Origin of the sequence: Variovorax nitratireducens (assembly GCF_051216545.1) — a bacterium.
Taxonomy (GTDB): Bacteria; Pseudomonadota; Gammaproteobacteria; order Burkholderiales; family Burkholderiaceae_C; genus Variovorax.
Genome location: NZ_JBPJZO010000004.1, coordinates 335,648 through 390,202 on the forward strand (window position 1 = coordinate 335,648; position 54,555 = coordinate 390,202).

Annotated in this window: 56 protein-coding genes (1 of these 56 running past the window's edge); 26 read left to right on the plus strand and 30 right to left on the minus strand. The window is 67.2% G+C overall.

Going from position 1 to position 54,555, the window contains the following annotated elements:
• The 5 genes in view from ACSFA8_RS13705 to ACSFA8_RS13725 are tightly spaced (at most 57 nt apart) and all read right to left on the minus strand, a layout consistent with a single transcriptional unit that may run on beyond the window.
• Positions 1 to 146 carry the start of an acyl-CoA dehydrogenase family protein gene (locus ACSFA8_RS13705; RefSeq protein ID WP_435480059.1) on the minus strand. It extends 1,126 nt beyond the left edge of the window, so the window shows 146 of its 1,272 coding nt (coding positions 1-146); it begins with the start codon at positions 144 to 146; the stop codon falls past the left edge of the window.
• Positions 147 to 170: 24 nt separating this feature from the next.
• Positions 171 to 1,256, minus strand: coding sequence for a phosphotransferase (locus ACSFA8_RS13710; protein ID WP_435480060.1), 1,086 nt, complete (start codon positions 1,254 to 1,256; stop codon positions 171 to 173).
• Position 1,257: 1 nt separating this feature from the next.
• On the minus strand, positions 1,258 to 1,977 hold the full coding sequence (locus ACSFA8_RS13715; RefSeq protein ID WP_435480061.1) for a Crp/Fnr family transcriptional regulator: 720 nt from the start codon (positions 1,975 to 1,977) through the stop codon (positions 1,258 to 1,260).
• Positions 1,978 to 2,034: 57 nt separating this feature from the next.
• A complete protein-coding gene (locus tag ACSFA8_RS13720) occupies positions 2,035 to 2,814 on the minus strand; it encodes an oxepin-CoA hydrolase, alternative type (RefSeq protein ID WP_435480062.1) in 780 nt (259 codons plus the stop codon).
• On the minus strand, positions 2,811 to 4,334 hold the full coding sequence (locus ACSFA8_RS13725; RefSeq protein ID WP_435480063.1) for a 3-hydroxyacyl-CoA dehydrogenase: 1,524 nt from the start codon (positions 4,332 to 4,334) through the stop codon (positions 2,811 to 2,813). Before ACSFA8_RS13725 ends, ACSFA8_RS13720 begins: the two co-directional genes overlap by 4 nt.
• A 148-nt stretch (positions 4,335 to 4,482) precedes the next feature.
• On the opposite strand from ACSFA8_RS13725, the gene ACSFA8_RS13730 reads away from it, so the two are divergent.
• Positions 4,483 to 6,591, plus strand: a complete 2,109-nt coding sequence (locus tag ACSFA8_RS13730; protein WP_435480064.1) for a type IV pilus assembly protein FimV — start codon at positions 4,483 to 4,485, stop codon at positions 6,589 to 6,591.
• 5 nt (positions 6,592 to 6,596) lie between these two features.
• Here the strand turns inward: ACSFA8_RS13730 and ACSFA8_RS13735 are convergent, their stop codons facing one another.
• From ACSFA8_RS13735 to lexA, 4 genes are all read right to left on the minus strand, one after another.
• The gene (locus tag ACSFA8_RS13735) at positions 6,597 to 7,754 is read right to left on the minus strand and encodes an MFS transporter (RefSeq protein WP_435480065.1); all 1,158 of its coding nucleotides are present in this window, start codon (positions 7,752 to 7,754) and stop codon (positions 6,597 to 6,599) included.
• Complete coding sequence (locus tag ACSFA8_RS13740) at positions 7,751 to 8,758, minus strand: D-2-hydroxyacid dehydrogenase family protein (protein ID WP_435480066.1); 1,008 nt, start codon at positions 8,756 to 8,758, stop codon at positions 7,751 to 7,753. The genes ACSFA8_RS13735 and ACSFA8_RS13740 overlap by 4 nt, the downstream gene beginning before the upstream one ends.
• Before the next feature lie 49 nt (positions 8,759 to 8,807).
• Positions 8,808 to 9,149 (minus strand): hypothetical protein, encoded by a 342-nt coding sequence (locus tag ACSFA8_RS13745; protein ID WP_435480067.1) that lies wholly within the window; start codon positions 9,147 to 9,149, stop codon positions 8,808 to 8,810.
• A 111-nt stretch (positions 9,150 to 9,260) separates the two neighbouring features.
• A complete protein-coding gene (gene lexA, locus ACSFA8_RS13750) occupies positions 9,261 to 9,947 on the minus strand; it encodes a transcriptional repressor LexA (protein WP_435480068.1) in 687 nt (228 codons plus the stop codon).
• 74 nt (positions 9,948 to 10,021) lie between these two features.
• Between lexA and ACSFA8_RS13755 the strand changes: the two genes are divergently transcribed.
• Genes ACSFA8_RS13755 through ACSFA8_RS13765 form a run of 3 tightly spaced genes read left to right on the plus strand, consistent with a single transcriptional unit; the run spans position 10,022 to position 11,933 of the window.
• Entirely contained in the window at positions 10,022 to 11,017 is a 996-nt protein-coding gene (locus ACSFA8_RS13755) for an asparaginase (RefSeq protein ID WP_435480069.1), read from the plus strand.
• 8 nt (positions 11,018 to 11,025) lie between these two features.
• Positions 11,026 to 11,445, plus strand: a complete 420-nt coding sequence (locus tag ACSFA8_RS13760; RefSeq protein ID WP_435480070.1) for a hypothetical protein — start codon at positions 11,026 to 11,028, stop codon at positions 11,443 to 11,445.
• Positions 11,446 to 11,462: 17 nt separating this feature from the next.
• Positions 11,463 to 11,933, plus strand: a complete 471-nt coding sequence (locus ACSFA8_RS13765; protein WP_435480071.1) for a DUF6152 family protein — start codon at positions 11,463 to 11,465, stop codon at positions 11,931 to 11,933.
• Positions 11,934 to 11,946: 13 nt separating this feature from the next.
• On the opposite strand, the gene adk is transcribed toward ACSFA8_RS13765, so the two are convergent.
• From adk to ACSFA8_RS13795, 6 genes are all read right to left on the minus strand, one after another.
• Entirely contained in the window at positions 11,947 to 12,603 is a 657-nt protein-coding gene (adk, locus tag ACSFA8_RS13770; RefSeq protein WP_435480072.1) for an adenylate kinase, read from the minus strand.
• Positions 12,604 to 12,705: 102 nt separating this feature from the next.
• Positions 12,706 to 13,491 (minus strand): 3-deoxy-manno-octulosonate cytidylyltransferase, encoded by a 786-nt coding sequence (kdsB, locus tag ACSFA8_RS13775; protein ID WP_435480073.1) that lies wholly within the window; start codon positions 13,489 to 13,491, stop codon positions 12,706 to 12,708.
• Positions 13,488 to 13,670, minus strand: coding sequence for a Trm112 family protein (locus ACSFA8_RS13780; RefSeq protein ID WP_007836935.1), 183 nt, complete (start codon positions 13,668 to 13,670; stop codon positions 13,488 to 13,490). Before ACSFA8_RS13780 ends, kdsB begins: the two co-directional genes overlap by 4 nt.
• Positions 13,651 to 14,631, minus strand: a complete 981-nt coding sequence (lpxK, locus tag ACSFA8_RS13785; protein ID WP_435480074.1) for a tetraacyldisaccharide 4'-kinase — start codon at positions 14,629 to 14,631, stop codon at positions 13,651 to 13,653. Before lpxK ends, ACSFA8_RS13780 begins: the two co-directional genes overlap by 20 nt.
• A gap of 1 nt (position 14,632) precedes the next feature.
• Complete coding sequence (locus ACSFA8_RS13790; RefSeq protein WP_435480075.1) at positions 14,633 to 15,058, minus strand: ExbD/TolR family protein; 426 nt, start codon at positions 15,056 to 15,058, stop codon at positions 14,633 to 14,635.
• An 11-nt stretch (positions 15,059 to 15,069) separates the two neighbouring features.
• Complete coding sequence (locus ACSFA8_RS13795) at positions 15,070 to 15,702, minus strand: MotA/TolQ/ExbB proton channel family protein (RefSeq protein ID WP_435480076.1); 633 nt, start codon at positions 15,700 to 15,702, stop codon at positions 15,070 to 15,072.
• Positions 15,703 to 16,026: 324 nt separating this feature from the next.
• Here ACSFA8_RS13795 and xseA point away from each other — a divergent pair, with 324 nt between their 5' ends.
• Entirely contained in the window at positions 16,027 to 17,307 is a 1,281-nt protein-coding gene (gene xseA / locus ACSFA8_RS13800) for an exodeoxyribonuclease VII large subunit (RefSeq protein WP_435480077.1), read from the plus strand.
• A gap of 83 nt (positions 17,308 to 17,390) precedes the next feature.
• Positions 17,391 to 17,972 (plus strand): superoxide dismutase, encoded by a 582-nt coding sequence (locus tag ACSFA8_RS13805; RefSeq protein ID WP_286543751.1) that lies wholly within the window; start codon positions 17,391 to 17,393, stop codon positions 17,970 to 17,972.
• A 63-nt stretch (positions 17,973 to 18,035) separates the two neighbouring features.
• Here ACSFA8_RS13805 and ACSFA8_RS13810 read toward each other — a convergent pair whose 3' ends face one another.
• The 3 genes from ACSFA8_RS13810 to ACSFA8_RS13820 form a co-directional block, all read right to left on the minus strand.
• On the minus strand, positions 18,036 to 18,488 hold the full coding sequence (locus tag ACSFA8_RS13810; protein ID WP_435480078.1) for a DUF192 domain-containing protein: 453 nt from the start codon (positions 18,486 to 18,488) through the stop codon (positions 18,036 to 18,038).
• Between the two features lie 84 nt (positions 18,489 to 18,572).
• Entirely contained in the window at positions 18,573 to 18,836 is a 264-nt protein-coding gene (locus tag ACSFA8_RS13815; RefSeq protein ID WP_435480079.1) for a hypothetical protein, read from the minus strand.
• A gap of 99 nt (positions 18,837 to 18,935) precedes the next feature.
• Entirely contained in the window at positions 18,936 to 19,250 is a 315-nt protein-coding gene (locus ACSFA8_RS13820; protein ID WP_435480080.1) for a cell envelope biogenesis protein TolA, read from the minus strand.
• 197 nt (positions 19,251 to 19,447) lie between these two features.
• Between ACSFA8_RS13820 and icd the strand changes: the two genes are divergently transcribed.
• From icd to ACSFA8_RS13860, 8 genes are all read left to right on the plus strand, one after another.
• Entirely contained in the window at positions 19,448 to 20,707 is a 1,260-nt protein-coding gene (gene icd / locus ACSFA8_RS13825) for an NADP-dependent isocitrate dehydrogenase (RefSeq protein ID WP_435480081.1), read from the plus strand.
• A gap of 180 nt (positions 20,708 to 20,887) precedes the next feature.
• On the plus strand, positions 20,888 to 21,247 hold the full coding sequence (gene clpS, locus ACSFA8_RS13830; protein ID WP_286543761.1) for an ATP-dependent Clp protease adapter ClpS: 360 nt from the start codon (positions 20,888 to 20,890) through the stop codon (positions 21,245 to 21,247).
• 54 nt (positions 21,248 to 21,301) lie between these two features.
• A complete protein-coding gene (gene clpA, locus ACSFA8_RS13835) occupies positions 21,302 to 23,623 on the plus strand; it encodes an ATP-dependent Clp protease ATP-binding subunit ClpA (protein WP_435480082.1) in 2,322 nt (773 codons plus the stop codon).
• A 161-nt stretch (positions 23,624 to 23,784) separates the two neighbouring features.
• The gene (gene cls, locus ACSFA8_RS13840; protein ID WP_435480083.1) at positions 23,785 to 25,230 is read left to right on the plus strand and encodes a cardiolipin synthase; all 1,446 of its coding nucleotides are present in this window, start codon (positions 23,785 to 23,787) and stop codon (positions 25,228 to 25,230) included.
• Position 25,231: 1 nt separating this feature from the next.
• Positions 25,232 to 26,671 carry an exodeoxyribonuclease I gene (sbcB, locus tag ACSFA8_RS13845; protein WP_435480084.1) on the plus strand — a complete coding sequence of 480 codons (1,440 nt, stop codon included), beginning with the start codon at positions 25,232 to 25,234 and terminating at the stop codon, positions 26,669 to 26,671.
• A 101-nt stretch (positions 26,672 to 26,772) separates the two neighbouring features.
• Positions 26,773 to 27,627 carry an NAD-dependent protein deacetylase gene (locus ACSFA8_RS13850; protein WP_435480085.1) on the plus strand — a complete coding sequence of 285 codons (855 nt, stop codon included), beginning with the start codon at positions 26,773 to 26,775 and terminating at the stop codon, positions 27,625 to 27,627.
• A gap of 238 nt (positions 27,628 to 27,865) precedes the next feature.
• On the plus strand, positions 27,866 to 28,732 hold the full coding sequence (locus ACSFA8_RS13855; protein ID WP_435480086.1) for an amidohydrolase family protein: 867 nt from the start codon (positions 27,866 to 27,868) through the stop codon (positions 28,730 to 28,732).
• On the plus strand, positions 28,722 to 29,711 hold the full coding sequence (locus tag ACSFA8_RS13860) for a tripartite tricarboxylate transporter substrate binding protein (protein WP_435480087.1): 990 nt from the start codon (positions 28,722 to 28,724) through the stop codon (positions 29,709 to 29,711). The genes ACSFA8_RS13855 and ACSFA8_RS13860 overlap by 11 nt, the downstream gene beginning before the upstream one ends.
• 9 nt (positions 29,712 to 29,720) lie before the next feature.
• On the opposite strand, the gene ACSFA8_RS13865 is transcribed toward ACSFA8_RS13860, so the two are convergent.
• The 11 genes from ACSFA8_RS13865 to ACSFA8_RS13915 form a co-directional block, all read right to left on the minus strand.
• Positions 29,721 to 30,602: a LysR family transcriptional regulator gene (locus ACSFA8_RS13865; protein ID WP_435480088.1), complete on the minus strand. Its 882-nt coding sequence runs from the start codon at positions 30,600 to 30,602 to the stop codon at positions 29,721 to 29,723.
• A 51-nt stretch (positions 30,603 to 30,653) separates the two neighbouring features.
• A complete protein-coding gene (locus ACSFA8_RS13870; RefSeq protein ID WP_435480089.1) occupies positions 30,654 to 31,940 on the minus strand; it encodes an amidohydrolase family protein in 1,287 nt (428 codons plus the stop codon).
• A gap of 117 nt (positions 31,941 to 32,057) precedes the next feature.
• Entirely contained in the window at positions 32,058 to 32,981 is a 924-nt protein-coding gene (locus tag ACSFA8_RS13875) for an ABC transporter permease (RefSeq protein WP_435480090.1), read from the minus strand.
• Positions 32,978 to 34,039 (minus strand): ABC transporter permease, encoded by a 1,062-nt coding sequence (locus ACSFA8_RS13880; RefSeq protein WP_435480091.1) that lies wholly within the window; start codon positions 34,037 to 34,039, stop codon positions 32,978 to 32,980. The genes ACSFA8_RS13875 and ACSFA8_RS13880 overlap by 4 nt, the downstream gene beginning before the upstream one ends.
• On the minus strand, positions 34,036 to 35,580 hold the full coding sequence (locus ACSFA8_RS13885; protein ID WP_435480092.1) for an ABC transporter ATP-binding protein: 1,545 nt from the start codon (positions 35,578 to 35,580) through the stop codon (positions 34,036 to 34,038). Before ACSFA8_RS13885 ends, ACSFA8_RS13880 begins: the two co-directional genes overlap by 4 nt.
• A complete protein-coding gene (locus tag ACSFA8_RS13890; RefSeq protein WP_435480093.1) occupies positions 35,577 to 36,506 on the minus strand; it encodes a 5'-methylthioadenosine/S-adenosylhomocysteine nucleosidase in 930 nt (309 codons plus the stop codon). The genes ACSFA8_RS13885 and ACSFA8_RS13890 overlap by 4 nt, the downstream gene beginning before the upstream one ends.
• Positions 36,503 to 37,513, minus strand: coding sequence for a BMP family protein (locus tag ACSFA8_RS13895; RefSeq protein WP_286543807.1), 1,011 nt, complete (start codon positions 37,511 to 37,513; stop codon positions 36,503 to 36,505). The genes ACSFA8_RS13890 and ACSFA8_RS13895 overlap by 4 nt, the downstream gene beginning before the upstream one ends.
• A gap of 62 nt (positions 37,514 to 37,575) precedes the next feature.
• Positions 37,576 to 38,277 carry an O-fucosyltransferase family protein gene (locus ACSFA8_RS13900; RefSeq protein ID WP_435480094.1) on the minus strand — a complete coding sequence of 234 codons (702 nt, stop codon included), beginning with the start codon at positions 38,275 to 38,277 and terminating at the stop codon, positions 37,576 to 37,578.
• A 3-nt stretch (positions 38,278 to 38,280) separates the two neighbouring features.
• Entirely contained in the window at positions 38,281 to 38,910 is a 630-nt protein-coding gene (gene upp, locus ACSFA8_RS13905) for a uracil phosphoribosyltransferase (protein WP_435480095.1), read from the minus strand.
• A 40-nt stretch (positions 38,911 to 38,950) separates the two neighbouring features.
• Positions 38,951 to 40,312, minus strand: coding sequence for a URC4/urg3 family protein (locus tag ACSFA8_RS13910; protein WP_435480096.1), 1,362 nt, complete (start codon positions 40,310 to 40,312; stop codon positions 38,951 to 38,953).
• Positions 40,309 to 41,688, minus strand: a complete 1,380-nt coding sequence (locus ACSFA8_RS13915; RefSeq protein WP_435480097.1) for a GTP cyclohydrolase II — start codon at positions 41,686 to 41,688, stop codon at positions 40,309 to 40,311. The genes ACSFA8_RS13910 and ACSFA8_RS13915 overlap by 4 nt, the downstream gene beginning before the upstream one ends.
• 154 nt (positions 41,689 to 41,842) lie before the next feature.
• On the opposite strand from ACSFA8_RS13915, the gene ACSFA8_RS13920 reads away from it, so the two are divergent.
• Positions 41,843 to 42,424: a sigma-70 family RNA polymerase sigma factor gene (locus ACSFA8_RS13920; RefSeq protein ID WP_435480098.1), complete on the plus strand. Its 582-nt coding sequence runs from the start codon at positions 41,843 to 41,845 to the stop codon at positions 42,422 to 42,424.
• The gene (locus ACSFA8_RS13925) at positions 42,421 to 43,062 is read left to right on the plus strand and encodes an NrsF family protein (RefSeq protein ID WP_435480099.1); all 642 of its coding nucleotides are present in this window, start codon (positions 42,421 to 42,423) and stop codon (positions 43,060 to 43,062) included. Before ACSFA8_RS13920 ends, ACSFA8_RS13925 begins: the two co-directional genes overlap by 4 nt.
• Before the next feature lie 7 nt (positions 43,063 to 43,069).
• Here ACSFA8_RS13925 and ACSFA8_RS13930 read toward each other — a convergent pair whose 3' ends face one another.
• Entirely contained in the window at positions 43,070 to 44,590 is a 1,521-nt protein-coding gene (locus ACSFA8_RS13930; protein WP_435480100.1) for a helicase HerA-like domain-containing protein, read from the minus strand.
• A 102-nt stretch (positions 44,591 to 44,692) separates the two neighbouring features.
• Between ACSFA8_RS13930 and ACSFA8_RS13935 the strand changes: the two genes are divergently transcribed.
• The 10 genes from ACSFA8_RS13935 (at position 44,693) to fabG (ending at position 54,199) form a co-directional block, all read left to right on the plus strand.
• The gene (locus ACSFA8_RS13935; RefSeq protein ID WP_286543829.1) at positions 44,693 to 45,004 is read left to right on the plus strand and encodes a phosphopantetheine-binding protein; all 312 of its coding nucleotides are present in this window, start codon (positions 44,693 to 44,695) and stop codon (positions 45,002 to 45,004) included.
• Positions 45,005 to 45,014: 10 nt separating this feature from the next.
• Positions 45,015 to 45,653, plus strand: coding sequence for a COG4648 family protein (locus tag ACSFA8_RS13940; protein WP_435480101.1), 639 nt, complete (start codon positions 45,015 to 45,017; stop codon positions 45,651 to 45,653).
• Positions 45,650 to 47,371 carry an ApeI family dehydratase gene (locus ACSFA8_RS13945; protein WP_435480102.1) on the plus strand — a complete coding sequence of 574 codons (1,722 nt, stop codon included), beginning with the start codon at positions 45,650 to 45,652 and terminating at the stop codon, positions 47,369 to 47,371. The genes ACSFA8_RS13940 and ACSFA8_RS13945 overlap by 4 nt, the downstream gene beginning before the upstream one ends.
• Entirely contained in the window at positions 47,368 to 48,360 is a 993-nt protein-coding gene (locus ACSFA8_RS13950) for an acyl-CoA synthetase (protein WP_435480103.1), read from the plus strand. The genes ACSFA8_RS13945 and ACSFA8_RS13950 overlap by 4 nt, the downstream gene beginning before the upstream one ends.
• On the plus strand, positions 48,350 to 48,919 hold the full coding sequence (locus tag ACSFA8_RS13955; RefSeq protein WP_435480219.1) for a LolA-related protein: 570 nt from the start codon (positions 48,350 to 48,352) through the stop codon (positions 48,917 to 48,919). The genes ACSFA8_RS13950 and ACSFA8_RS13955 overlap by 11 nt, the downstream gene beginning before the upstream one ends.
• A 112-nt stretch (positions 48,920 to 49,031) precedes the next feature.
• Positions 49,032 to 51,410 (plus strand): MMPL family transporter, encoded by a 2,379-nt coding sequence (locus tag ACSFA8_RS13960; protein WP_435480104.1) that lies wholly within the window; start codon positions 49,032 to 49,034, stop codon positions 51,408 to 51,410.
• 6 nt (positions 51,411 to 51,416) lie between these two features.
• Positions 51,417 to 52,250, plus strand: coding sequence for a polysaccharide deacetylase family protein (locus ACSFA8_RS13965; protein WP_435480105.1), 834 nt, complete (start codon positions 51,417 to 51,419; stop codon positions 52,248 to 52,250).
• Positions 52,247 to 52,990: a class I SAM-dependent methyltransferase gene (locus ACSFA8_RS13970; RefSeq protein WP_435480106.1), complete on the plus strand. Its 744-nt coding sequence runs from the start codon at positions 52,247 to 52,249 to the stop codon at positions 52,988 to 52,990. Before ACSFA8_RS13965 ends, ACSFA8_RS13970 begins: the two co-directional genes overlap by 4 nt.
• Complete coding sequence (locus tag ACSFA8_RS13975) at positions 52,987 to 53,451, plus strand: ApeP family dehydratase (protein ID WP_435480107.1); 465 nt, start codon at positions 52,987 to 52,989, stop codon at positions 53,449 to 53,451. Before ACSFA8_RS13970 ends, ACSFA8_RS13975 begins: the two co-directional genes overlap by 4 nt.
• A gap of 1 nt (position 53,452) precedes the next feature.
• Positions 53,453 to 54,199: a 3-oxoacyl-ACP reductase FabG gene (fabG, locus tag ACSFA8_RS13980; protein ID WP_435480108.1), complete on the plus strand. Its 747-nt coding sequence runs from the start codon at positions 53,453 to 53,455 to the stop codon at positions 54,197 to 54,199.
• The last annotated feature ends 356 nt before the right edge of the window (positions 54,200 to 54,555 follow it).

Genomic DNA, 54,555 nt, shown 5'->3' on the forward strand with positions numbered 1-54,555 from the left:
TTGAGCGCGGTCCAGCGTTTGCCTGCTGCCGTGTTGGCGGTCAACTCGGCGGCGTACTCGGTCTCCGCCGGGTAGATGTGCTCTTGCATGAAAGCGCTCACGCGCTTTTGCAGATCCTTCGTCTTGGCGGAATATTCGAAATCCATCGTTGTCTCCTTGGGGTAAATGGGTCAGGCGCGCTGCGCGAAGGCCCAGGCCATTTCGGCCATGGGCCGCGCGCCGCGCCCGGAGGCCACGGCTTGCTCGCTCGATGCGGTACCGGCCTCGACCCGCTTGGCAATGCCTTGCAGGATCGCGGCCATGCGGAACAGGTTGTAGGCCTGGTAGAAGCTCCAGTCCGGCGCCAGCGCCTCGGGCGTAGTGAGTCCGGTGCGTTCGCAGTACTTGCGGATGTACTCGCTCTCGGTCGGGATGCCGAGGCTCTTGTGGTCGAGCCCGCCGATGCCACGGAACACGCCCGGGGAGATGTGCCACGACATGCAGTGGTAGCTGAAGTCGGCCAGCGGGTGGCCCAGCGTCGAGAGCTCCCAGTCGAGCACGGCGATCGCGTGCGGCTCGGTGGCGTGGAACATCAGGTTGTCGAGGCGGTAGTCGCCGTGCACGATCGACACCATGCGCTCGTCGCGCGCGCTGGCCGGCATGTTCGCGGGCAGCCACTCCATGAGCCTGTCCATCTCCGGGATCGGCTGCGTCACCGAGGCCACGTATTGCTTGCTCCAGCGGCCGATCTGGCGCTCGAAGTAATTGCCAGGCTTGCCATAGTCAGCCAGGCCGCGCTCGGCGAACTTCACCGTATGCAGCGCCGCGATGACGCGGTTCATCTCGTCGTAGACGGCACTGCGTTCGGCGTTGCTCATGCTGGGAAGCGACTGATCCCACAGCACGCGGCCGGCCATGAACTCCATCACATAGAAGGCGCGGCCGATAATGCTTTCGTCGGTGCACAGGCAATGCATTTGCGGCACCGGCACGTCGGTGCCGGCGAGGCCGCTCATCACCTTGAACTCGCGCTCGATCGCATGCGCCGAAGGCAGCAGCTTGGCAACCGGGCCGGGCTTGGCACGCATCACATAGCTGCGGGCCGGCGTGACGAGCTTGTAGGTCGGGTTCGATTGCCCGCCCTTGAACATCTCGACCGTCAACGGGCCGATGAAGCCATCAAGGTTTTGTTCGAGCCAGGCCGTCAGCGCCTCGATGTCGAACGCATGCTGCGGCGAAACGGCGCGCGTGCCGATGAAGTTCTGGAAATCCGTCATGTCAGATGTCTGCTTCGGAAATGCGCATGAGCGCAGTGCGGTCGAGCACCACCAGTCCAGCCGGCTCGATGCGGATCGCGTTCTCGCGCTCCATCGCCTTGAGCTCCTGGTTCACGCGCTGGCGCGAGGCGCCGAGGAGTTGCGCCAGTTCTTCCTGCGCCAGATGCAGGCCGATGCGCATCTGGCTGCCGTCGGCGAGGTTCGGTACGCCGTAGCTGCGCACCAGGTGAATCAGTTGCTTGGCCAGTCGTGCGCGCAAGGGCAGGGTGTTGAGGTCTTCCACCAATCCGAACAGCGTGCGGATACGCCGTGCCTGCAGGCGCATGAGGGCCTCGTAGAGTTCCACATGCGCAGCCAGGATCTTCTGGAAGTCGGCGCGCGCCACGTTGAGTGTGGTGGTGTCGCCATGCGCATAGGCATCGTGCGTGCGACGCTCGCCGTCGAACATCGCCACGTCGCCGAACCAGATCCCCGGCTCCACATAGGTCAGCGTGACCTGCTTGCCCGACACCGCTGTCGAGCTCACGCGCACGGCGCCCTTGGCACAGGCGATCCATTGATCGGGCGGGTCGCCGCGTGCGCACAGCAGGTCGCCGTCCTTGTAGCGTTTGACAAAAGCACATCGGAGGATGTCGTGGCGAAGTGATGGGGAAAGTGAAGAAAACCAGCGACCGGCATTGATCGCTTCTCGTTCTTCGATGGTAAGAATGGGGTCGTCCATTGTTCTGTCCTGTCGGAGACTGAAAGGGGTGAGGGATGTCGCTGGCGCGACCCGGCGCTACTCGTAGCGCGGTGGAGTCTTGGCGAGGAATGCCGCGATGCCGATACCGGCATTCGCATGGTGCAGGTTGCGCACGAAATGGTCGCGCTCCTGCGTGAGATGGGCTGCCAACGTGGCGCCACGCGCCTCGTTGAGCAGTTCCTTGATGCTTGCCAGCGAATTGGGCGCACGGCCTGCAAGTGTGGCGGCCAGCGTGAGCGCGCCCTGCAGCGCCTGACCTGGCTCGGTCAGTTGATTGACCAGTCCGAGCGCATGCAGGCGCGGCGCCGCGATGCGCTCGCCGCCCATCAGCCATTCGCTGGCGAGTTGGCGCGGCAACGCCTGCGCAAGTTGCCAGCTCAGGCCGCCGTCGGGCGACAGCGCGATGTTGCTGTACGACGCGGCGAACACCGCATCGCGTGCCGCGATCACGAAGTCGCAGGCCAGCGCGAGGGAAAAGCCCGCACCTGCCGCTGCGCCTTCGACCGCGGCGATCACCGGCTTCGGAAAGGCGCGGATCGAATCGATCCAGTTGTGCAGCCCGTCGATGCTCTCGGCCTGCGCCGCGGGCTCGCGCTCGCGGTTCGCGGCCAGGCGCTGCAGCGATCCGCCCGCGCTGAACCAGGCGCCATCGCCCACGATCACCACGTTGCGCACGTCGTTGCTGTTCTCGGCGCCGTTCAGCGCTTCAATGCCGGCTGCGTACATTTCAGGGCCGAGCGCGTTGCGCTGCGACGGGTTGGCCAGTGTCAGCACCATGGTCTGGCCTTCGGTGCGGCTCTTGAGTTCTGCGGTCATGCTTCTTCTTCGTGCATCAGGCTGAGGCCCAGCGCGCCGCGGCGGCGCAACCAGGGGCTGGGGCGATAGCGCGGATCCCCGTAGACAGTCTGCAGGTTGAACAGCACTTCGAGCATGTTGGTCGGGCCGTACAGGTTGCCCATCGCAAGCGGGCCCTGCGGGTAGCCGAGGCCGCGCGTCACCGCAGTTTCGAGATCCGCCGGCGAACACACGCCTTGCTGGCACATATCGGCCGCGATGTTGACGATGGTGGCCACCACGCGCTGGGTGACGAAGCCGCCGCTGTCGCGAATGACGCTGACGGCCTTGCCGTCGCGCGCGAACAGCGCATGCGCTGCGTCGCGCATGTCGATCCGTGTGGCCGGGTTGGTGGCCAGCACGCGGCGTTTGGTGGCGGCATCGTCGATCAGCATGTCGATGCCGACGGTGCGCGTGGCGTCCAGGCGCTCGACGGCGGCCACCGTGGTCACGTCGAAGCCCAGCGGCGCGACCAGGATCAACGCAGCCGTCGACGGCGTGGCGCCGGTTTCGATCTGGCCGCCTAGGTCGTGTACCAGCTTGATCAACTCGGCACGCCGGGCTGCGCGGGGCGAGATCCAGAAGATCGGCAGCTTTTCCACCAGCGGCGCGGGCGCTTCGGGCGGCTGCTGCATGACCCCGTCGGCATAGCGATAGAAGCCTTCGCCGGTCTTGCGGCCGAGCGCGCCGGCCGCCAGGCGCTGGGCCGTGATCACGCTGGGCCGGAAGCGCGGTTCTTCGTAGTACTGGTGATAGATCGACTCCATCACCGGATGCGAGACGTCGAGCCCGGTCAAGTCCAGCAGTTCGAATGGGCCGAGCCTGAAGCCGGCTTGATCCTTGAGGATCTGGTCGACCGTGGCGTAGTCGGCTACGCCTTCTCCGACGATGCGCAGCGCCTCGGTGCCGTAGCCGCGGCCCGCATGGTTCACGATGAAGCCGGGCGTGTCCCTCGCCTGCACCGCCTTGTGGCCCATTTGCTCGGCGTAGCCGGCCAGGCGGGCGCAGACGTCCGGTTCCGTCTTGAAGCCGGCCACGACTTCGACCACCTTCATCAGCGGTACCGGGTTGAAGAAGTGGAAGCCCGCGCAGCGCCCCGGATGCTGCAGCGCCCGGGCAATGGCCGTTACAGACAGCGACGAGGTGTTGGTGGCCAGCACGGCAGTGGGCGCCACGATCGTCTCGAGTTCGCGAAACAACTGGCGTTTCACCTCCAGGTCTTCGATGATCGCCTCAATGACCAGATCGCAAGCGGCCAGTTCCTGCATTGTGGTGACCGCACGAATCCGCGCAACCAGCCCGTCGCGCTCGGCTGCTTCGAGCCGGCCCTTGGCGTGCAGCTTGCCCCATTGTTCGGCGAGGGTTGCCAGGCCCCGTTCCGCGGCGCCCGGCATGCTGTCGACCAGCAATACCTCGCTGCCGGCTTGCGCTGCCATCTGGGCGATGCCGCGGCCCATGGCGCCGGCACCAACGACGGCGATTTTGGAAAAGTTCACGTTCATTTGATAAATGTCTCCAGATGAAAGAATGTGCTGTACCTGCATGTCAGAATCTGTTTACTTTAGATTTCAATTTTTTCATCCCATTTTGAAACTTCGACGCATTGCGGCGACCCTGGCCCTTTTGGGGTTCGCGCTACCATCGCTCGCCTTGACGATCGGCCGCCCTCAAGGGGCGACCTGGATCGGCAAGCCGCTCGATCTGGCGATCCCGCTGGCACTCGAAGGCGCAGAAAAAGGGGACAGCCTGTGCCTTGAAGCAGAGGTGGTTCAGGGCGACGCGCGCATCGACGATCGACGTGTGACTGTATCGCTGGAACCGGGTTCTTCGGCCGGCAGCTCGCGTCTGCGAGTGCGATCGACGGTGGCGATCGAGGAACCCGTGGTCAATGTGACGGTGCGCGCCGGTTGCGAGGCCCGCTCGATCCGCACTTATGTCCTGTTGGCCGATGTGCCGCCGGAGGCGGTCAGTCTGCCGCGCGCAGCGTCGTCGGCATCGCGGGCGGACAGCGGCGCGCCCGCCTTCGCACCGCAAGAGCGCAGCGCCCGTTCGTCGCGAGGCAACGCCGGTGCCAGCTCGGCCGCGATGGGTTCGGGCGGCACGGCGCGCCGTAGCGCGCCGCCGCGTCCGCGCACTGCCGAATCCGGCGAACGGGCCGCCGGCACGCCGCCTCCCGCGCCGCGCCGCGCCGCCGTCGCGCAGGCGCCGGCCCGCGTCGCACCCGCTGTGCGTGTGCCCGTGCCCGCCGCACCCGCCGCACGCGTGACAGCACCCGAACCCCAACGCGAAGCGGTTGCCACCGGCCCGCGGCTGCAGGTCGACGCGCTCGAACCGTTGTCGTTGCGGGAGGTCGGTCTACAAACTTCGCCTTCGCTGGCATTGCCCGGTGGTGAAGACCTGGCAAAGCGCGCGCAGGCCGCCGCGCAGTGGCGTGCACTCTCGGCGCCGCCGGAAGACGCGCAACGCGAGGCGCAGCGCATTCAGTCGCTCGAAGCCACGCTGGCCGCGCTGCGCGAGCAGACCGCCCAGAACCAGCGCACGCTGCTCGAAATGCGCAGCGAATTGGCTGAGGCGCGCGACAGTCGCTACAACAATCCGCTGGTGTATGCCCTCGGGCTTTTGCTGCTGCTCGCATTGGTCGCGATTGCACTGTTGTGGCGCCTGTCACGCCGCGCCGTGGCACCTGCCTGGTGGGGGGATGGGCATGATGCGCGCGAAGGCGGGCCACGCCCGGGGCCGACGCCCGACAGCCAGTTCGATGACCTGGTGGACCACCCGGTCACACGGCCCGACGCGCTGCCGCCAGGGGAGCTGGATCCGCGCCATGCGGCGCTGCTGGCTTCCACCAATGCCGACACGCGATACGACCAGGACGAGCCGGAGCCCGCTGCCACGCGCGCGCCAGAGCCTGCGGCCGTGCGACCGGTCAATACCGAGGAACTGTTCGACGTGCAGCAGCAATCGGACTTCTTCCTCTCGCTTGGGCAGCACGACCAGGCCATCGCTGTTCTGGTCGAACATATTGCCGCCAATCCCGACACCAGTGCACTGGCGTACCTCGACCTGTTCAAGATCTATCACGCGCTGGGGCGTCGTGATGAGTACGCGCGCCTGAGCGGCGGCTTCGAGCGTGCTTTCAACGCCGAGGTGCCTGCGTTCGACGATTTCTCGCTCGGCGGGCGTGGGCTGGAGCACTACCGCGGTGCGCTCGCCCGCATCGAATCGCAATGGCCGGCCGCCGGCACGCTGGCGCTGATCGAGGAACTGGTGTTCCGCAAACCGGGCGTGCATGAGGACGAAGCCTTCGACCTTGCCGCTTATCAGGAACTGTTGCTGTTGTATGCGGTGGCCAAGGAAGTGATCGACCCCGACAGCGCACCGCCGGCGCCGGTGACGCCGCTGTCGTTCGTCGACACTTTCTCTCACGACGCCACAGCGCCCGCGACCTTGCTCGAGGACATCGCGCCCACCCAGCCGCCGCCGCCTTCGATCTACGGCGGCATCGACGACGGCCTGCAGGCCGATACGGTGCTGATCCCCGATTCGCCGGTGGTGGCCGCCGATGCCCGGCCGATGCCCGTCAGGCCGCAGATCGATATGGATCTGGCCGAGTTCGACAAGACCGCCTTTGAAACGATCGCTGCGCCGATCGAACGCGGGGCGCCGCCGCCCGCCGGTGATTCGCACACCATCGATTTCGACCTGTTCGACCCGGACACCGAGGCCGAGATCGCACCACGCGTCATCAAGAAGCGCTGAGGCGGTCAGGCCGGACGCGGCAGGCGCTCGACCGCGACGCTCAACGCCATGGCCAGCAGCAGGGCGGCGAGGCCCGCCCAGCTCATCCAGCCCGCCGCGCCGTTGGCGAGCAGCCAGCCACCGGCCCCGGCGCCCATGGCCTGCCCGATATAGATCCCTGAACTGTTGAGCGCCACCGAGCCGGAGGCCATTGCGGGCGCCAGGCCCACCAGCCGTGCCTGCTGGGCCGAGTTGGCGGCAAAGCAGCCGAATCCCCAGGGCGCCAGCACCAGCGCCAGCACGGCGAAGCTGCGGCCCAGCGGCCACAGCAACAGGCTCAGCGCAATCAACGAGGTGGTCAGCAGCACCATCCGGCCTGCGCCGATGCGGTCGATGTACCGGCTGACCAGCATGTTGCCGATCAGGCCGCAAACGCCGAACCAGGCCCACAGCAGACTCAGCATCGTCGCGTCAGCACCGAGCTGTTGTTTGACCAGCGGTGCGAAATAGCTGAACAGCACAAACTGGCCCGCGCCCTGCAGTGCGGTGACCGACACGACGCCCATCAGCACCGGGCTCTTCAGCACGCTGGCCCACGCGGCACGCGTCAGCACTGCGGGCCGGATGCCCACCGGCAGTGTGGCCCAGACCCAGATCGCGCTGAGCACGGACGCCACGGCAATCGCCATGAACGCAGCACGCCAGCCGAAGTGCCCGCCCATCAGCGCACCCAGCGGCAGCCCCAGCACCGAGGCCATCGACCAGCCGAGAAAAACGAAGGTCACGGCTCGGCCGCGCTGCTCGGGCGGCACCAGCAAGCCGGCACACGCAGCGGCTTGCGGCGTGAAGATGGCGGGCGCGATCATCGTGAGCATCCGCACCACGAGCAGGCCCGTGTAGCTGGGCATCAGCGCCGCGAGCACGTGGCCGACCGCATACCAGGCCATCGACAGTGCAAGCAGCACACGTCGATCCCACCCAGCCACCAGTGCGGCGAGCAGCGGGGCGCCGAGGCAGACGACCACCGCGCCCGCCGTGATCAGTTGGCCCGCCGCTGCGGCGCTGACGCCCAAGGAATCGCTTATCTCGTTGAGCGTGCCGGCTACAACCATGACGCCGGTGCCGATTACGAAATTGCCCGCCAGCAGTGCCCACAATGCGGCGGGCAGCGGCGGCCGGTTCAACGCCGAACCTGCAGCGCGCCCGGATTGACGATGTTGGTGGGGTTGCCCTTGATGAAGCTCACCACGTTGTCGAACGCCTGCCCGAAATAGAGCTCGTAGCTCTCTTGTTCCACATAGCCGATGTGCGGCGTGCAGATGCAGTTTTCGAGACGCAGCAGTGCATGGCCCTGCAGCGGCGGTTCGCTTTCGAACACGTCGATGGCGGCCAGCCCGGGCCGGCCGCGATTGAGCGCCGCGAGCAGCGCATCGGGCTCGACCAGCTCGGCGCGCGAGGTGTTCACGAACAGGGCGGTAGGCTTCATGCGCGAGAGGTCTTCGAGGGCGACCAGGCCGCGTGTTTCGTCCGTGAGGCGCAGGTGAACGGACAGCACATCGGCGGTCTCGAACAGTGCCTCGCGGCTGGCAGCGATTTGGAACCCGTCGGAACGGGCCTTGCTGCAACTGGCCTCGCGGCCCCAGATCACGACCTGCATGCCAAAGGCCTGACCATAGCGTGCGACCAGTTGGCCGATGCGGCCGTAGCCCCAAATGCCCAGCGTCTTGCCCTTGAGCACCGAACCAAGACCGAAATTCGCCGGCATCGATGCCGACTTGAGGCCCGCCTGCTGCCAGGCACCGTGCTTGAGGTTGCTGATGTACTGCGGCAGTCGCCGCATCGCCGCCATGATCAAGGCCCAGGTCAGCTCGGCCGGTGCCAGCGGGGAACCGCTGCCCTCGGCCACTGCGATGCCGAGTTCGCTGCAGGCGTTGACGTCGACATGCCCGCCGACGCGGCCGGTCTGGGAAATGAGTCTGAGCTTGGGCAGCTTCTCGACCAGTTGCCGCGAGATCTGCGTGCGCTCGCGGATCAGCACGATCACGTCGGCGTCTTTGAGCCGAACCGACAACTGGCCGATGCCCTTGACGGTGTTGGTGTAGACCTTGGCCGCGTAGGCGTCGAGCTTGGCGGCACAGCGCAGCTTGCGCACGGCATCCTGGTAGTCGTCGAGGATCACGATGTTCATGGCACGTTATTGTGCCTTGCGCTCCTCGTCGCCGTGAGGTGGCCGCTGGTCAGTGCATCAGATGGCGCGAGTCGTCGGCGGCCTCGAGCGCGACGAGGCGGTCGAGTTCGGCGCAGACATCGGCCATGCGGCCCGAGATCACGACGCGGCCGGAAGCGCGATCAACGCGCTGGCCGTCGAGCACGCGCACCACGCGCAGCGGCCGTGCGGTGGGTGCCACGTTGGCGGCAGCGGGCCGCACGGTGCAGGCGGGGCGCACTGTGCAGGCGGGGCGCACGGCCACATAGCGCAGGCCCGCATTGCGGTGGGCACGGCGTGCCGGTATCCAGCGGCTTGCAAGCGATTGCAGCGGCGTGAACAGGTCGGCCAAGGTCAGAAGAGCGATTCCCATGTGAACTCCAGTAAGTCAGAGGTTGAACACAGGCAGGATTGCGTCTCGTCCGGCTGCAACAGGGTGATGGCCTTGCGCCATACGCCCGCCACCTGTTGCTGCCGGTGATGGCTACATCAGCATCGTGTTGCGGATCAGGCCGACGGCGAGGCCTTCGATTTCGAAGGGCTCGCCGGGCTGCACGATGATGGTCGGATAGTCGGGGTTTTCGGCATGCAGCTCGATCACCTGCTTGTTGCGCTTGAGGCGCTTGACGGTGACCTCGTCGCCCAGCCGGGCCACGACGATCTGGCCGTTGCGCGCTTCCTTGGTGGCCTGCACCGCGAGCAGGTCGCCGTCCATGATGCCGGCATCGCGCATCGACATGCCGCGTACCTTGAGCAGGTAGTCGGGCTGGCGCTGGAACAGCGTGTTCTCGACGTAGTAGGTTTGATCGACGTGCTCCTGCGCGAGGATCGGCGAACCGGCTGCAACGCGGCCGATCAGTGGCAGTGCGAGCTGGGCCATGCCGGGCAGACCGAGCGAATACTGGCTGGAGCGGGTTTCGTTGATGGCGCGCAGTGCATCGCCCTTCAGGCGAATGCCGCGCGAGGTGCCGCTGACCAGTTCGATCACGCCCTTGCGCGCCAGCGCCTGCAGGTGTTCTTCGGCCGCGTTGGCCGATTTGAAGCCCAGTTCGGCTGCGATCTCGGCGCGCGTGGGCGGCGCACCGGTTCGGGCGATGGCGCTCTGGATGAGATCCAGAATCTGTTGCTGCCGGGCGGTAAGCTTGACGGCGAAAGTCGACAGGTTGAGCATGCGTTGACTCCTTGCGATACTGGCTGTGTATCCAGTAACTGTATTTTTAACCAGTTTTTGAAAGTTGGCAAGTGATGGTCACGCAATCCGCAACAGCAACGCTGCGCCGCATCCTGGTGCTGGGCACCGGTGGCACCATCGCCGGGCGAGCCGCGCAGCCCGGGGACAACATCGGCTACACCGCGGGCGAAGTGGGCGTGGCCGCGCTGGTCGGCGGCATCGACGCGCCCGCCGGCGTGACGCTGGAGGCCGAGCAGGTTGCGCAGGTCGACAGCAAGGACATGGAGTTCGCCGTCTGGCAGCAGCTCGCGCAGCGCTGCGCGCACTGGCTGGCACAGCCCGACGTGGCAGGCATCGTGATCACCCACGGCACCGACACGCTCGAAGAGACGGGCTTTTTTCTTCAATCGGTGCTGGCGCCCCGCAAGCCCGTGGTGCTGACCTGCGCCATGCGGCCCGCGACCGCACTGTCGCCCGATGGCCCGCAGAACGTGCGCGATGCGATCGCGGTCGCGGCCACCGAAGGCGCGAGCGGGGTGGTGGTGGTCTGCGCCGGCGTGATTCACAGCGCGCTCGACGTGCAGAAGGTGCACACCTATCGGGTCGACGCCTTCGCGTCCGGCGATGCCGGCCCGCACGGCTATGTCGAGGAGGGCGTCGTTCGCTTGCTGCGAAACTGGCCTACAGCTTCCGAGGGGAGGGCGCAAACGGCCATTGATTGGCTCGCAAGCGTTGGCGCCGCGCCGCGCGTGGAGATCCTGACGAGCCATGCCGGTGCGCGCGGCACCATCGTCGACGCATTGGTGCGCGAACGGGAGGCGGGCTCTCCCGATGCCGTGCGGGGCCTGGTGCTTGCCGCCACCGGCAACGGCACGCTGCATCGTGAACTGGAGGCTTCGGCATTGCGCGCGCAGGCCACCGGCATCGCGGTGCTGCGCGCCACGCGTTGCACCAGCGGGCACATCCTCCCGAAGGCGGGTGATGCGCTGCCTGATGCAGGCGGGTTGAGCCCGGTCAAGGCGCGCATCGCGCTGATGCTCGAGCTGATCGGCGCCGACGCGTCCGGCTGAAGGAAGCGATGTTCGCCGCGCTGCAGACCCATCCCTGGGCTTATCCGGTGCTGGAGGCGGTGCACATCCTCGGGATCGGACTGTTGTTTGGCAACCTCGTGCTGTTCGAGTTGCGCGTGTTCGGTCGCGGCGCGGCGCTGCCGGTAGAGGCGCTTGCCCGGCTGTCGCTTGGCATCGCCCTGGCCGGTTTCGCGCTCGCCGCGGCGAGCGGCCTTCTGATGTTCTCGACGCAGCCGTCCGAGTTGCTCGCCAACCGCAGCTTCGTGCTCAAGATGCTGCTGCTCGTCGCGGCCGGCTGCAACGCAGCATGGTTCCACGGGCGTGGCTCGCTGGCCCGGCTGGACGGCCTTGCCCGCGCCCAGATGTTGCTGTCCACTGTGATCTGGGTCGCGGTCGTGTTCTGCGGCCGCTGGATTGCGTACTACTGAACGCGAAGGAGCTCGTCATGCAACGCCGCCATTTTCTTGCTGTAGCCGCCACAGCGCTCGTTGCGCCCGGCGTCCGGGCGCACCACGGCTGGAGCAGTTTCGACGCCGAGCGGCCGATCTACCTCGAGGGCAAGGTGCTGAGTTCACGCTGGCAGAACCCGCATGCCGAACTCGTGATCGAGTTGCCGGCCGACATCAAGGTGCCGGCCGATCTGGCCCAGCGTGCGCTGCCCGCGCAGAGCGCTGCGGTCGATGGCAAGGCGCTGCTGGCCAGAGCCGTGGTGCCGACGCGCAAGGATCGTCGATGGGAGCTGGAACTCGCGCCCCTCACGCGCATGTCGGCATGGAGCGTGGAAGAGATCAAGCCCGGCGCCACGCTGTCCGCCATCGGCTTCACCTTCAAGGACGAGAAGGGCGAGGCCGTGATGCGCGTCGAATACCTGTTTGTCGGCGGCAAGACCTACGCGCTGCGTTCCAGTCCGGCCTGACGGCTGACGACGGTCAGTCGTTCAGCGCCGCGAGTGCGCGCTGGGTGATTTCGTCGACGCTGCCGACACCTGCGATGGCACGGTACTTCGGCGCTGCAGCCGGGTCGGCTTTGGCCCAGCTCGCGTAGTACTCGACCAGCGGACGCGTTTGCTGGCCGTACACCTCGAGCCGCTTGCGCACGGTGTCTTCCTTGTCGTCGTCGCGCTGGATCAGCGGTTCACCCGTGACGTCGTCGATGCCTTCGACTTTCGGCGGGTTGAACTTGACGTGATAGGTGCGCCCGGATGCCGGGTGCGAGCGGCGGCCACCCATGCGCTCGATGATGTCGGAGAACGGCACGTCGATCTCGAGTACGTAGTCGATCTTGACGCCCGCCGCCTTCATCGCATCGGCCTGCGGAATGGTGCGGGGAAATCCGTCGAACAGAAAACCGTTGGTGCAGTCGGGCAGCGCAATGCGCTCTTTCACCAGATTGATGATCAGGTCGTCGCTCACGAGCGCACCCGATTCCATGATGGCCTTGGCCTCCAGGCCCAGCGGCGTGCCGGCCTTGACGGCGGCGCGCAGCATGTCACCCGTCGAGATCTGCGGGATGCCGTACTTCTTGCACAGGAAAGTGGCTTGCGTGCCTTTGCCTGCCCCGGGGGCGCCCAACAAAATCAGTCTCATGGTGTCCTCGGAAGGTTCTTGGATTTCTTGACGCGCCATTCATGCCGCGAGGGCCGGACAGCGCGAAGCTGCTTCGAGGATAGCATGGGCTTTTGCCCGCGCTCACTCGGAAAGCGGGCCTTCCGAAAGCATTCCGGCGATGCGCGCGCGCACCCGCAAAAGGTCGTCCGGCGTGTCGACGCCCGGGCCTGGTGCATGCGCACTCACATGCACCGCGATGCGATGGCCGTGCCACATGGCGCGCAATTGTTCGAGTGCCTCGATCGCTTCGACCGGCGCTGCCGGCAACCGGGGGAATTGCCGCACGAAGCCGGCCCGGTAGCCATAGATGCCGATGTGCCGCAACGGTGCGGGAGAGGGCAGCGCGCCCAAGCCCTGCGCTGCGAAGCCGTCGCGCCACCAGGGGATCGGCGCGCGGCTGAAGTAAAGCGCGTAGCCGCGTGCGTCGAGCACGGCTTTCACCACGTTCGGATTGAGAAAATCTTCGGTCGAATCGATGGCGTGCACCGCGGTGCTCATCGAGGCTTCGGGATCGTTTGCGAGCGTTGTCGCGACGGCGTCGATCAGCGACGGGTCGATCAGCGGCTCGTCCCCCTGCACATTGACCACGATCGCGTCGTCCGCCAGATCGAGCAGCGTGCAGGCTTCGGCCAGACGGTCGCTACCGCTCAGGTGGTCGGTACGGGTCAGCAGCGCCTCGATGCCATGGGTCTTGCACGCGTCGACGATGCGCGCGTGATCGCCCGCGACCACGACGCGCACCGCGCCCGACAACTGCGCGCGCTGCGCCACGCGCACCACCATCGGCAAACCGCACAGATCGGCAAGTGGCTTGTCCGGCAGGCGCGTCGACGCCAGCCTCGCCGGTATCAAGACGGTGAAGCTCAAAGCCCCAGCTCTTCGTCGGACAGCGTGCGCGCCTCGTTCTCGAGCAGCACCGGGATGCCGTCGCGCACCGGATAGGCGAGGCGCGCGGAGCGGGAGCAGAGCTCCTGCTTCTCCGGGTTCCAGGTCAGCGGCCCCTTGGTCACGGGGCAGACCAGCAATTCAAGCAGCTTGGTGTCCATCGACCGATGATAGCTTTGCGTCCAGCGCCGCGAAGAAGGCCGGCTCGGGTGTGAACACCAGCGGCACGGCCAGCGCATCGGGTGCAATGCGCCACAGCTTGACCGCATCCTTTTCGGTACAAACAAGGCTGTAGGGCCCGTCGGACGGACGTTGCCAGCTATCGAAATCATAGTGATCGGGCAGCGCGATGCAGCGCTCAGGCGTGACGCCCTGGGCGCGCAGCATGTCGAAAAAAGCTTCGGGTCGGGCAATCGCAGCGAGCGCGATCACCGGGCGGTCGGCCAGTTCCGCCAGCGGCACGCGGCTGCCATCGCTACGCAATGCGTGCTCGGCCAGCGTGCGTTGCGCGCGATAGCCGCCGAACGCGAGGTTGGCGCCGGTGTGCAGCACCAGGTCGCAGCGACGCGGCCAGTACTCGCGCAACGGCCCGGCCGGCAGGAGCCAGCCGTTGCCGATGCCGCGGTCGTCGAATACGCACAGTTCGATGTCGCGCACGAGCGCCAGGTGCTGGAGCCCGTCGTCGCTCACGATGATGTGGGTTTGCGGGTGACGTGCGAGGAGGGCGCGCGCGGCTTCAACGCGGCGCGCCGCCACGAACACGGGCGCACCGGTCGAGCGAGCGATCAGGGCCGGCTCGTCGCCGACATCGCGCGTATCGGCGGCAGGGAGCACTTCGCGGCAGTCGCGGGTACGGCGACCGTAGCCGCGCGAAATCACGCCCACCTGCAAGCCGCGTGCGCGCAGGTGCCGAACCAGCGCCATCACCACCGGTGTCTTGCCGGCGCCGCCCGCGATCACATTGCCGACCACGAGCACCGGCACGCCGACGCGCTCGGTCTTGAAGACGCCGGCCTGGTACAACCCGCACCGCAGCAGCGTCAGCGCGCCATAGAGCAGGGAGACGGGCCACAGCAGCCGCGCCAGCAGCCCGCGTCCCAGCCAGGCCCGCTGCAACGACAAGTCAGCGCCCGGCCTGCGCAGCCGACTGCGTGGCGAAGGTGATCTGCATCAAGCCCGCGCGGCGGGCGCCCTCCATCACGGTGATGACCGACTGGTGCGGCGCGTTCGCGTCCGCACTGATCACCACCACCGTGTCCTTGCCGCCGCTGGCCGCGGCTGCCAGTGCGGCGGCCACGGTCTCGACACTGCGGTCGGGCAGGACGGTCTTGTTGATCGAATAGCGACCATCGGCCGAAACGGCCGCGATCACTTCCTTCGGGTAGTCGCGCTGCGCATCCGCATCGGCCACCGGCAGCCGCAGCTGCATCTCGGTGAACTTGCTGTAGGTGGTCGACAGCATCAGGAAGATCAACACCACCAGAAGCACGTCGATGAACGGGATCAGGTTGATCTCCGGCTCGTCGCGCGCGCCGTGGCGGAAGTGCATGCGGCCTCTTGTCATTTGCGCAATGCGTTGAGGTGACGGGCGAAGCGTTCGCCGGCGAGTTCGAGATTCAGCAGGTACTCGTCGACGCGGGTGCGGAAGTAGCGCCAGAAGATCAGCGTCGGGATCGCGACGATCAATCCGAAGGCCGTGTTGTAGAGCGCGATCGAGATGCCGTGCGCCAGTTGAGCCGGGTTGCCGGAGCCGGCCGCGCCGCTGGCGGGCGATTGCGAGCCGAAGATCTCGATCATGCCAATCACCGTGCCCAGCAGTCCCAGCAGCGGGGCGGCCGATGCGATGGTCGCCAACGCAGGCAGCCAGCGCTCGAGCTGGTGTGCCACGGTGCGGCCGGCCGCTTCCATCGCGGCACGCAGATCATCCTCGGTGCAGCGCGGATTGGCGTTGAGCGCCCGAAAACCGGAGGCCAGCACCTGGCCCAGCGCGGAGTTCTGCTCGAGCTTGGTCACCACATCGGGCCCCGGGATCGCGGCATGGGAAACAGTGATGGCTTCGTCCAGCAGTTTCGGCGGCAGCACCCGCACGGTCTTGAGGTTGACGAAACGCTCGATCACCAGCGCAAGCGCCAGCACCGAACAGGCGAGCAGCGGCCAGATCGGCCAACCCGCAGCAACTATGATCGATAACAAATGATTCTCCGGCCGTGTGGACTGTGCAAATGCGGCGCGATTATCTCCGAGCAATACCCGTCATGCCGTTCCTCTTGCGCTGTCGGACATGGCCCACAGATTCTGTGGATAACTTTGTGATTAACCGCGTTGGCAAGTTGCCAGAACCCGCATGGGCAGGGGGTCCGGTCGGATCGATCGAATTTTGAGCAGTAGTTTTCTCCATCAAATCAACAACTTGCACGACAGCCTGCGCGCGCAGCGGCGCCTCCATGCTGAGCCCTGCCTTGGTGCATGCGCCTGTGGACGAATCGGCATCGGGGCACCTGCTCCCATGAGTGCGGTATGAGCGAAGTTCTGGCACCAACGGCTTCGGGGCCGCGCGTCTGGCCGGTTGGCGCGCTGTGCCGCGCAGTGGCCGATGCACTCGATGCACGCTTCAATCCAGTCACGGTGCGGGGCGAGATTTCGGGGTTCTCGCGCGCCGCCAGCGGGCATTGCTATTTCTCCTTGAAAGACGAGGCCGGCCAGCTTCGCTGCGCGATGTTCCGCCGCGCCGCGAGCCTGCTGGATTTCAGCCCGCGCGACGGCGACCAGGTCGAGGTGCGCGGCCGTCTTGCGGTGTACGAGCCGCGAGGCGACCTGCAACTGGTGGTCGAAAGCCTGCGCCGCGCGGGGCAGGGCGCATTGTTCGAGCAGTTCCTGCAGCGGAAGGCGCGGCTCGAGGCCGAGGGGTTGTTCGATCCGTCGCGCAAGCGTGCACTGCCGGCAATGCCGCGACGCATCGGCCTGGTGACATCGCTCGGTGCAGCCGCACTGCACGATGTCGTCACCGCGCTGCGCCGGCGCGCGCCCCATGTGGAGGTGGTGCTTGCGCCGGCAGCCGTGCAGGGTGTGCAGGCGCCGGCCGAGCTGGTTGCGGCGCTGCGCGCGCTGTATGCGCTGCATCCGGCGCCCGATGCGATCCTGCTGGTGCGTGGCGGCGGCTCGATCGAAGACCTCTGGGCCTTCAACGACGAAACCCTGGCGCGCACGATCGCGCAGAGTCCCGTGCCGGTGGTCAGCGGCGTCGGCCACGAAACCGACTTCACGATCGCGGACTTCTGCGCCGATTTGCGCGCGCCGACGCCGACAGCAGCGGCGGAACTGGTGGCGGCGCCTCAGGCGCTCTGGCTTGAAGCGCTCGGTCTGATCGGCGAGCGCCTGGGCGATGCGCTCGGCGCGCGACTCGATGTGCTCGGCCAACGGCTCGACCTCGCGGCCGGCAGGCTCGGGCGGCCTTCCGGAATGGTCGCGCGCCAACGGCTCGGGCTGGCGCATCAGGCGCAGCGCCTGCACTATGCGGTGCTATCCAAAACAGAACGCCTCTTGCAGACACAGCAGCTTCTGCAGGCCGATTTGCCATTGAAAGTGGGGCGTTCTGTGGCACAGCGGCGCGAGCGGCTCGAACGCGTTGCCGTACGCCTGCAACTGCTTGACCCCGCCCTGGTGCTGCAGCGCGGTTACGCGTGGCTGGCCGACCCGGCGGGGCGCGCCATCACCAGCGCGCACCAACTCGCACCGGGCGATGCGGTGCGCGCGCGGCTGGCCGATGGCACGGTCGACATGACGGTCGATCGGGCCTGAGTGGGACGCGCCCGCGTCCGACGTGAGGCATTCGAATCCTTTCTAGAATGCTCCGTCCCACAACCAACCCGCGAGTCAAAAACATGGAACACGTTCTTCCTCCCCTGCCGTATGCATTGGATGCGCTGGCGCCCGAGTATTCGAAGGAAACCCTCGAATACCACTATGGCAAGCACCACAACGCCTACGTCGTGAACCTGAACAACCTCCAGAAAGGCACCGAGTTCGAAGCCATGACGCTCGAGGAAATCGTCAAGAAATCCAGCGGTGGCATCTACAACAATTCGGCGCAGATCTGGAATCACACCTTTTTCTGGAACTGCATGAAGCCGCAAGGCGGCGGCGCTCCGACCGGTGCACTGGCCAAGGCGATCGATGCCAAGTGGGGCAGCTACGACGCCTTCAAGGAAGCCTTCACCAAGTCGGCCGTCGGCAATTTCGGTTCGGGCTGGACGTGGCTGGTGAAAAAGGCCGACGGTTCGGTCGACATCGTCAATACAGGTGCTGCGGGTACGCCCCTGACCACCGCCGATACCGCGCTGCTGACCGTCGATGTCTGGGAGCATGCCTACTACATCGACTACCGCAACCTGCGCCCGAAGTACGTCGAGACCTTCCTGGCCAAGCTGGTCAACTGGGACTTCGCTGCGAAGAACTTCGGCTGATACGCCGTACCCGCCACGAAAAAGCCGACCCGCGGGTCGGCTTTTTCGTGGCGCCTTCGCTCTTCAGCGACGCGCTGCGAAAGGCGTACCGGTGAGCTTGAGCCCCTTCTTGATGTTCTTCTTGGCGAACCAGCCCTGGTTCATTTCGAGCACATAGCGCACCGGTTCTTCGGAGCAATGCGAAGTGGTGGTCTGCGGCTGCATGTCGACCAGATTCACGATGCGGCCATCGTCGGCCACGAACGCGGCCGTGAGCGGCAGTATCGTGTTCTTCATCCAGAAGCACTGCGTGGCCGGTTCCTCGAACACGAACAGCATGCCTTCCTGCTGCGGCATTTCCTTGCGGTACATCAGGCCGATCTCGCGTTCGCGCGGTGCAAGCGCGACCTGCGCATCGATCTTGTACATGCCGGCGCCCAGCGGAACGCGCTGCAGATCCATCTGGGCATCTTGCGACCAGGCGGGCGACAGGCCCAGCAGACAGAAGGAAAGCAGGGCGACCAGACGCTTGAACATGGGCAACTCTTGGGGAAAGAAGGCGGGGCCGTGAGGCCAATGAAAAATGCCCGCAGAAGCGGGCATTCCTGCAAGCCGCGAAGCTTACATCTTGTGGCGCAACGGCGCCTTGTGATGAACCGGGCGATGAACCACGCGCTTGATGTGCTTGGGGTGATGTTTCACCACATGCTTGACCGAATGAACCGAATGCGTCGGCACGACGACCGCTGCAGGAGCCTGGGCGAACGCGCCGGCGGCGAAGAGACCGGTAATCAGGACTGCGAGAAGCTTTTTCATGAAGATTTCCTCTTTGGTTATAAATCTGAAAATATCTGAAACCCCCCAACGAACTGGAAAGGCCAGCATTCAACGGCAGCGCTCCCTGGTGGTTGACAGTGCTTTGTGAACTCGGAAAAAGAAAAGCGCCCCGTGGGGCGCCTCGACCAAGCGGCGTGAGCCGAAGGTTTACTGCGGCGTACCGCCTTGCGTGCTGCGGCGCTTCAGGCTGCCGTCCTTGTTGCGGCGACGGGTGTCGCGCGTTTCAGCACGCTTCTCGCCGGACGCAGCAGCCTTGTCGGTGCCGATGGCGCCGCCTTCGGGCGTCTTGGCGATGTCGCCAGCGGGCGCCTTGACCTGACCAGCAGGCTTGGCCGCAACCTTGGCTTCGGCCTTGGCAGCCGGCTTGCCCTGACCCGTGGGGTCCACCTCGCCCGGCTTCGTCTGTGCGTAGGCACCAGCTGCGAACAGGCCGGCGATCATGACTGCGAGAACTTTGCTCATTACGGATTCCTCTGTGGAGAATGGATTGAAAACGCCTCCCGGCCAGCAGAAGGTCTGCCAACAACGAAGGCCCGGCGTCTGCGGTTGACAGATCCTTCGCCTTCTCCGGTTGCGTCTAAAATTCTAAGGCTATTCAGCCGGCAGGAAACACATTGTCTCCTCGCCACCACTTCCCACTCCCGGAGCCCTCGCCCCTCATGCCCAGCTATCAGCACATCAAAGTCCCGTCCGAAGGCCAAAAGATCACGGTCAATGCCGACAACTCGCTGAATGTGCCCGATCAGCCGATCATCCCGTTCATTGAGGGTGACGGCACCGGCCTCGACATCACGCCAGTGATGATCAAGGTGGTCGACGCGGCCGTGGCCAAGGCCTACGGCGGCAAGAAGAAGATCCACTGGATGGAGGTCTACGCCGGCGAGAAGTCGACCAAGGTCTACGGCCCCGATGTCTGGCTGCCGGAGGAAACCCTGCACGCCGTGCGCGACTATGTGGTCTCCATCAAGGGCCCCCTGACCACGCCGGTCGGCGGCGGCATCCGCTCGCTCAACGTGGCGCTGCGCCAGGAGCTCGACCTGTACGTCTGCCTGCGCCCGATCCAGTACTTCAAGGGCGTTCCTTCCCCGGTCAAGGAACCCGAGAAGACCAACATGGTGATCTTCCGCGAGAACTCGGAAGACATCTATGCCGGCATCGAGTTCGAAGCCGAAAGCGAAAAGGCCAAGAAGCTCATCAAGATCCTGCAGGACGAGTTCGGCGTCAAGAAGATCCGCTTCCCCAACACCTCGGGCATCGGCATCAAGCCGGTCTCGCGCGAAGGCACCGAGCGTCTGGTGCGCAAGGCGATCCAGTACGCGATCGACAACGACAAGCCCAGCGTCACCATCGTGCACAAGGGCAACATCATGAAGTTCACCGAAGGTGGCTTCCGTGACTGGGCATATGGCCTGGCGGCCAAGGAATTCGGCGCCGAGCTGATCGACGGCGGCCCTTGGATGAAGTTCAAGAATCCCCGAACGGGCAAGGAAATCACCATCAAGGACAGCATCGCCGACGCGTTCCTGCAGCAGATCCTGTTGCGCCCCGCCGAGTACTCGGTGGTTGCAACGCTGAACCTGAACGGCGACTACATCTCGGACGCACTGGCCGCCCAGGTCGGTGGCATCGGCATCGCGCCGGGCGCGAACCTCAGCGACACCGTCGCGATGTTCGAAGCTACCCACGGTACGGCGCCCAAGTACGCTGGCAAGGATTACGTGAATCCCGGTTCCGAAATCCTCTCGGCCGAAATGATGCTGCGCCACATGGGCTGGAAAGAAGCCGCCGACCTGATCATCAGCTCGATCGAAAAGTCGATCGCCAGCAAGAAGGTCACGTATGACTTCGCGCGCCTGATGGACGGCGCCACGCAGGTGAGCTGCTCGGGCTTCGGCCAGGTGATGATCGAGCAGATGTGATCTGGCCGGCCGGCCGAGTGCCGGCGGCATCGTCCCAGCCCCGGTGACCGCAAGGCGCCGGGGCTTTTTGATGGGCGCGCCGTGCCGTCTTTCACGGGTGACCACTTGTTTTGTCTGGAACCCGCCACCAAATCCTTTGGCGCCGGGCATGGCGCTTGCTCGATCTATAGAATGATTTTCATGGCAACGAGAATCCCAACGACCCCGAAAACGCCGCCGGTTCGCAAGCCGGCGCGGGATGACGGCGACGCGGTCGTCCTGGAGCGGCGCCCCCAGAAAACAGCGCCCCCCCAGATGTACCAGGTGGTGATGCTGAACGACGACTACACGCCGATGGAGTTCGTGATCGTGGTCATCCAGGAGTTTTTCAACAAGGATCGCGAGACCGCGACCCAGATCATGCTCAAGATCCACCTCGACGGCCGGGGTGTCTGTGGCGTGTTCTCGCGCGATCTGGCGGCTACCAAGGTCAATCAGGTGATGGAAGCGGCGGCCCAGGCGGGCCACCCGTTGCAGTGCGTCAGTGAACCCGTTGAATAAAGCGCACTCCAACCCATCTGCAACATATTTACAGCAAGGCAAAAAGGAAATCACATGATTGCCCAGGAACTGGAAGTCAGCTTGCACATGGCCTTCGTCGAGGCCCGGCAGCAGCGCCACGAGTTCATCACCGTGGAGCATCTGCTGCTCGCTTTGCTGGACAACCCGAGCGCCGCAGAAGTTCTGCGCGCCTGCTCGGCCAACGTCGACGACCTGCGGGCGTCGCTTACCAACTTCATCAAGGACAACACGCCTCAGGTGGCGGGTACCGACGATGTAGACACCCAGCCGACGCTGGGTTTCCAGCGCGTCATCCAGCGCGCCATCATGCATGTGCAGTCCACCGGCAACGGCAAGAAGGAAGTCACCGGCGCCAACGTGCTGGTCGCGATCTTCGGCGAAAAGGATTCGCACGCGGTCTACTACCTGCACCAGCAGGGCGTGACCCGGCTCGACGTGGTCAACTTCATTGCCCACGGCATCAAGAAGAGCGATCCGCCGGAAGCCGCCAAGGGCAGCAGCGAGTCGTCGTCGAGCGAAGGCGACGAGGGCGGTGGCGAAAAGAACGAGAAGGCTTCGCCGCTCGAGCAGTTCACGCAAAACCTCAACCAGGCCGCCCGCGAGGGCAAGATCGATCCGCTGATCGGCCGCGAGTACGAGGTCGAGCGCGTGATCCAGATCCTGTGCCGCCGGCGCAAGAACAACCCGCTGCTGGTCGGCGAGGCCGGCGTCGGCAAGACCGCGATCGCCGAGGGCCTGGCCTGGCGCATCACGCAGGGTGATGTGCCGGAGATCCTGGCTGAGTCGAGTGTCTACTCGCTCGACATGGGTGCGCTGCTGGCAGGCACCAAGTACCGCGGCGATTTCGAGCAGCGCCTGAAGGGCGTGCTCAAGTCGCTCAAGGACAAGCCGAACGCCATTTTGTTCATTGACGAAATCCATACGCTGATCGGTGCCGGCGCGGCCTCGGGCGGCACGCTGGATGCCTCGAACCTGCTGAAGCCGGCGCTCTCGAGCGGCCAGCTCAAGTGCATCGGCGCCACCACGTTCACCGAGTACCGCGGCATCTTCGAGAAGGATGCAGCCCTGTCGCGTCGTTTCCAGAAGGTCGACGTGGTCGAGCCGACGGTGCAGGAAACGGTCGAGATCCTCAAGGGCCTGAAGTCGCGCTTCGAGGAACACCATGGCGTCAAGTACGCGGTGGCGGCCCTCCAGGCTGCGGCCGAGCTGAGCGCCAAGTACATCAACGACCGCCATCTGCCCGACAAGGCGATCGACGTGATCGACGAGGCCGGCGCTGCCCAGCGGATCCTGCCGCCGAGCAAGCGCAAGAAGACCATCAGCAAGACCGAGGTCGAGGACATCGTCGCGAAGATCGCGCGCATTCCCCCGGCCAACGTCAGCAACGATGACCGCGGCAAGCTGCAAACCATCGAACGCGACCTGAAGAGCGTGGTGTTCGGCCAGGACAAGGCACTTGAAGTGCTGGCCTCCGCGGTCAAGATGGCGCGCTCTGGCCTGGGCCGTGCCGACAAGCCGATCGGCTCGTTCCTGTTCAGCGGCCCCACCGGCGTCGGCAAGACCGAAGCGGCGAAGCAACTGGCCTACATCATGGGCATCGAGCTGATCCGCTTCGACATGTCGGAGTACATGGAGCGCCATGCGGTGAGCCGCCTGATTGGTGCGCCTCCGGGGTACGTCGGTTTCGACCAGGGTGGCCTGCTGACCGAAGCCGTCACGAAGAAGCCGCACGCGGTGCTGCTGCTCGACGAAATCGAGAAGGCGCACCCGGACATCTTCAACGTGCTGCTGCAGGTGATGGATCATGGCACCCTGACCGACAACAACGGACGCAAGGCCGACTTCCGCAACGTGATCATCGTCATGACCACCAACGCGGGCGCCGAAACCATGAACAAGGCGACCATCGGCTTTACCAACCCGCGCCAGGCGGGTGACGAGATGGCCGACATCAAGCGCCTGTTTACGCCGGAGTTCCGCAACCGTCTCGACGCGACCGTGAGCTTCAAGGCGCTTGACGAAGTGGTCATCCTGCGCGTGGTCGACAAGTTCCTGCTGCAACTCGAGCAGCAGCTGACGGAGAAGAAGGTCGACGTCACTTTCAGCGACACGCTGCGCAAGCACCTCGCCAAGACGGGCTTCGATCCGTTGATGGGCGCGCGGCCGATGCAGCGCCTGATCCAGGACACGATCCGTCGTGCGCTGGCCGACGAGCTGCTGTTCGGGCGCCTGATCGACGGCGGCCGCCTGTCGGTCGATGTCGACGACAAGGGCGAAGTGCTGCTCGATATCCAGCCGCTGCCGAAGAAGGAAGGGCGCTCCAAGCCCGAAGCCGAGGAAGCCGCCACGGGGTAATTGGCTCTCCCCCAGGCTTCGCGCACTTCGTGTCGCTGCGCCAACCCCCTTCCGGGGGCGATACCAGTGGCCCGGCAAAGCCGGTTCCGCGGTATCTCTGGAATGAAGTCAAAGGCCGGTAGCATCACGCTGCCGGCCTTTTTTTCTTTTTGACGTTCCCCTTGATCATCCCCGAACTGAGCCACGAATGGAAAACCGGGCTGTCGCTGGCCTGGAGCGGCTATATCGCAGTGCTGTCGGTCTGGATCGTGATGCAGAAGCGGGCGCCGGTGTCGACGATGAGCTGGATCCTGTCGCTCGCGCTGCTGCCGTTCGCCGGCTTCGTCATCTATTACTTTCTCGGGCCGCAACGCATGAAGAAGCAGCGGCTCAAGCGGCTGCGCAGCCGTGCCAGTGCGCATGCGCCGGCCGATCTGGCGCGGCTGCGGCAGGTGGCCGAAGACGCGCCGATGGCGTTGCGGCAGATGGCGGGGCTCGGCGCAGCCGCCTGCGGACTGCCGGTGTCGAGTGCGCTCAGCGTGGAACTGCTCTCCGGCGGGGCACGCACGTTCGACGCCATCTTCGAAGCCGTCCGCGGTGCGCGCGACCACGTCCACGTCGAGTACTACATCTTCGAACCCGACCGGATCGGCACTGCACTGCGCGATCTGCTGGTGCAGAAGGCGCAGCAGGGCGTGGCGGTGCGGCTGCTGCTCGATGCGCTAGGCTCCAAGCGCATCGGCCGCAAGTTCATGGCGCCGCTGCACGCCGCGGGCGTGAAGGTTGCGCTGTTCCACGATACGCGCATCGGCCGGCGACTGCGCCCGGTGACCAACTACCGCACTCACCGCAAGATCGTCGTCTGTGACGGGCGAATCGGCTTCACCGGCGGTGTCAACATCACTGACGAGGAAGACAAGCGCACCCGCGCCGACGCCTACCATGACGTGCATGTGCGCATCGAAGGCCGCGCGGTGCGCTGGCTGCAGACCACCTTCCTCGAAGACTGGACGTACGCAACTGGCGAGAACCCACGCGAGATGGATCCGACGCTGCCGAAGCTGCTCCCGCCCATGGAGGCGGGCGACATCCCGGTGCAGATCGTCACCAGCGGGCCCGACAGCCCGCTCGAGGCGATCCACCGCATGCACGTGTCGGCCATCAATTCGTCGACCGATCGCGCCTGGCTCACCACGCCGTACTTCGTGCCCGGCGAGCCGGCCCTGATGGCACTGACCAGCGCGGCGCTGCGCGGTGTCGACGTGCGGCTGCTGGTGCCGCGCCGCAGCGACTCGCTCATCGTGAGCGCGGCGGCCAGGTCCTACTTCGACGAACTCATCGCCGCCGGCGTCAAGGTCTGGGAATACAAGGCGCGGATGCTGCATTCCAAGACGCTGGTGGTCGACGACAACTGCGCGATGATCGGCACCGCCAACTTCGACAACCGCAGCTTTCGCCTCAACTACGAGGTGATGGCGGTGGTGTACGGCCCGGCACTCGCGAAGCCGCTGGCCTCCCAGTTCGAAACCGACCTGCACAGCTCCGCCGCGGTGCGCGCGCATCGGCCGCAGCGCTTTCTGCAGCGGCTGGCCGATGCCACCGCACGCCTCTTTTCCCCCCTGCTTTGACATGACCCACACCTTTCTCTGGCACGACTACGAAACCTTCGGCGCCAATGTGCGGCGCGATCGGCCGGCGCAGTTTGCTGGCATCCGGACCGATGCGGAACTCAACGAGATCGGCGAGCCGCTGATGCTTTACTGCAAGCCCGCACCCGACTTTCTGCCGAGCCCCGAGGCCTGCCTGATCACCGGCATCACGCCGCAGCTCTGCCTCGAACGCGGCATCCCCGAGCACGAATTTGCGGCGCAGATCGAACAGGTGTTCTCGCAGCCCGGCACCATCGGCGTGGGCTACAACACCATCCGCTTCGACGACGAGATCACGCGCTTCATGTTCTGGCGCAACCTGATTGATCCGTACGCGCGCGAATGGCAGAACGACTGTGGCCGCTGGGATCTGCTCGACGTGGTACGCCTCACCTACGCATTGCGGCCCGAAGGCATCGAATGGCCGAAGAAAGACGACGGCCGGCCCAGCTTCAAGCTCGAAGACCTGGCGCGTGCCAACGGCCTGCTGCACGAAGCCGCACACGATGCACTGTCGGATGTGCGCGCCACCATCGCGCTGGCACGCCTGATCCGCACCAGACAGCCGCGCCTGTTCGACTTTGCGCTGCGGCTGCACAAGAAAGACCAGGTCGCTGCAGAACTCGGCCTGCCGGCAACGCGGGTGACCGCCAAGCCCTTTCTGCACGTTTCGGGCATGTTCCCGGTGGAGCGCGGGTGCCTGGCCGTGATGTGGCCGCTGGCCACCCACCCGACCAACAAGAACGAGCTGATCGCCTGGGATCTGGCTGACGACCCGAGCGAACTGCCGCTGATCGATGTGGCGACGCTGCGCACCCGCCTTTTCACCAAGACCGCCGATCTGCCCGAAGGCATGACGCGCCTGCCCGTCAAGTCGATCCACCTCAACAAGTCGCCGATGGTGGTGGGCAACCTCAAGACGCTCGTGCCTGCCATGCAGGAACGCTGGCAGATCGACCTGGAAACTGCACTGCGCCATGCCGACATTGCGGCGGGCCTGCCCGACATGAGCGCCATCTGGCCCGAGGTGTTCAAACGTCCGACCGAAGGCAAGCCCGATGTCGACGAAGACCTGTACGGCGGCTTCATCGGCAATGCCGATCGGCGGCGGCTCAATCACCTGCGCGGCCTTTCGGGCGCCGATCTTGCCCATGCGCGCAGCGGTTTCGACGACGGCCGGCTCGAAGAGCTGCTGTTCCGCTATCGCGCGCGCAACTTCGTCGACACGTTGAGCTCCGAAGAGGCCGCGCGCTGGGAAGCGCACCGTGTCGCGCGGCTGCTCGAAGGCGAGGGCGGGGTGGTCAACGTCGACCAGTTCTTTGCCGAGATCGATACGCTGGCCGAAACGGCCGACGAGCGCGCGGAGACCATCCTCGGCGCGCTCTACGAATACGCCGAGGCGATTGCGCCCGAAGGCTGAGCAAGACCCCGCACCATTGCCCTGATCACAAACGCAGGAGAGACAACCATCGCCCGCGGCCCTCTGATGCCTTGAATTTGCGGCCGCCGTATGCTTGGCGCATGGATGCAACCTCCACTGCGCTCGCCAACTTCGTTCAGCGCCACCCCAGGCTCTTTGTGCTGACCGGTGCGGGCTGCAGCACCGATTCGGGCATCCCGGACTACCGCGACAGCAACGGCGACTGGAAGCGTCCGTCGCCGGTCACGTACCAGGCCTTCACCGGCGAAGAGAGCACGCGCCGCCGCTACTGGGCGCGCAGCCTGGTCGGCTGGCCGACGATGGCCAATGCACGGCCCGGCGCGGCGCACCGCGCGCTGGCGCAACTGGAGGCCGCCGGCCGCATCGGCCTGCTGCTGACCCAGAATGTCGACGGGCTCCATGACGCTGCCGGCAGTCGGTACACCGTCGATCTGCACGGCCGCATCGACACCGTGCGCTGCATGGCCTGCGACACGCGCACGCCGCGCGCTGCGCTGCAAGTCGAACTGCGCCGCCGCAATCCGCGCTGGGCCGAACTGGAAGCCCGCGCCGCACCGGATGGCGACGCCGACCTCGACGGCCGCGACTTCGCAAGTTTCGATGTGCCCGATTGCCCGCGCTGCGGCGGCATGCTCAAGCCCGATGTGGTGTTCTTCGGCGAGAGCGTGCCGAAGGAGCGTGTTGCTGCATCGTTTGCGGCGCTGGAGGCGGCGGACGCGGTGCTGGTCGTCGGCTCGTCGTTGATGGTGTATTCGGGCTATCGGTTCGTGCAGGCAGCCGCGCAGGCGGGCAAACCGGTCGCTGCCGTGAATCTCGGGCGGACGCGGGCCGACGAACTGCTGGCGCTCAAGGTCGAGCGGCCGGTGGGCGAGGCGCTGGCGGAGCTGGCGGGCCTCCGTTGGCCAGCGGCTTCGCGGCCGCGCCACTGCACGTGATCGCGCTGGAGGCGCGACGTGTCGCTGCAGCGATCAATGCGCGAATCCGCGAAGCCGAGCCTTCGGCATAAGCACCGCTTATGAAAACGTAACCCGTCCTGCCGTTCCGCTTTGCGCAGCTCCTGCAGATACTTGGCGCCTCTGCCGCACGACGGCGGCACCAAATGCCAGGAGACACCATGCAAGTGCAGCGGCCCGATCACGACCTTTGCGGAACGCCAGGCGCTGGTGCGCAAGGATGAGTTCGATGCACTCGAGCGCCGCTACGCCTCCGCCGGGGCTGGCTGTCAGCGCCATCGACACCCACGCGCATGTGTTCGTGCGTGGCCTTCCGCTGGCGGCGCAGCGGCGCCACGCGCCGGACTACGACGCCAGTCTCGACAACTATCTGGCGCTGCTCGACGCGCACGGCATCTCGCACGGCGTGCTGGTGCAGCCCAGCTTTCTCGGCACAGACAACAGCTTCATGCTCGCCGCCCTGCGCGCATGCCCGACCCGCCTGCGCGGCGTCGCCGTGACTGCGCTGGACGCTGGGGAAGGCGAGCTGCTCGCCCTGCGCCAGGCGGGCGTCTGCGGCGTTCGCCTCAACCTGCTCGGGCTCCCGATGCCCGATTTCCTGCAACCCGTCTGGCGCAACTGGTTTGCCCGCGTGCGGGCGCTCGGCTGGCATGTCGAACTGCATCTCGAATCCCGGCATTTGCCATTCGCCGGCCGGGCTGTGCTCGATGCGGGCTGCAGGCTTGTGGTCGACCATTTCGGACGGCCCGGCGCCGTCCCCGATGAGGGCCGGACATGGCTGCTTGACGCCGCTGGAGGCGGTCGAACCTGGGTCAAGCTGTCGGCGGCATACCGGAACTGGCCCGGTGCTTCGTCATCGCAGGCGGCTGACGCTGCCGGGCTGTTGCTGGAGCGCTTCGGCGCCCAGCGCCTGATGTGGGGCAGCGACTGGCCGCACACGGAGCATCGCGATGCCGCGAGCTACGGCAATACAAAAGCAGCGCTCACCGCATGGGTGCCCGATCCCTCGACGCGCCATCGCATCCTGGCCGAGACGCCGGCCGATTTTTATGACTTCCAAACTGGAGACAAACACCATGATCAATGATTCTTCACGCAGCCGCCGGTGGCTGACCCATGCAGCCGCCGTGTGCGCGCTGCTGTCGGCACCGGCGCTGGTTCATGCGCAGGCCTGGCCCGCCAAGCCGATCCGGTGGGTCGTGACCTACCCGCCGGGCGGAACGGTTGACGCAGTGGCCCGCGTGATCGCGCCGAAGCTGTCCGCACGGCTCGGCCAGCCGGTGGTGATCGACAACCGGGCCGGCGCGGGCGGTGCGATCGGTGGCGATCTGGTGGCCAAAAGCGCCCCGGATGGCTACACCGTCATGTTGGACGCCTCCAACCACGCACAGAACCCGGCACTTCGCACGAAGATGCCTTTCGACACGTTGCGCGACCTGGCGCCTGTCTCGCTGCTGGTCAAGGTGCCCAACGTGCTGGTGGTGAATCCGGGTGCGCCCATCGCCGGCGTCAAGGAGCTGATCGCCCTCGCGAAAGCCAAACCCGGCGAGATCAACTATGCCTCGTCGGGCAACGGTTCGGCACAGCACCTGGCGGCCGAACTGTTCTCGTCAATGGCCGGCGTGCGCATGACGCACGTGGCCTACAAGGGCGGCGGGCCGGCGCTCACCGATGTGATGGCCGGGCAGGTGCCGGTGTTTTTCGCCAGCGTGGCTTCGGGGCTTCCATACATCCAGGGCGGCAAGCTCCGCGCGCTGGCCGTTACCGGCAAATCGCGCGCCCCCGTGCTGCCCCAGTTGCCGACCGTCGCGGAATCGGGCTTGCCCGGCTACGAGGTTTATGAATGGAATGGCGTGTTCGTGCCGAGCGGCACGCCGGCGCCGATCGTCGACCGGCTGTCACGGGAGCTGGCTGCGGTGCTCAAGGATCCGGACGTGCACGCACGGCTCGAAGCCATCGGCGCCGAAGTGATCGGCTCCACGCCGGCCGAGCTGGACGCGTTCCGCAAGGCCGAAATGGCCAAGTGGAGCAAGGTCGCCAAGGAGAACCGGATCCAGCTCGACTGAATGCGTCGGCTACGGCTTCAACAGGGCGGCGAAGGCGTCGGCAAAGGTGGGGCGCGAGCGTGCCAGCCACATGGCGGCGAGCTCGAAGGGCGGCAGGCCGGTTCCGTCGGATACCTCGGCATAGCTGACCCCCTCGTGCTGCAGCGCACGCACCGAGCGTGGCAGCAGCGACCATCCGAGTCCTGCGGCCACGCAGGCAAGCACGGTGAGCGTGCGGTTCGCTTCCTGGATCACCCGCACCTCGTGCCCCGCGCTGCGTATGGCGCCCAGCATCCGGTTGCGAAGCGCCGGCATCTGCCGCTCGGGAAACCAGATCAAGCCATGCTGCGCGACCTCGGCCAGCGAAACCTGCCCGTCGGACGCGCGCGGGTGCGAACTCGGGAGGGCGGCGATCATCGGCTCTTCGCCGAGCCGCAACTCGTGCACGCGGGCGTTGACCGAAACCGGCGGATGCAACAGCGCGATATCGATGCGACCGCCTTCCAACGCCTCCACCTGTTCGGCGTTGCTCATTTCCCGCAGCACCACGTCGACCTGCGGATGTTCGGCACGGAGGCGGCGCAACGCGAGCGGCAGCACTGCATAAACCGCATGCGTGACGAAGCCGATCGTCAGGCGCCCCGCGCGCCCGGCACCCAGGGCGCGCGCCCGGTCGGCCGCCGCGTCGCCGTGCGCCAGGCTCGCGCGCAGATCATCGACGATCGCCAGGCCGGCGTCCGTCATTGCTGCGCCGCGTCTGCTGCGGACGAACAGCTTGACCCCGAGTTCTGCCTCAAGGCGATTGATGGTCTGCGTGAGTGCGGGCTGCGCCAGTCCGAGCTGCTCTGCAGCCCGCGTAAGACTGCCGGAATCCGCGATCGCGATGACGCAGCGCATCTGCCGAGTGTCCATCGCGGCATTCTAGGCAGCCGGCACGCAGGCCGACCGACATGGCCCGCCGCATCACTTTCCCGCGCGCACCGGCATGAAGGAAGTCTCTTGCGCCCGCCCTGCCAAATGCAGCGCGGCCGTCGCCGCCGGTGTTTCTGCCACCACCTTGCCCGCGCGAAAAACCTTCGACCGTGTGGCCCGCAGCCGGATCGCTTCGACCGGATCGCGCGCCTGCAGCAGCACGAAGCTCGCGTCGCAGCCCGGCTCGAGCCCGTAGCCCTCCAGATGCATCACTTTCGCCGCGTTGTACGTCACTGCGTCGAAGCAACTGCGGATGCCGGCCTGGCTTGTCATCTGCGCCACGTGCAGGCCCATGTGCGCCACTTCGAGCATGTCGCCCGAGCCCATGCCGTACCAGGGATCCATCACGCAGTCGTGGCCGAAGGCGACGTTCACGCCGGCGGCCATCAGCTCGGGCACGCGCGTCATGCCGCGCCGCTTGGGGTAGGTGTCGTGGCGGCCCTGCAGCGTGATGTTGATGAGTGGATTGGCGATCACGCTCACGCCGCTTTGCGCGATCAGCGGCAGCAGCTTGCTCACGTAGTAGTTGTCCATGCTGTGCATGGAAGTGCAGTGAGAGCCGGTCACGCGGCCGTGCAGGCCGAGGCGCTGCGCCTCGAAGGCCAGCGTTTCGATGTGGCGCGAGAGCGGGTCGTCGGACTCGTCGCAGTGCATGTCGACCAGCTTGCCGCGTTCGGCCGCGATCTCGCAGAGCAGCTTCACGCTCGCGGCGCCGTCGGCCATGGTGCGCTCGAAGTGCGGAATGCCGCCGACCACGTCCACGCCCTTGTCGAGCGCGCGCTTCAGGTTGTCGACGCCTCCCGGCGAACGCAGCACACCATCCTGCGGAAAGGCCACGAGCTGCAGATCAAGGTAGGGCGCGACCAGGCGCTTGACTTCGAGCAGCGCATCGACGGCCAGCAGGCTCGCATCGCTGGTGTCGACGTGCGTGCGGATCGCCAGCAAGCCCTTGGCTACGGCCCAGTCGCAATACGCAAGTGCGCGCTCGATCAGCGCTTCGGCTTTCAGCAGCGGCTTGAGCTCGCCCCAGAGTGCGATGCCTTCGAGCAGGGTGCCGCTTTGGTTGACGCGCGGCAGGCCGTAGCTCAGCGTCGCGTCCATGTGGAAGTGCGGATCGACGAAATGCGGCGACACCAGCAGGCCGCCAGCGTCCAGCGTTTCGTGGGCGGGGGCGGTCAAGCCCTCGGTGACTTCCGCGATGCGGCCGTCCTGTACCGCGATCGACATGTCGCCGCGGCCGTCGGGCAGCGTGGCGTGGGTGACAAGAAGGTCAAGCATGATTGCGTTCCATTTCCGGGAACACCGCGGAACCGGCTTTGCCGGGCCGCTGGTGTTGCCCCCGGTCGGGGGTTGGCGAAGCGACACGAAGTGCGCGAAGACTGGGGGCGAGCAACATCATCTTTCGCCCTTGCGGTAAGGCTTCATCAGCGCCTGCGGATAGGCCGCCTTGCGCGCCACCAGCACCAGCGCCAGGATCGACAGCAGGTAGGGCAGCATCAGGTAGATCTGGTAGGGCAGCAGGGCGTCGCCCGATTGTTGCAGGCGCAGTTGCAGCGCGTCGAAAAACGCGAACAGCAGCGCGCCCAGCAGCGCCTTGCCGGGCCGCCAGGACGCGAACACCACCAGCGCCACGCAGATCCAGCCGCGGCCGTTGACCATGTTGAAGAAGAAGGCGTTGAAGGCCGAGAGCGTGAGGAACGACCCCGCCACGCCCATCAGCGCCGAGCCGGCCACGATCGCGCCGGTGCGCGTGCCGACCACCGACACACCCTGGCCTTCGGCCGCCTGCGGGTTCTCGCCGACCATGCGCACCGCCAGGCCGAGCGGCGTGCGGTACAGCACCCATCCGATCAGCGGAACCAGCAGCAGCGCGAGCAGCGTGAGCGCGGTCTGCGCGTTGAGCACAGGGATCGGCAGCCAGTCCATCGGCGCGAACGGTGTGATGGTCGGCGGCGTGTTGACCTTCGGAAAGCTCACGCGGTAGCCGTAGTAGCTCAGCGAGGTCGCCAGCAGCGTGATGCCGAGCCCTGACACGTGCTGCGAAAGCGCGAGCCCGACCGTGAGCCAGGCATGGAGCAACCCGAACGCGGCACCGGTGAGCGCCGCCACGCCGACGCCCACCCAGAGCGGTGCACCGGCATATACCGCGAGCCAGCCGGTGAAGGCGCCCGCGACCATGATGCCTTCGATGCCGAGGTTCAGCACGCCCGCGCGTTCGCACAGCAACACGCCGAGCGTGCCGAAGATCAGCGGCGTCGCGATGCGCAGCACCGCGACCCAGAAGGCCGGGTTGGCGAGGATGTCGAGCAGGTCGCTCATTTCCAGCGTACGCGGTACTGGGCCAGCAGCATGGCCACCAGCACGGAGATCAGCGAGGTCGCGACGATCACGTCGGCGATGTAGGTCGGCACGCTGACGGCGCGGCTCATGCTGTCGGCCCCTACCAGCACGCCCGCCACGAACACGCTCGCGGCCACCACGCCGAGCGGATGCAGGCCGGCGAGCATCGCGATCACGATGCCGCTGTACCCATAGCCCGGTGACATGTCGAGCGTCACGTAGCTGGTGCGGCCGGCCACCTCGATCGCACCGGCCAGGCCGGCCAGCGCGCCCGACAGCAGGGCCACCGCGACCACTGTGCGCGTGGTGCTGACGCCGGCAAAGGCCGCGGCGCGTGGATTGGCGCCGACGGCCCGGATGTCGAAGCCCAGCACCGTGTGCTTGAGCAGTGCCCACACGCCGGCCGACAACACCATGGCCCACAGCAGACCCGTGTGCACGCGCGTCTGCGCGACGAGCTTGCCGAGCTCCAGGTCGCCCTGGAGCGCCACGCTTTGCGGCCAGCCCATGGCCGACGGGTCTTTCATCGGCCCGTCGAGCAGCGCGCCGACGCCCAGCAGCACGATGAAGTTGAACAGCAGCGTGGTCACGACCTCGTCGACGCCCAGCTTCGCCTTCATCAACGCCGGGCCGAGCAGGAGCAGCGCGCCGGCCAGTGCGGCGGCGGCCATCATCAGCGGGAAAAGCAGCCACGGCGACAGCGCGAAGCCAGTGCCGCCGTGCATGCCGCCGACCGCGATCGCCGCCAGCGCGCCAGCATAGAGCTGGCCTTCGGCACCGATGTTGAACAGCCGCGCCCTGAAAGCCACGGCCGCCGACAAGCCGGTGAGCGTGAGCGGAATGGCGCGCGTGAGCGTCTCGCTGAGCGCGAACACCGAGCCGAAGCCGCCCTTGAGCAGCAGGCCATAGGTCTGCGCCACCGGCTGCCCGGCCCAGAGCACCAGCAGCGCGGTGATCGCCAGCGTGAACAGCACCGCGCCGAAAGGTGCGAACACCAGGGCGGCGCGTGAGACGGCAGGGCGCTTCTCGAGCCTCATACCGTGGCCTCGTCCTTCACGCCGGCCATGGCCAGGCCGATCGTCTCGCGCGTCCACCCGGCGGCCGCGCGGGGGTCGCCCAGGTGCCCGCCATGCATCACGGCGATGCGGTCGCCCAGCACCATTACTTCGTCGAGATCGTCCGAAATGAGCAGCACCGCAGCGCCGGCGTCGCGCGCCGCGATCAGTTGTTGCTGCACGTAGGCCACGGCACCGATGTCGAGGCCCCAGGTGGGCTGGTGCGCCACGATGAGCCGCGGCGTCGCGGCCGTGCCATCGGGTGCGAGCAGCGCGCGGCCCAGGATCAGCTTCTGCATGTTGCCGCCCGACAGCGAGCGCGCCGCGGCGTCGAGCCCGCCGCCGCGCACGTCGAAAGCCTTCACGATGCGCTGCGCCTGCACCCGCGCGGCGGCACGCCGAACCAGCGGGCCGAAACGGAACGCGGGGCCGCGCAGCCGCTCCGACACGGCGTTCTCCCAGAGCGGAAGATCGCCCACCACGCCAACCGCGTGCCGGTCTTCAGGGATGCGCGCCACGCCTTGCTGCACCAGCCAGGCCGGCGATGCGCGCAGGGGCGCGTCGAGGAGCCGCACCGTGCCTGCCGCGGCACGGCGGGTGCCGCACAGCAGTTCGGCCAGCGCCACCTGGCCATTGCCCGACACGCCCGCGATTGCCACGATTTCTCCGGCGTTGAGCGTGAGCGACACGCCGCGCAGCGCATCGCGTGAATCGCCCCCGCATCGCACGTCGTCCAGCACGCAGACCGCCGCACCGACGCGCTGCGCCGGGTGCCGCGCGGGCGGCTTCACCGCATGGCCGACCATCGCATTCGCCAGTTGCGCCTGCGTGGTGCCGGCTGCCGGCACTTCGGCCACCAGCCTGCCGCCGCGCAGCACAACGATGCGGTGCGACACGCGCAACACCTCGCCGAGCTTGTGGCTGATGAAGATGATCGACAGGCCGCCGCTCACCATCTGCGCCAGCGTGTCGAACAGCGCCTCGCTTTCCTGCGGCGTCAGCACCGCGGTCGGCTCGTCGAGGATCAGGATCCGCGCGCCGCGGTACAGCGCCTTGAGGATCTCGACGCGTTGCCGTTCACCGACTGAGAGCGTGCCGACCCTGGCCTCCGGCACCACGGGCAGGCCGAAGCGCTGCGCCACCTCGAGCAGCTTGCTGCGAGCCTCGGTGCGTCGCGTGAACGGTTGCCACAGCGGCTCGCTGCCCATCATCACGTTGTCGAGCACCGTGAGGTTGTCGGCCAGCGTGAAGTGCTGGTGCACCATGCCGATGCCGGCGGCCAGCGCGGCCTTAGGGTTGCCGGGCGCGAGTGGCGCGCCGAAGACCTCGATGTCGCCCTCGTCGGCGCGGTAGTGGCCGAACAGGATCGACATCAGCGTCGATTTGCCGGCGCCGTTTTCGCCGAGCAGGGCCAGCACCTCGCCGCGCGCGAGGGTCAACGAAATCGCGTCGTTGGCAACGAGAGGGCCGAAGCGCTTGGTGATGCCGTGGAGGCGCAGCACCGGGGCTTCGGCGGGGGTCATTTCCAGGCCGAAAGAAAGGCCAGCAGCACCTTCGCCGAGTTGTCCGCCGCGATGCCCATGAAGGTGCCCATCTCGTTCTCGCCGTCACCGCCGCCGGCGAGGTCGCTGAGCGAGCGGAATGCGATGTACGGCACGCCGTTGCTGTAGGCGACCATGCCAACCGCGGCGGTTTCCATGTCGAGCACGTTGGCCTGGAAGGTCTTGAAGGTGTATTCGCGGAACGCCTTGTTGTCCATGAAAGCCTGGCCCGAAACGCCATTGCCCCCGATTACCAGTTGCGGCTTGCGCGGCAGGCACTTCCCGGCACTGCAGTTGGCGAGGTCGACGTTGCGGATGCCGCGCGCCACGTCGAGCATCTTCGGGTCGGCCTCGAACCAGAACTTGCGCGTGATCTGCGGGTTGGCGGCCGAGCGGACCTCGACCGGGCGCGGGTGCATCATGCCGAAGGCGGGCAGCGTCGCATCCGTGATGAAAGGCGGGGCGGTGTAGCGGCCCGGCGCCGTTTCGCGCGCCATCAGCACCTCGAGGTACTGGCCCCATTGCGCCGGCACCGTCACGTCGCCCACGTGCAATTGCGGGTTGACGCCGCCGGCGATGCCGCTGAACACGATGTGGCTGACCTTGAAACGGTCGAGCGCCAGTTGCGTGTTCATGGTCGCATTGGTCATGCTGATGCCCGAGAGGAACAGCACGACCGGCTTGCCCGCGAGCGAGCCGGTGGTGAACTCGTTGCCATTGACGCTGTACTTGCGCGCGTCCTGCAGCTTCGACGACAGCAGCACGATCTCGGGCTGGAAGGCCGAGATGACGGCGATGCGCGGCGTCTCGTCGAGTCGCACCGCGCTGCCCGGAGCGGGCAGGCCCGCACACCCGGCGAGGCCGGCGGCCAGAGCGCAGGCCGCGAGGAGGGAACGCCAGCGCATCATTTCGCGGTCGACTTCGGTTGGCTGTCGTCGACCTTGACCGTGACCTTGCCGCTCAGGATGTCGGCTTCCTTGGCCTTGACCTTGGCGACGATCGGTGCCGGCACCTTGGCCTCGAAGGTGCCGAGCGGGGCAAGCTCCGAGCCCTTGTGCTTCATCATCGAATACGGGCCGTAGTCCTCGGCGGTGAACTTTCCTTCCCGGGCGAGCTTGATGGCACGGTCGGCCGAGGGCTCGAAGTTCCAGAGAGCCGAGGCCACCACCGTGTCGGGGTACTGGGCCTGCGTGTTGATCACGTTGCCGATCGCGAGCTTGCCCTTTTCCTTGGCCGCATCGCTCACGCCGAAGCGCTCGGCGTACATCACGTCGGCACCCTTGTCGATCATGGCGAAGGCGGCTTCCTTGGCCTTCGGCGGGTCGAACCAGCTGTTGATGAAGCTCACGCTGAACTCGACCTTCGGGTTGGTCTCTTTCGCGCCGGCCATGAAGGCGTTCATGAGACGGTTCACTTCGGGAATCGGGAAGCCGCCGACCATGCCGATACGGTTGGTCTTGGTCATGCCGCCGGCGATCATGCCGGTCAGGTAGGCGGGCTCCTGGATGTAGTTGTCGAACACGCTGAGGTTCGGCGCCTGCGGCTTGCCTGACGAGCCGAGCAGGAATGAGGTCTTGGGAAAATCCTTCGCCACCTTGCGCGCCGCCGCTTCCACCGCGAAGGCTTCGCCCACGATGAGCTGGCTGCCGCCGGTCGCGTACTCGCGCATCACGCGCTCGTAGTCGGCGTTGGTGACGTTCTCGCTGGCCTTGTATTCGATCTCGCCGCGCGCCTCGGCCGCCTTCAGTGCCTTGTGCAGGCGGCTGACCCACTGCTGCTCGAAGGGCACGGTGTAAACACCCGCCACCTTGAGCTTGGCGGCCTGCGCCAGCGCAAAGCCGGGCAAAGCCGAGGCGGTCAGGGCAGCCGCGATGGCTACGGAACGGACGATCAATTGGCGGCGTTGCTGGGACATGTCGGGTTCTCCTCGTTGAAGTCGGTGGTATTGGATTTCGGGCGGACGTTTCGGGCGGACGGTCAGGCGTCGCAGACCGCCGCGGACAGCAGTCGCTTCATCGGGATGCCGTGCGCGAAGCACCAGTGGTCGACGAAGGTGCTGGACGCATGGATGCGGTGGATCTCGGCGCAGCGGCCCAGCGTGAACCAGTCGTGCAGCGCCGATTCGATAGCGGGCCGGGCCCGGTCGTCGTCGTGCTCGGGGCGTTGTAGCGCGCTGCGGATCACGGCCGACGAGAGCCCTGGCAATTCGGTGTCGCTGGCCAGGAACACGGTGGCGGTTTCGGTCAGCGTGTTGACGGCCATCGTTGCCAGCATTAGGTCGCACTCGATCTCCGGATGGTGCGTGCGGACGTGCACGCCGATCGTGCCGGGCGGCAGCGGCTGGCCGCCTTCGCGCAGTTGCAGCCGCGAAGGCTGGCTGCCCTGTACGACCGTGCCGCTCCAGTGCCAATGCCAGGCCAGCAACTCGTGCTCGGCCACGCCCTCATGCTGCGGGTGATGGTCGGCCGTGCCGAGCAGTGCCGGCTGGATGTTCGGAAACAGCCAGATGTATTCGCCCTCCGCATCGGTGAGCTGGAGCGCTTCGGGGTTGAGGAACAGGTCGTCCGGCCGCAGCGCGCCCGTGGCGCGCCAGCGCAGCGGCCGGCCTGACACCTGCGCGGCCCAGGCGGCGTTGACGCAGTTGCCGATACCGCCGCGCGCTTCGATCGGCCTCGTCATCGCTTACTTGGTTCCGAAGATGCGGTCGCCCGCATCGCCGAGACCGGGCAGGATGTAGCCGTGGCTGTTGAGTTCGCGGTCGATCGCGGCGGTGTAGATCGGCACGTCGGGGTGTGCCGTCTGCAGCGTCTTGATGCCTTCGGGACAGGCCAGCAGGCAGACGAACTTGATCGACTTCGGTGCCAGCTCCTTCAGTCGCTCGACCGCCGCCACGGCCGAATTGCCGGTTGCCAGCATGGGGTCGACCACGATGATGTCGCGATCCTGCATTTCGCCCGGCATCTTGAAGTAGTACTCGACCGCGGTCAGTGTCTTGGGGTCGCGGTACAGGCCGATGTGGCCGACACGCGCGCCCGGCACCACCGAAAGCATGCCTTCGAGGATGCCATTGCCGGCGCGCAGGATCGACACCAGCACCAGCTTCTTGCCATCGATCACCCGGCCGGTCATGGTTTCGAGCGGGGTCTCGATCTCGATGTCCTGCATCGGCATGTCGCGCGTGACCTCGTAGGCCATCAGCATGCTGAGCTCGTTGAGCAGGCGGCGAAAGCTGTTGGTCGACGCGTCCTTGCGCCGCATCAGGGTGAGTTTGTGCTGAACCAGCGGATGGTCGACCAGGTGGACGTTGCTCATTTCGGGAAGTCTTTGTCGTTATGGATACGTGAAGCCTAGCCTAGAAGACGGTGCCATCGCTTTCGATGCGCAGCGGTGGCGAACCGTCACGCAAGCGCTGTGCCAGTGCCCGCCCGGCGGCCCATGTGCCGCCTTCGAGCACGCAGGCGAGCGGCATGTCTTCGGCGCTGCGATTCAGTACCTTGCGCACGCGCGGTGCGATTTCGTCGAGCAGCGCCACCGTGAGGGCGCGCCATTCGACGATGAACTCGTCGTTGACCTTCCAGCTGCGCGCCATCAGTGCGGCGTCCCTCGGCACGATCACGCCGCTGTCGATGAACAGGCCGCCATTGCGGTACTCGGGCAGGCCGGTGAGTTCGTCGAGCCCGCTCACCCGCACGCCGGCCCATTCGAAGGGCTCCAGCAGCGAGTAGGTGAGCCACTGCGAGAGCTTGTGGAACGGCATCCAGCCGTTGGTGAGGCCCGGCCCCGCAACGGCGCTGTGGCGCCAGCAGTCGCCGAGCGCAAAGGCCGGGTCGCTGGAGGCGATGCCGCCGGGCATGTCGCTGCCATCGGCCGCGATGCTGTCGACCGCGTTGGCCGCGGGCCAGATGCGCGAGAGCGAATCGAGCAGCAGCGACAGGATCTGGTGCGCCGTGACTTCCGCCGTGGGGGGCGCAGCGGGCCCGTAGGGCCCGACCAGCGCATCGAAAAGGCCGCCGGGCCGGCCGGCGCCGGTTTCGCCGAACACCTCGGGCTGGTCGGCCATCGCTTCGCCGAGCCGGCGCAGCAGCATGGCGCGGCCGGCCAGGCCGATGAGCGGGTTGCTCTCGCTGACCTGGAACGCATCGCCGAGCCGGTCGGTGATGAGGCCACGCAGCCCGGCCGCGTCGACCCGCAGCGGATGGTTGGGATCCGACGAAAACAGCCCGCTGGTGAACGCATGGAAGCTCGCCACGCCCAACCCCTCGGAGCGGGTGAAGCGCTGGCCGCTGGCCGATTCGAAGTAGTGCCAGTTCGGGCCGGCCCCGGCGTCGAGCAGCACGCTGACCAGCACCAGGTCGATGCGCGCGCGGGCGCGTTCGCGTTCATGGATGTCGCTGCCGAGCAGCGCGTCGAGTTGCTTGCGGCGGTCGATGCCGCCGGCCTCGAAGTGGCGCCAGCGGCTGTGGTACGGAATCGGCCCCCAGGTGTAGCGATCGCTCGTGACCTCGGCCACGGTGCGCGCCGTGTCTTCGATCGCCGCGTCGTCGCCGACGGTGAACCATTTCGATTCGCCACGGCGCGCCCGCGCGAGCAGCGCATGGGCCCGCGCACGCACCTCGGCGGTGGTGCGCAAGACGGCGGCAGCGCCTGCCGGATGGGCGGTGTCGGCGACCAGCTCGATCGCCGGGTCGATGTCGCGATGGGTGCCTGCATTCATTCCGCGAGGCCCCGTCCCTTGGCCTTCTTGAGCTCTTCGGCGTCGGGCACGAGGCCCGGCGTGAAGTAGCCTGCCGCCATCTTGGCGTCCATCTCGACGCGCGCGTCGGCCGGGATCAGGTCGTCGGGGATGTTCACGCGCTCGCCGATCTCGATGCCGGAGCCGGTGATGGCGTCGTACTTGAGATTGCTCATCGACACCAGGCGGTGGATCTTGCGGATGCCGAGCCAGTGGAACACGTCGGGCATCAGCTCCTGGAAGCGCATGTCCTGCACGCCCGCCACGCACTCGGTACGTGCGAAATACTGGTCGGCCGTGTCGCCGCCGACCTGCCGCTTGCGCGCGTTGTAGACCAGGAACTTGGTGACCTCGCCCAGCGCGCGGCCTTCCTTGCGCGAGTAGGCCACCAGCCCGACGCCGCCGCGCTGCGCGCCCATGATGCATTCCTCGATCGCGTGGGTGAGGTAGGGCCGGCAAGTGCAGATGTCGGAGCCGAACACGTCGGAGCCGTTGCACTCGTCGTGAATGCGCGCGGTGAGTTCAACCTTGGGGTTCGCCAGGTCGGCCGGGTTGCCGAAGATGTAAACGGTCTGCCCGCCGATCGGCGGCAGAAACACTTCCAGGTCGGAGCGCGTGACCAGTTCGGGGTACATGCCGCCGGTTTCCTCGAACAGCACGCGCCGCAGGTCGGTCTCGGAGCACTTGAAGCGCCGGGCCACCTCGGGCAGATACCACACGGGTTCGAGCGCCGCCTTGGTCACGACCGCCGCGCCGTTTGCGGTCAGGAACTTGCCGTCGGCCTTGAGCCGGCCCGACTGCAGCGCCTCGATCACCTCGGGCAGGATCACATGGGCCTTGGTGACGGCGATGGTCGGGCGGATGTCGTAGCCGGCCGCGAGTTCGTTCGCGAACACGTTGGCGATGGTCGCTCCCCACGGGTCGAGCGACACGATCTTGCCGGGCTCGCTCCACTGCGGGTACGGGCCGATGATGTCGGTCGGCGAGGTGTTGGTGAGGTCGGCCTTGTGCTGCGGATCCAGCGCACCGGCCGCGACCGCGAGCGCGCGGTACACGCTGTACGAGCCGCTGTGCGTGCCGATCACGTTGCGGTGCGCGCGCTTCGTGGTGGTGCCGATCACGGGGCCGCGCTCGGTCGCGGTGGCCGCGCCCCAGTGGATCGGCAGCGCGCCGAACCCGCCCGCATGCGAGGTCAGCCGGATGTGGCGCGGCGCGGCAGCGACCGCAGGAGCATAGACCGGGGGGATCGACACCAGCTCGGCCACTACGAGGGCTTCGGTGGGCGAGGGCGGGGGTGTGGGGGCGGCGGGCTGGGCAGGGGTGGCGGACGAAGAAGTCGAAACGGTGTCAACAGACATTGCAGTCCCTCAAAAACAGCAATGTAGCGACCGACCTCCCGGCTGGCAAGCCAGCATTGGACTGGATGGCTGCGCGCGAACCCCTGCCGGTTACAGCACACTGCACAATCCGCCGGATTTCCTTTTCTCAACAAGGCTGTAACCGCTCGACCCGATGGCACGAATAACAGCAGGGAGCCCGATGCAGGGCAACGATGCCGAAGTCATGTTGCGCGGCCTGTTCCTGCGCGGCCTCGACGGCGACGCTGCCGCATACCACCAGTTCCTGCAGAAGCTCAGCGCGCACCTGCGCGCTTTTCTGGGCAAGCGCCTGTTCGGCTGGCCCGATGAAGTGGAAGACCTCGTCCAGGAATGTTTGCTCGCGATGCACAACCAGCGCCACACCTATCAGCCGGACCAGCCGTTGACGGCCTGGGTGCAGGCGATTGCGCGCTACAAGATGATCGATCTGTTGCGTTCCAAGTCGGTGCGCGAGGCGCTGCACGACCCGCTCGAGGACGACCTGGCCGTGTTCGCCGAGTCCAACACCGACGCCAGCGATGCGAAGCGTGACCTGGCGGGCCTGCTCGAAACCCTGCCCGATCGCCAACGCCTGCCGATCGTGCACGTCAAGCTGCAAGGCCTGTCGGTGGCCGAGACGGCGTCGGTGACGGGCATGTCGGAGTCGGCGGTCAAGGTCGGCATCCACCGCGGGCTCAAGACGCTGGCCGCCCGCATCCGGAGCAATGCACCATGAAAACCGACGATCTGGTGGCCTTGCTGGCCGCCGACACAATGCCGGCGCCCCGACGCGCCGCATCGCGCCGCATCGCCATCGCACTGCTGGTGGGTTTGCCGCTGGCGGCACTCATCATGCAACTGGAGTACGGCGTGCGGCGCGACCTGGTGCAGGCGATGTTCTGGCCCATGTTCTGGGTCAAGCTGTTGGTGCCGGGCACCATCGCGGTGGCGGGCTTCGTCGCGTTGCAGCGGCTCGCCCGGCCCGGCGTCAGGCTGCGCCTCGGCTGGCTCGGCCTGGTGCTGCCGGTGCTGCTGCTGTGGACGTTGGCCGTGGTCAGCTACATCCTGGCACCCGAATCGCAGCGGCCCGACTTGGTCTGGGGCCAGACCTGGCGCACCTGCGCCATGAACATCGGGATTATTTCGCTACCGATTTTTGCCGCGGCACTGGTGGCGCTCAAGAGCCTGGCGCCGACGCAGCCGGCGCTGGCGGGCGCCTGTGCCGGCGCGCTCGCGGGGGCGGCCGCGGCCGCCGTCTACGCCTTTCACTGCATCGAGCTGGCGGCACCGTTCCTGGCGATCTGGTATGTGATCGGGATGTCGCTGCCTGTGATCGCCGGCGCCTTGCTCGGCCCGCGCCTGCTGCGGTGGTGAGCGCGGCTCAGCGCTTTTTCGAACCGAAGATCCCGCCCAGCACGCCGCGCAGGATCTCCTTGCCGACGCTGGTGCCCACTGTGCGCACGGCCGACTTGGCCATGGTTTGCACCAGGCCGTCGCGCTTTCCGCCGCGCGGGCCGGTGCTGCCGAACAGCAGGTCGTTCAGGCCGCCCATCATCCCGCCCGATTCTTCGGCTGGCGCCGCACCGGGCTTGCCGCCTGCGACCACCGGCGGCGCGCCGGGTGCGGACTCGGCGCGGCCCTTGAGCTTCTCGTAGGCCGACTCGCGGTCCACTGTCTTTTCGTAGACGCCCGCCACCAGCGAGTTGGCGATCAGCGCCTGGCGCTGGGCCGGCGTGATCGGCCCGATCTGGCTGCCCGGCGGCACCACGAACACGCGTTCGGTCACGCTCGGGCGGCCCTTGGCGTCCAGCAGGCTGACCAGCGCCTCGCCCACGGCCAGTTCGGTGATGGCCGCCTCGATATCGAGACCGGGTTTGGGGCGCATGGTGGTGGCGGTCGCCTTGACCGCCTTCTGGTCGCGCGGCGTGAAGGCGCGCAGCGCGTGCTGCACACGGTTGCCTAGCTGGGCCAGCACCGTGTCGGGAATGTCAAGCGGGTTCTGCGTCACGAAATACACGCCTACGCCCTTGGAGCGCACCAGCCGCACCACGAGTTCGATGCGCTCGACCAGCGCCTTGGGCGCCTCGTTGAACAGCAGGTGGGCCTCGTCGAAGAAGAACACGAGCTTGGGCTGCTCGGGGTCGCCGATTTCGGGCAGTTGCTCGAACAACTCCGACAGCAGCCAGAGCAGGAAGGTCGCGTAAAGGCGCGGCGAGTTCATGAGCTTGTCGGCGGTCAGGATGTTGATCACGCCCTTGCCGCCCACGGTCTGCATGAAGTCGGCGATGTTCAGCATCGGCTCGCCGAAGAACTTGTCGCCACCCTGGGTTTCGATCTGCAGCAGGCCGCGCTGGATCGCACCGACGCTGGCCGCGCTGATGTTGCCGTACTGCGTGGTGAACTGGCTGCCGTTCTCGCCCACGTACTGCAGCATCGCGCGCAGGTCTTTCAGGTCGAGCAGCAGCAGGCCGTTGTCGTCGGCGATCTTGAACACGATGTTCAGCACGCCGGCCTGCGTCTCGTTCAGATCGAGCATGCGGCCCAGCAGCAGCGGGCCCATGTCGGAAACCGTGGCTCGCACCGGGTGCCCTTGTTCGCCGAACACGTCCCACAATGTGACCGGGCAGGCCAGCGGGGCAGGGGCCTCGATGCCGCGCTCCTTGAGCACCGCAGCCATCTTGTCGCCGATGCTGCCGGACTGGCTGATGCCGGTGAGATCGCCCTTGACGTCGGCCAGGAACACCGGCACGCCGATCTTCGACAGCTGCTCCGCGATTGTCTGCAGGCTCACGGTCTTGCCGGTGCCAGTGGCGCCGGTGATCAGGCCGTGGCGGTTGGTCAGGCCCGGCAGCAAGAAGCATTCGGTGGTGTCGTGTCGTGCAATCAGCAGGGGGGCGGCCATGGGTGCTCCGGGGGCATTTGGATGCGGCAGTCTATCCAAGCTGCCCTCCTATAATTGGCCGCCCCTCGCGAAAAGTTCCCGAAATCGTTCCCGGAGTTTGCTTTGTCATCGACCGCCTCGTCTTCCATGCCCGCCACCGGCGATCCGTCCATGCAAACCCCGCTCGAAACCGAGTTGGCGGTGCTGCTGGTACAGGCCCTCAACCTCGAGATCGCGCCGGCCGACATCGACCCCGCGGCACCGCTGTATGGCGAAGGCCTGGGGCTCGACTCGATCGACATCCTCGAAGTCGCGCTCGAAGTGTCGCGCGCCTATGGCTTCCAGTTGCGCTCGGACGACGAGCGCAACCAGCAGATCTTCGAATCGCTGCGCAGTCTCGCGACCCACGTCGCCCAGAACCGCGGCGCTGTCTGAGCCGCTCCGCATGACGCGATGGCGCCTGGTGATCATGCTGCTCGGAGGCGCTGCGTATGCAGGGCTTTCGCACTGGATGATGTTGTTCCATGCGACAGAGCCCTGGGCCGTGGCTGTTCTGCTGGTGCCGCTCTGGCTGACCGCGCTCGGCCTGGCCGGCGCGCGTTTCGGCCGCTGGGCCTTGCTGATCGTGGCCGCCGCGGGCGCTGGCCTGCTGTGGCTGGTGATGCGGGGCGAGGCCGGTGACCCGAATCGGCTCTACGTATTGCAGCACGTGGGCATCAATGCGCTGTTGTGCGGCTGGTTCGGGAGCACCTTGCGCGGCGACGGGCTCTCGCTGATCGGCCAGTTCGCCGAGCGCGTGCACGCCATCGGGCCCGGCCAGCGGCGCTATACGCATCAGGTGACGGTGGCCTGGACGCTGTACTTCGCAGTGGTCGTTGTCGCCTCGATCGTGGTCTACCTCACCCTGCCGTTCGCGGCCTGGTCGCTGCTGTCCAACGTCGTGACGCCGATCGGCGTCACGGCGCTGTTCGTCGGCGAGCACTTCATGCGCTACCGCCTGCACCCCGAGTTCGAGCGCGTGCGCATGATCGACGCGGTGCGCGCCTTCTCCGGCGCGCCGATCGATCGCAGCGCGCGGCGATGAACGCAAGGCTGAACCGCCCATCCGCCCCTGTGCTGCCGTTGCTGGGTGCGCGCGACCTCGACGCACCGCTGGCCTGGCGGGCTGGCACCGCCATTTCAGCGCGGCAGTACCTGGCCGATGTGGCGCTGCTCGCAACCCGGTTGCCCGCGGCCGGCCCGGTGCTCAATCTCTGCGTTGACCGTTATGCCTTCGCGGTGGGCCTGGGTGCCGCCTTGTCGAGCGGTTTGCCCAGCCTGCTGCCGCCCGATGCACGCCCCGACACGCTGGCACGGCTGCGCGAAGGCAACCCCGATGTGTTTGCGGTGGCCGACGACCGGCAATTTCAATCGCACGGCATGCCGGTGGTGTGGATTGACCCGCGCCAGCATGCCGACCTGGTCGGTGCCCCGGGCATGCCCGATTTCGACGCCGCCGCGCATGCAGTGAGCCTGCTGACTTCGGGCTCGACCGGCTTGCCGCAGCCCCATGCCAAGACCTGGCAGACGCTGGTCGGCGATGTCGCGGCCGCAGTGCCGCGTCTGGCCGAGTTGATGCAGTTGCCGTCGCTGGCCGGGCTGAACCTTGTGACCACGGTGCCGGTGCAGCACAGCTACGGGCTCGAATCGTCGGTGCTGCTGGCGCTTCTGGGCGGCGCGGCGTTCGACAGCGGACGCCCGTTCTTTCCGGCCGACGTGGCGGCGGCGCTGGCGGCCGTGCCGCGCCCGCGCGCACTGGTCACCACGCCGTTCCATCTGAAGAACCTGCTGCTCGCTGGCATCGCATTGCCGCCGGTGGATCTGATCCTCTCGGCGACGGCGCCGCTGTCGCCGCAGCTCGCCGCGCAGGCCGAGCAGGCCATGGGCGCGGTGCTGCTCGAAATCTACGGCAGCACCGAGTCGGGCCAGGTCGCTTCGCGCCGCACCACCGCCAGCGAGGTCTGGCACACCTTTGGTGACGTGCAGGTGGTGGCCGAGCGCGACGCCGGCGGCGAAGAGCGCTTTGTGTTCAGCGGCGATTTCGTGCCGCAGCCGACGCCGATGGCCGACGTACTGGAGCTCATCGACGCCCGGCACTTCCGCCTGTTCGGACGGGCCAACGACCTGATTCACGTGGCCGGCCGGCGCAGCTCGCTCGGGCATCTCAACTACCACCTCAACAGCGTCGCCGGCGTGCTCGATGGCGCGTTCTGGTTGCCCGACGACGTGACAGACGGCGTGGTGCGGCCGGTGGCCTTCGTGGTCGCCCCTTCGCTCGGTGCCGGCGACATCATTGCGGCCTTGCGCCAGCGGCTGGAGCCGGTGTTCGTGCCGCGCCGCGTGGTTCAGGTGGCCGCGCTGCCGCGCGAAGGCACCGGCAAGCTCACCGTGCGCGCGTTGCGCGAGTTCGCGCTGGCGCAGCTCGCGGTCGACGGCACCGCGGTGCAGGCCACGCGCGAGGTGCCGCACGACCATCCTTCATTCGCGGGCCATTTTCCGGGTCAGCCGCTGGTGCCCGGCGCCCTGTTGCTGTCCGAGGTGCTCGAAGCCGTGCAGGGTGTGCCGGCACTGGTCGCGCGGCTCGGTGCCCGACCTACGCTCGCGGTGGCCAAGTTCCTCGCGCCCGTGCGGCCCGGCAGCACACTGTTGATCGAGCTGCAACCCGAGGCCGGCGCCGCGCGCGGCGTGCGCTTCGAGGTGCGATGCGGCGAACAGGTGGCCGTCAGCGGACGCTGGACCGCAGGCGCGGAGGGCGACGCATGAACCACAGCCAGCCCGAAACGCGCGCGCTCGACGATGCGGCCAAGCGTCCGGCCGACTGGTCGCGTACACCCGAGCGCAGCAACCTGCTTGCACTGCGTCTGATCTGCTGGATCGCAATCAAGTGCGGACGCCGCGTCGCGCGCCTGGTGCTGCATCCGATCAGCCTCTACTTTTTGCTGTTTTCGCCGACCCCGCGGCGCAATATCAAGCGCTACCTGTTCCGCGCCATCGGCCCCGGAGCCGGTTGGGGCGACGGCTACCGCCTGCTGCACGCCTTCGCTTCCACGGTGCTTGACCGCGTGTACTTCCTGCGCGGCCGGCTCGACATGTTCGATGTGCGGGTGGTCGGCAACGAAGCGGTAGAAGCCGAGGCGCTGAGCGGGCGCGGCGCCTTCCTGCTGGGTGCGCACATGGGCAGTTTCGAGGCGCTGGGTGCCTGCAAATTCCAGAGCCCCGACCATCCGAGGCTGCGCGCCGCGATGCTGATGTTCCCGGACAACGCGCGCCAGATCAACGCGGTGCTCGACGCCATCAGCCTGCCCGAGCGTCGCCCGCACGTGATCGCGCTGGGCCGCTCGCATTCGATGCTGGCATTGCGGGACTGGCTCGACACCGGCGGCATGGCCGGCCTGCTGGTCGACCGCACGCTGCCCGGGCAGGAGAGCGAAGCCGCCGGCCAGCGCGGCAATTCGCTCGAGCTGCCGTTTCTGGGGCACCCGGCCACATTCAACGATGGCCCGTTCCGCCTTGCCGCGCTGCTGCGCCGCAAGGTGTTCTTCATGGCCGGCCTCTATGTGGGCGGCGCCCGCTACGACGTGCTGTTCGAGCCGCTGGCCGACTTCACCGATCGCATCAGCGATCCGGTCGAGCGGGAACGCCGCATCCGCGCAGCGGTCGAAGACTATGTGGCGCGGCTCGACGCGCTGTGCCGCAAGTACCCTTACAACTGGTTCAATTTCCATGATTTCTGGCTTGAAGATGCGCATTGACCGTTTGCTGCGCCCGCTGTTGCTGGCGCTGCTGTGTGCGGCCGCGCCGGCTTGGGCCTTCGATCTGGGCGAGCTCATGGGCCTGCTGGCCAAGCAGAAGCAGGGCGAGGGCACCTTCACCGAACAACGCTTCGTGCGCGGCCTCGACGGCCCGCTGTACGCGAGCGGCACGCTGAGCTTCACCGCGCCGGATCAGATGACGCGCCGCACGCTGTCGCCGCGGCCCGAGTCGATGGTGGTCGACGGCAACAACCTCACGCTGACGCGCGGTGGCCGCAGCCGCAACATGACGCTCGACAGCATGCCCGAGCTGCTCGGCATGGTGGAGGCGATGCGCGGCACGCTCAGCGGCAACGGCCCGATGCTGCAGCGCTATTTCCGCAGCACGCTCAGGGGCAGCAAGGACAACTGGACACTCGATCTCCAACCGGTCGACGAGCGGCTGGCGGCGCAGGTCACCTCGATGCGTCTCAGCGGCCGGGCCGGCGAAGTGCTTGGCGTCGAGATGGAGTTCCGAGGTGGCGACCGCTCGGTGATGACCATCGTGCCGGTTAGATGAGCTCCCCCCCAGGCTACCGGCACTTCGTGTCCGTCCGCCAACCCCCTGCCGGGGGCGGGCCGGCCGCTTCGGGCGGCCGGGCGCGGCGGCCCCCGCGAAGGGGGGGACACCCATGAGCACTGGCGCGCCTCGCTCGCGCCGGGCGCTGGTGTTGCTGGTATGGCTGGCCGCGCTGCTGGCCGGCGTCGCCGTCATCTCGCGCACCCATTTCAGCGCCGACCTCACGGCCTTTCTGCCGGCCAGCCCGGACGCGCGCCAGCGCGTGCTGATCGAGCAACTGCAGACCGGCGTGGCCTCGCGTACGCTGATGATCGGCATCGAAGGCGGCAAAGACGCCGCGCAGCGTGCCGACGTGTCGCGTGCGCTCGGCAAGGCGATGCGGGCGAGCGGCCTCTTCGACCAGGTGCAGAACGGCGACAACAGCGACTGGCAGGAGGCCGGCAGCTTCGTGCTCGACCACCGCTACCAGCTCGCGCCCGACATCACGCCCGAGCGCTTCACCGTGCAGGGCTTGCGCGACGCGATCGGCGACACGCTCTCGATGCTGGGCACCCCGGCCGGCAACATCGTCAAGCCGCTGCTCGAACGCGACCCGACCGGCGAAACGCAGCGCATCGCCGAAGGGCTGATCCCGGCCAGTTCGCCGCGCACGGAGCAGGGCGTCTGGGTGTCGCGCGATGCGCCGCGCGCGATGCTGCTGGCCGGCACCAAGGCGTCGGGCAGTGACCTCGATGCGCAGGCCATCGCGATTGCGCGCGTGCAGACCGAGTTCGCCAAGGCCACCCAGGCGCTCGGCGCCGACGCACCCAAACTGCTGATGAGCGGCGCTCCGGTGTTCTCGGTGACGAGCCGCGACCAGATCAAGGGCGAGGCCATCCAGCTTGCGACGATCGGCGGCATCGTGATGAGCGGCCTGCTGCTGCTGGCCTTCGCCTCGCCGCGGGCGCTGGTCATCGCCGTGCTGCCGGTGGCCACCGGCGTGGTGGGCGGCACGACTGCGGTGGCGCTGGTGTTCGGCGAGGTGCACGGGCTCACCATGGGCTTCGGCAGCACGCTGATCGGCGAAACCATCGACTACGCCATCTACTACCTGATCCAGGCACGCGGCGCGGCGGTGCCCGGCACCGGCTGGCAGCGCTGGCGCGACCTCAACTGGCCGACGGTGCGGCTTGGCTTGCTGACGTCGGTGTGCGGCTTCGCGGCTCTGGTGTTCTCGGGCTTTCCGGGGCTGGCGCAGCTCGGCGTATTCTCGATCGCCGGGCTGGTCGCGGCCGCCGTGGCGACGCGCTACGGATTGCCGGTGCTGGCGCCCGACGGTGCCACCGGCATGGGCATGCGGGGCCTGATGGCCAAGGTTGCCGGGTCCATCGTGCGCGGCCTGCCGCGGCTGCGCTGGGTGTTCGCGGTGCTCGGCCTCGGCGCGGCGGGGCTGGTGGCCTGGCAGGGCGGCACGCTCTGGCGTGCCAACCTGTCGGCCATGAGCCCGATCAAGCAGGCGGCGAGCGACCTCGACGCCAAGCTGCGTGACGACATCGGTGCCAGCGACGGCCGCACGCTGGTGGTGATCCAGGCGCCGGACGAGCAGGCCGTGCTGCGCGCCACCGAGGCTGCCGGCGCGCGGCTCGAGGCACTGGTCGAACGCGGCGAACTGAGCGGCTACGAAACCGTGACGCGCATGCTGCCGAGCATCGAGGCGCAGCGCCAGCGCATCGCGAGCCTGCCGGACGCAGCCACCCTGCGCACCCGGCTGGCCGAGGCCACCGCGGGCGGGCCGTTGCCGGCGGCGCGGCTCGAGCCCTTCATCGCCGATGTGGAGAAAGCGCGCACGCTGCAACCGATCACGCGCGCCGACCTGGCCGACGGCCCGCTCGGCGCCGTGATCAACGCGCTGATGTACGAGCGCCCGGGCGGCGGCTGGTCGGCCCTGATTGCGCTGCACACCGGCGACAAGTTCGATCCCGTGCGGCTCGCAGCGGCACTGTCGCCGATGCCCGAGGTGCAGGTGGTCGACGTCAAGCACGAACTCGACAGCCTCTACACGCGCTACCTGCACGAGGCCTTCGTGCAGGTGATGCTGGGTGCGCTGGCGGTGGTGGTGCTGCTGGGCCTTTACCTGCGCTCGGGGCGCCGCTTGCTGGCCGTGTGCCAGCCGCTGGCGCTGGCGGTGCTGCTCACGCTCGGCGGCATGGCGCTGCTGAACGTGCCGCTCGGCATACTGCACCTGGTCGGCTTGCTGCTGATCGTGGCGGTCGGCTCCAACTACGCGCTGTTCTTCGACCAGCTGCAGGAGACCGGCCGGGCCGACGAGGACACGCTGGCCTCGCTGATGCTGGCCAACCTCACGACCGTGGTGTCGTTCGGGTTGATCGCGATTTCGGACATTCCGGCGCTGTCGGCGATCGGCCGCGTCGTGGCGCCGGGCGCGCTGCTGGCGCTGTTGCTGTCGGCCGCCTTCGTGCGCCGCAGAGTGGCTGAGTTGCAAGCAAAATAGCCATCGATGTCTTCCACTGTTCCTTCCGCTCCCGCGCTGCCGACCTCCTGGCCGATGCCACCGATCATGCGTGCCAGCGTCGGCCTGCATCTGGCCGCACTGGGTGCCGCGTTGCTGATCCCCGGCGCCGTGCCATGGGCGATCGGCGCGGTGGTGCTCAACCATGCGCTCATCACCGGTGCCGGGCTGACGCCACGCAGCCATTTGCTCGGGCCGAACGTCACGCGCCTGCCGCAGCCGGCCATCGACCGCCGCGAAGTCGCGCTGACCATCGACGATGGCCCCGATCCGGAGGTGACGCCCCAGGTGCTCGACCTGCTCGATGCCGCCGGCCAGCGCGCCACTTTTTTCTGCATTGCCGAGCGGGTGGCGGCCCATCCCGCGCTGGCGCGCGCCATCGTCGCGCGCGGCCACAGCATCCAGAACCACACGGCGAAACATCGCCACAATTTTTCGTTTCTGGGGCCGCGCGGCTATGCGGCCGAGATCGCGCGCGCGCAAGACATGCTCACCGACATCACGGGGACGCGTCCGACTTGCTTTCGCGCGCCGGCCGGCCTGCGCAACCCGTTCCTCGCACCGGTGCTGCACCGGCTCGGGCTCACGCTCGTGAGCTGGACGCGGCGCGGCTTCGACACGCGTGAGCGGGAGCCGGCCAAGGTGCTGATGCGGCTCGCGAAAGGGCTCGCCGCTGGCGACATCCTGCTGCTTCATGACGGCAATGCGGCACGCACCGTGGGCGGAAAGCCGGTGGTGCTCGAAGTGCTGCCGCTGCTGTTGCAGCAAATCGAACGCGCGAATCTGCGCACCGTCACCTTGCCCGAAGGCCTCGCGGCATGAGCGCTGCAATCCACACCGATGCCGCCTGGCGGCAGCTTCATGACGCGGCCTCGGCGCCTTACCAGAAAGCCGGCCAGTTCACCTACCACTTCGCGCGAGGCAAGCTCGGGCGCGACCCGGTGTTTCGCGGTCTGGTGGAGCGCGGGCTGATCGGCGCCGAACGGCGCAGGGTGGTCGATATCGGCTGCGGCCAGGGGCTGTTTGCCAGCCTGCTGTCGTCGATGGCCGCGATGCAGGTAAAGGGGCAATGGCCCGCCGGTTGGGCCGCGACGCCGCCAGTGGCCGACTACACCGGCATCGAACTGATGCCGCGCGACGTGGCGCGCGCCGAGTCGTCCATCGGGCACTTGCAGCCGACGCCGCGTTTTGTCTGCGCCGACATGTGCGAGGCAGCGCTGCCGGCCAGCGACCTGGTGGTGATCCTCGACGTGTTGCACTACGTCGATCTCGATGCGCAGGAAGGCGTGCTGCGCCGGGTTCACGATGCATTGGCGCCCGGCAGCGGCCGCCTGCTGCTGCGCGTGGGCGATGCGGCCAGCCGGCGCGGCTTCGCGATCAGTCAATGGGTGGATCGTACCGTCACGCGCATCCGCGGCCACAAGGTGTCGCCGACCTGGGGCCGCACCTTGCAGGAATGGACTTCGCTCCTGCAGCGGCTTGGCTTCACCGTGCAGAGCATCCCGATGAGCGAAGGCACGCCGTTCGCCAACGTGCTGCTGGTCGCGGATCGCAAGCCATGAGCGCGCCGGTGGCCGCACCGCAAACCATGGATCGGGAAGGCATCGCTGCGCGCATTCCGCACAGCGGCACCATGTGCCTGCTCGAGCGGCTCGAAAGCTGGGATGTCGACACGATCCACTGCACCACCACGAGCCATCTGCAGCCGGGCAACCCGCTGCGCACGGCCGGCGGCCTGATGGCACCGAACGCGATCGAGTACGCCGCGCAGGCGATGGCGCTGCATGGCGGGTTGCTCGCTGCGCCAGACGCGCCGCCCTCGGCCGGATTCCTGGCTACGGCGCGCAATGTGCGTTTTGCCATCTCCCGGCTCGACGAAGTGCAGGGCGCGCTGCAGGTGCGTGCCAGGCGCCTGTCGGGCGACGCGCGCCAGGTGCTCTACGAGTTCAACCTGACGGATATGAATGGCGCCGCGCTGGCCGATGGCCGAGCGGTGGTCGTGCTCAACACCCCTTTGCCGTGACATGACGACTGCAGCCACAAACCTTTCGGGCAAGCGCGCCCTGATCACCGGCGCCAGCGGTTCGCTCGGCGCTGCGATCGCGCAACGCCTCGCGCATGACGGCGCCACGGTACTGCTTCATGCCAGCACCCGGCCCGACGCGGTCGAGCAGCTCGCTGCCGTCATCCGGGCGGCAGGCGGTACTGCCGAGTGCCATGTGTTCGATCTGCGCAGCGACGAGGCCACGGCCGCCGGTTGCGCTGCGATGCTGCAGGGCGGGCCGGTTCAGATCATCGTCAACAACGCCGGGGTGCACGACGACGCGGTGTTGCCGGGCATGCGGGCCGAGCAGTGGCACAAGGTGATCGACGTTTCGCTCAACGGCTTCTTCCGCGTCACCCAGCCGCTGCTGCTGCCGATGCTGCGCACGCGCTGGGGCCGGATCCTGAATATTTCGTCGGTCGCGTCGTTGATGGGCAACAAGGGTCAGGTCAATTACGCCGCGGCCAAGGGCGCGCTCAACAGCGCGACCAAGGCGCTGTCGCTCGAGGTGGCCGCGCGCGGCGTCACGGTCAACGCCATCGCGCCGGGCATCATCGCCTCGCCGATGGCCGATGCGGCGTTCGATCCGGCCATGATCCAGCAGATGGTGCCGGTGAAGCGGGCCGGCACGCCGGATGAGGTGGCTGCGCTGGCGGGGTTTCTCGCCAGCCATGAAGCCGCCTACATCACGGGGCAGGTTATTTCCATCAATGGCGGGATGATTTAGGCGGCGTGCTGGGGCAGCGGGGCACCGGGGCGCTGGGATGCGCGGGGGTGCGTCGGCGGGCGGTATGCGCTGGGGCGGCCGACGTCACCGGCCCTTCGGGCTGCCCTGCGCTGCTCGCGGCAGGCGGGGTCCGCGTGAACTCGCCTGCGGCTCAAACAGCACGCGGCCCTGATCCGCCTGCCGCTGCGCTGCTCGGCGGTGCCTCAACGGCCGCCCCAGCGCATACCACCCACCGACGTGGACAGGAAGGGGTTGCATCCGGAATGCATCCGGAAGGCGCGACCTCCGCGCCACCCCAAGCCCGGTGTGCGGTACGGGCTGGCCGATCCCTTCTGCGCCGCCGAGGAGCGCAGCGT

Excerpts from the sequence above, each read along its gene's own strand:
- ACSFA8_RS13780 (WP_007836935.1), bottom strand. The coding sequence starts at position 13,670 with ATGGACACCAAGCTGCTTGAATTGCTGGTCTGCCCCGTGACCAAGGGG.
- ACSFA8_RS13760 (WP_435480070.1), top strand. The coding sequence starts at position 11,026 with ATGTTCGCCGCGCTGCAGACCCATCCCTGGGCTTATCCGGTGCTGGAG.
- ACSFA8_RS13885 (WP_435480092.1), bottom strand. The coding sequence starts at position 35,580 with ATGACCCCCGCCGAAGCCCCGGTGCTGCGCCTCCACGGCATCACCAAG.
- ACSFA8_RS13925 (WP_435480099.1), top strand. The coding sequence starts at position 42,421 with ATGAAAACCGACGATCTGGTGGCCTTGCTGGCCGCCGACACAATGCCG.
- icd (WP_435480081.1), top strand. The coding sequence starts at position 19,448 with ATGCCCAGCTATCAGCACATCAAAGTCCCGTCCGAAGGCCAAAAGATC.
- ACSFA8_RS13790 (WP_435480075.1), bottom strand. The coding sequence starts at position 15,058 with ATGCACTTCCGCCACGGCGCGCGCGACGAGCCGGAGATCAACCTGATC.
- ACSFA8_RS13850 (WP_435480085.1), top strand. The coding sequence starts at position 26,773 with ATGGATGCAACCTCCACTGCGCTCGCCAACTTCGTTCAGCGCCACCCC.
- ACSFA8_RS13970 (WP_435480106.1), top strand. The coding sequence starts at position 52,247 with ATGAGCGCTGCAATCCACACCGATGCCGCCTGGCGGCAGCTTCATGAC.
- ACSFA8_RS13895 (WP_286543807.1), bottom strand. The coding sequence starts at position 37,513 with ATGTCCCAGCAACGCCGCCAATTGATCGTCCGTTCCGTAGCCATCGCG.
- upp (WP_435480095.1), bottom strand. The coding sequence starts at position 38,910 with ATGAGCAACGTCCACCTGGTCGACCATCCGCTGGTTCAGCACAAACTC.
- ACSFA8_RS13955 (WP_435480219.1), top strand. The coding sequence starts at position 48,350 with ATGCGCATTGACCGTTTGCTGCGCCCGCTGTTGCTGGCGCTGCTGTGT.
- fabG (WP_435480108.1), top strand. The coding sequence starts at position 53,453 with ATGACGACTGCAGCCACAAACCTTTCGGGCAAGCGCGCCCTGATCACC.
- ACSFA8_RS13820 (WP_435480080.1), bottom strand. The coding sequence starts at position 19,250 with ATGAGCAAAGTTCTCGCAGTCATGATCGCCGGCCTGTTCGCAGCTGGT.
- ACSFA8_RS13860 (WP_435480087.1), top strand. The coding sequence starts at position 28,722 with ATGATCAATGATTCTTCACGCAGCCGCCGGTGGCTGACCCATGCAGCC.
- ACSFA8_RS13920 (WP_435480098.1), top strand. The coding sequence starts at position 41,843 with ATGGCACGAATAACAGCAGGGAGCCCGATGCAGGGCAACGATGCCGAA.
- ACSFA8_RS13720 (WP_435480062.1), bottom strand. The coding sequence starts at position 2,814 with ATGACCGCAGAACTCAAGAGCCGCACCGAAGGCCAGACCATGGTGCTG.
- ACSFA8_RS13805 (WP_286543751.1), top strand. The coding sequence starts at position 17,391 with ATGGAACACGTTCTTCCTCCCCTGCCGTATGCATTGGATGCGCTGGCG.
- ACSFA8_RS13725 (WP_435480063.1), bottom strand. The coding sequence starts at position 4,334 with ATGAACGTGAACTTTTCCAAAATCGCCGTCGTTGGTGCCGGCGCCATG.
- adk (WP_435480072.1), bottom strand. The coding sequence starts at position 12,603 with ATGAGACTGATTTTGTTGGGCGCCCCCGGGGCAGGCAAAGGCACGCAA.
- ACSFA8_RS13715 (WP_435480061.1), bottom strand. The coding sequence starts at position 1,977 with ATGGACGACCCCATTCTTACCATCGAAGAACGAGAAGCGATCAATGCC.
- xseA (WP_435480077.1), top strand. The coding sequence starts at position 16,027 with ATGAGCGAAGTTCTGGCACCAACGGCTTCGGGGCCGCGCGTCTGGCCG.
- ACSFA8_RS13950 (WP_435480103.1), top strand. The coding sequence starts at position 47,368 with ATGAACCACAGCCAGCCCGAAACGCGCGCGCTCGACGATGCGGCCAAG.
- ACSFA8_RS13870 (WP_435480089.1), bottom strand. The coding sequence starts at position 31,940 with ATGCTTGACCTTCTTGTCACCCACGCCACGCTGCCCGACGGCCGCGGC.
- ACSFA8_RS13915 (WP_435480097.1), bottom strand. The coding sequence starts at position 41,688 with ATGTCTGTTGACACCGTTTCGACTTCTTCGTCCGCCACCCCTGCCCAG.
- sbcB (WP_435480084.1), top strand. The coding sequence starts at position 25,232 with ATGACCCACACCTTTCTCTGGCACGACTACGAAACCTTCGGCGCCAAT.
- clpA (WP_435480082.1), top strand. The coding sequence starts at position 21,302 with ATGATTGCCCAGGAACTGGAAGTCAGCTTGCACATGGCCTTCGTCGAG.
- ACSFA8_RS13930 (WP_435480100.1), bottom strand. The coding sequence starts at position 44,590 with ATGGCCGCCCCCCTGCTGATTGCACGACACGACACCACCGAATGCTTC.
- ACSFA8_RS13910 (WP_435480096.1), bottom strand. The coding sequence starts at position 40,312 with ATGAATGCAGGCACCCATCGCGACATCGACCCGGCGATCGAGCTGGTC.
- ACSFA8_RS13815 (WP_435480079.1), bottom strand. The coding sequence starts at position 18,836 with ATGCTGGCCTTTCCAGTTCGTTGGGGGGTTTCAGATATTTTCAGATTT.
- ACSFA8_RS13960 (WP_435480104.1), top strand. The coding sequence starts at position 49,032 with ATGAGCACTGGCGCGCCTCGCTCGCGCCGGGCGCTGGTGTTGCTGGTA.
- ACSFA8_RS13745 (WP_435480067.1), bottom strand. The coding sequence starts at position 9,149 with ATGGGAATCGCTCTTCTGACCTTGGCCGACCTGTTCACGCCGCTGCAA.
- ACSFA8_RS13810 (WP_435480078.1), bottom strand. The coding sequence starts at position 18,488 with ATGTTCAAGCGTCTGGTCGCCCTGCTTTCCTTCTGTCTGCTGGGCCTG.
- ACSFA8_RS13740 (WP_435480066.1), bottom strand. The coding sequence starts at position 8,758 with ATGAACATCGTGATCCTCGACGACTACCAGGATGCCGTGCGCAAGCTG.
- ACSFA8_RS13890 (WP_435480093.1), bottom strand. The coding sequence starts at position 36,506 with ATGATGCGCTGGCGTTCCCTCCTCGCGGCCTGCGCTCTGGCCGCCGGC.
- ACSFA8_RS13975 (WP_435480107.1), top strand. The coding sequence starts at position 52,987 with ATGAGCGCGCCGGTGGCCGCACCGCAAACCATGGATCGGGAAGGCATC.
- ACSFA8_RS13855 (WP_435480086.1), top strand. The coding sequence starts at position 27,866 with ATGAGTTCGATGCACTCGAGCGCCGCTACGCCTCCGCCGGGGCTGGCT.
- ACSFA8_RS13710 (WP_435480060.1), bottom strand. The coding sequence starts at position 1,256 with ATGACGGATTTCCAGAACTTCATCGGCACGCGCGCCGTTTCGCCGCAG.
- ACSFA8_RS13940 (WP_435480101.1), top strand. The coding sequence starts at position 45,015 with ATGACGCGATGGCGCCTGGTGATCATGCTGCTCGGAGGCGCTGCGTAT.
- ACSFA8_RS13875 (WP_435480090.1), bottom strand. The coding sequence starts at position 32,981 with ATGAGCGACCTGCTCGACATCCTCGCCAACCCGGCCTTCTGGGTCGCG.
- ACSFA8_RS13865 (WP_435480088.1), bottom strand. The coding sequence starts at position 30,602 with ATGGACACTCGGCAGATGCGCTGCGTCATCGCGATCGCGGATTCCGGC.
- ACSFA8_RS13765 (WP_435480071.1), top strand. The coding sequence starts at position 11,463 with ATGCAACGCCGCCATTTTCTTGCTGTAGCCGCCACAGCGCTCGTTGCG.
- ACSFA8_RS13755 (WP_435480069.1), top strand. The coding sequence starts at position 10,022 with ATGGTCACGCAATCCGCAACAGCAACGCTGCGCCGCATCCTGGTGCTG.
- ACSFA8_RS13880 (WP_435480091.1), bottom strand. The coding sequence starts at position 34,039 with ATGAGGCTCGAGAAGCGCCCTGCCGTCTCACGCGCCGCCCTGGTGTTC.
- ACSFA8_RS13945 (WP_435480102.1), top strand. The coding sequence starts at position 45,650 with ATGAACGCAAGGCTGAACCGCCCATCCGCCCCTGTGCTGCCGTTGCTG.
- ACSFA8_RS13900 (WP_435480094.1), bottom strand. The coding sequence starts at position 38,277 with ATGACGAGGCCGATCGAAGCGCGCGGCGGTATCGGCAACTGCGTCAAC.
- ACSFA8_RS13965 (WP_435480105.1), top strand. The coding sequence starts at position 51,417 with ATGTCTTCCACTGTTCCTTCCGCTCCCGCGCTGCCGACCTCCTGGCCG.
- clpS (WP_286543761.1), top strand. The coding sequence starts at position 20,888 with ATGGCAACGAGAATCCCAACGACCCCGAAAACGCCGCCGGTTCGCAAG.
- lexA (WP_435480068.1), bottom strand. The coding sequence starts at position 9,947 with ATGCTCAACCTGTCGACTTTCGCCGTCAAGCTTACCGCCCGGCAGCAA.